This window comes from Primorskyibacter flagellatus (genome assembly GCF_048268605.1).
Classification (GTDB): domain Bacteria; phylum Pseudomonadota; class Alphaproteobacteria; order Rhodobacterales; family Rhodobacteraceae; genus Primorskyibacter; species Primorskyibacter flagellatus.
Window position 1 is genome coordinate 170828 of record NZ_JBLWVF010000005.1, and the last position, 56791, is coordinate 227618.

The 56791-nt window shown below is 60.3% G+C and carries 56 protein-coding genes (2 of these 56 cut by a window edge); 23 read left to right on the forward strand and 33 right to left on the reverse strand.

Going from position 1 to position 56791, the window contains the following annotated elements; genetic code table 11:
* The 3 genes from coaD to ACN0WV_RS08440 all read right to left on the reverse strand — a co-directional run.
* Positions 1–470, reverse strand: the 5' portion of a protein-coding gene (coaD, locus tag ACN0WV_RS08430; protein ID WP_084350139.1) for a pantetheine-phosphate adenylyltransferase. 28 nt of this gene lie to the left of the window's left edge; the window shows 470 of its 498 coding nt (coding positions 1–470); its start codon is at positions 468–470; the stop codon falls past the left edge of the window.
* 70 nt (positions 471–540) lie between these two features.
* Positions 541–975: a CBS domain-containing protein gene (locus tag ACN0WV_RS08435; RefSeq protein ID WP_417605018.1), complete on the reverse strand. Its 435-nt coding sequence runs from the start codon at positions 973–975 to the stop codon at positions 541–543.
* Between the two features lie 59 nt (positions 976–1034).
* Positions 1035–1931 (reverse strand): LysR family transcriptional regulator, encoded by an 897-nt coding sequence (locus ACN0WV_RS08440; protein WP_417605020.1) that lies wholly within the window; start codon positions 1929–1931, stop codon positions 1035–1037.
* Between the two features lie 108 nt (positions 1932–2039).
* Here ACN0WV_RS08440 and ACN0WV_RS08445 point away from each other — a divergent pair, with 108 nt between their 5' ends.
* From ACN0WV_RS08445 to ACN0WV_RS08475, 7 genes are all read left to right on the forward strand, one after another.
* Positions 2040–3539, forward strand: a complete 1500-nt coding sequence (locus tag ACN0WV_RS08445; protein ID WP_084350317.1) for a CoA-acylating methylmalonate-semialdehyde dehydrogenase — start codon at positions 2040–2042, stop codon at positions 3537–3539.
* 95 nt (positions 3540–3634) lie between these two features.
* A complete protein-coding gene (locus ACN0WV_RS08450; RefSeq protein WP_417605022.1) occupies positions 3635–4804 on the forward strand; it encodes a carboxylate-amine ligase in 1170 nt (389 codons plus the stop codon).
* Positions 4805–4942: 138 nt separating this feature from the next.
* Positions 4943–6088, forward strand: a complete 1146-nt coding sequence (locus ACN0WV_RS08455) for an acyl-CoA dehydrogenase family protein (RefSeq protein ID WP_417605024.1) — start codon at positions 4943–4945, stop codon at positions 6086–6088.
* The gene (locus ACN0WV_RS08460; RefSeq protein WP_235866510.1) at positions 6085–7131 is read left to right on the forward strand and encodes an enoyl-CoA hydratase/isomerase family protein; all 1047 of its coding nucleotides are present in this window, start codon (positions 6085–6087) and stop codon (positions 7129–7131) included. Before ACN0WV_RS08455 ends, ACN0WV_RS08460 begins: the two co-directional genes overlap by 4 nt.
* 3 nt (positions 7132–7134) lie before the next feature.
* Entirely contained in the window at positions 7135–8007 is an 873-nt protein-coding gene (mmsB, locus tag ACN0WV_RS08465; protein ID WP_084350145.1) for a 3-hydroxyisobutyrate dehydrogenase, read from the forward strand.
* A gap of 74 nt (positions 8008–8081) precedes the next feature.
* Positions 8082–8285 (forward strand): YgaP family membrane protein, encoded by a 204-nt coding sequence (locus ACN0WV_RS08470; protein WP_084350146.1) that lies wholly within the window; start codon positions 8082–8084, stop codon positions 8283–8285.
* 108 nt (positions 8286–8393) lie between these two features.
* Positions 8394–8753 (forward strand): excinuclease ABC subunit A, encoded by a 360-nt coding sequence (locus ACN0WV_RS08475; protein WP_417605027.1) that lies wholly within the window; start codon positions 8394–8396, stop codon positions 8751–8753.
* Between the two features lie 23 nt (positions 8754–8776).
* Here the strand turns inward: ACN0WV_RS08475 and uvrA are convergent, their stop codons facing one another.
* From uvrA to ACN0WV_RS08555, 16 genes are all read right to left on the reverse strand, one after another.
* On the reverse strand, positions 8777–11659 hold the full coding sequence (uvrA, locus tag ACN0WV_RS08480; protein WP_417605029.1) for an excinuclease ABC subunit UvrA: 2883 nt from the start codon (positions 11657–11659) through the stop codon (positions 8777–8779).
* Positions 11660–11842: 183 nt separating this feature from the next.
* The gene (gene pqqE, locus ACN0WV_RS08485; protein ID WP_417605031.1) at positions 11843–12985 is read right to left on the reverse strand and encodes a pyrroloquinoline quinone biosynthesis protein PqqE; all 1143 of its coding nucleotides are present in this window, start codon (positions 12983–12985) and stop codon (positions 11843–11845) included.
* Entirely contained in the window at positions 12982–13257 is a 276-nt protein-coding gene (gene pqqD / locus ACN0WV_RS08490; RefSeq protein ID WP_417605032.1) for a pyrroloquinoline quinone biosynthesis peptide chaperone PqqD, read from the reverse strand. The genes pqqE and pqqD overlap by 4 nt, the downstream gene beginning before the upstream one ends.
* Positions 13257–14015, reverse strand: a complete 759-nt coding sequence (gene pqqC, locus ACN0WV_RS08495; protein WP_417605034.1) for a pyrroloquinoline-quinone synthase PqqC — start codon at positions 14013–14015, stop codon at positions 13257–13259. Before pqqC ends, pqqD begins: the two co-directional genes overlap by 1 nt.
* A complete protein-coding gene (gene pqqB, locus ACN0WV_RS08500; RefSeq protein ID WP_417605035.1) occupies positions 14012–14908 on the reverse strand; it encodes a pyrroloquinoline quinone biosynthesis protein PqqB in 897 nt (298 codons plus the stop codon). The genes pqqC and pqqB overlap by 4 nt, the downstream gene beginning before the upstream one ends.
* A gap of 22 nt (positions 14909–14930) precedes the next feature.
* On the reverse strand, positions 14931–15029 hold the full coding sequence (pqqA, locus tag ACN0WV_RS08505) for a pyrroloquinoline quinone precursor peptide PqqA (RefSeq protein ID WP_084350152.1): 99 nt from the start codon (positions 15027–15029) through the stop codon (positions 14931–14933).
* Between the two features lie 534 nt (positions 15030–15563).
* Complete coding sequence (gene ugpC, locus ACN0WV_RS08510) at positions 15564–16574, reverse strand: sn-glycerol-3-phosphate ABC transporter ATP-binding protein UgpC (protein WP_417605037.1); 1011 nt, start codon at positions 16572–16574, stop codon at positions 15564–15566.
* Positions 16574–17410, reverse strand: a complete 837-nt coding sequence (gene ugpE, locus ACN0WV_RS08515; protein ID WP_084350319.1) for a sn-glycerol-3-phosphate ABC transporter permease UgpE — start codon at positions 17408–17410, stop codon at positions 16574–16576. The genes ugpC and ugpE overlap by 1 nt, the downstream gene beginning before the upstream one ends.
* A 17-nt stretch (positions 17411–17427) precedes the next feature.
* Positions 17428–18309: a sn-glycerol-3-phosphate ABC transporter permease UgpA gene (ugpA, locus tag ACN0WV_RS08520; RefSeq protein ID WP_084350154.1), complete on the reverse strand. Its 882-nt coding sequence runs from the start codon at positions 18307–18309 to the stop codon at positions 17428–17430.
* A 30-nt stretch (positions 18310–18339) separates the two neighbouring features.
* Positions 18340–18678 (reverse strand): hypothetical protein, encoded by a 339-nt coding sequence (locus ACN0WV_RS08525; RefSeq protein ID WP_417605040.1) that lies wholly within the window; start codon positions 18676–18678, stop codon positions 18340–18342.
* 71 nt (positions 18679–18749) lie between these two features.
* Positions 18750–20060 (reverse strand): sn-glycerol-3-phosphate ABC transporter substrate-binding protein UgpB, encoded by a 1311-nt coding sequence (ugpB, locus tag ACN0WV_RS08530; RefSeq protein ID WP_116598530.1) that lies wholly within the window; start codon positions 20058–20060, stop codon positions 18750–18752.
* Between the two features lie 500 nt (positions 20061–20560).
* Positions 20561–21649 carry an ABC transporter ATP-binding protein gene (locus tag ACN0WV_RS08535; protein ID WP_084350320.1) on the reverse strand — a complete coding sequence of 363 codons (1089 nt, stop codon included), beginning with the start codon at positions 21647–21649 and terminating at the stop codon, positions 20561–20563.
* Positions 21650–21680: 31 nt separating this feature from the next.
* Positions 21681–23348, reverse strand: coding sequence for an alpha-amylase family glycosyl hydrolase (locus ACN0WV_RS08540; protein ID WP_417605042.1), 1668 nt, complete (start codon positions 23346–23348; stop codon positions 21681–21683).
* Positions 23345–24493: a carbohydrate ABC transporter permease gene (locus tag ACN0WV_RS08545; protein ID WP_417605043.1), complete on the reverse strand. Its 1149-nt coding sequence runs from the start codon at positions 24491–24493 to the stop codon at positions 23345–23347. Before ACN0WV_RS08545 ends, ACN0WV_RS08540 begins: the two co-directional genes overlap by 4 nt.
* 12 nt (positions 24494–24505) lie before the next feature.
* Positions 24506–25513, reverse strand: a complete 1008-nt coding sequence (locus ACN0WV_RS08550) for a carbohydrate ABC transporter permease (RefSeq protein WP_417605045.1) — start codon at positions 25511–25513, stop codon at positions 24506–24508.
* 93 nt (positions 25514–25606) lie between these two features.
* A complete protein-coding gene (locus tag ACN0WV_RS08555) occupies positions 25607–26962 on the reverse strand; it encodes an ABC transporter substrate-binding protein (RefSeq protein WP_417605046.1) in 1356 nt (451 codons plus the stop codon).
* A gap of 244 nt (positions 26963–27206) precedes the next feature.
* Between ACN0WV_RS08555 and ACN0WV_RS08560 the strand changes: the two genes are divergently transcribed.
* The 10 genes from ACN0WV_RS08560 (at position 27207) to ACN0WV_RS08605 (ending at position 37195) form a co-directional block, all read left to right on the forward strand.
* Positions 27207–28238 carry a LacI family DNA-binding transcriptional regulator gene (locus ACN0WV_RS08560; RefSeq protein WP_417605048.1) on the forward strand — a complete coding sequence of 344 codons (1032 nt, stop codon included), beginning with the start codon at positions 27207–27209 and terminating at the stop codon, positions 28236–28238.
* A gap of 100 nt (positions 28239–28338) precedes the next feature.
* Entirely contained in the window at positions 28339–29319 is a 981-nt protein-coding gene (locus ACN0WV_RS08565; protein WP_417605049.1) for a glucokinase, read from the forward strand.
* Between the two features lie 93 nt (positions 29320–29412).
* Complete coding sequence (locus ACN0WV_RS08570; RefSeq protein ID WP_417605050.1) at positions 29413–30312, forward strand: DMT family transporter; 900 nt, start codon at positions 29413–29415, stop codon at positions 30310–30312.
* 116 nt (positions 30313–30428) lie between these two features.
* Positions 30429–31661, forward strand: a complete 1233-nt coding sequence (locus ACN0WV_RS08575; protein WP_417605052.1) for an OmpP1/FadL family transporter — start codon at positions 30429–30431, stop codon at positions 31659–31661.
* Positions 31662–31810: 149 nt separating this feature from the next.
* Positions 31811–32734: a DMT family transporter gene (locus ACN0WV_RS08580; protein WP_417605054.1), complete on the forward strand. Its 924-nt coding sequence runs from the start codon at positions 31811–31813 to the stop codon at positions 32732–32734.
* 55 nt (positions 32735–32789) lie between these two features.
* Positions 32790–33653, forward strand: a complete 864-nt coding sequence (locus ACN0WV_RS08585) for an ATPase (RefSeq protein ID WP_417605055.1) — start codon at positions 32790–32792, stop codon at positions 33651–33653.
* A 142-nt stretch (positions 33654–33795) separates the two neighbouring features.
* Complete coding sequence (gene metA / locus ACN0WV_RS08590; RefSeq protein WP_084350167.1) at positions 33796–34728, forward strand: homoserine O-acetyltransferase MetA; 933 nt, start codon at positions 33796–33798, stop codon at positions 34726–34728.
* The gene (locus tag ACN0WV_RS08595; RefSeq protein WP_417605057.1) at positions 34725–35672 is read left to right on the forward strand and encodes an alpha/beta fold hydrolase; all 948 of its coding nucleotides are present in this window, start codon (positions 34725–34727) and stop codon (positions 35670–35672) included. Before metA ends, ACN0WV_RS08595 begins: the two co-directional genes overlap by 4 nt.
* A 43-nt stretch (positions 35673–35715) precedes the next feature.
* Positions 35716–36585, forward strand: a complete 870-nt coding sequence (gene ppk2 / locus ACN0WV_RS08600; RefSeq protein WP_084350169.1) for a polyphosphate kinase 2 — start codon at positions 35716–35718, stop codon at positions 36583–36585.
* The gene (locus tag ACN0WV_RS08605; protein WP_417605059.1) at positions 36578–37195 is read left to right on the forward strand and encodes a TetR/AcrR family transcriptional regulator; all 618 of its coding nucleotides are present in this window, start codon (positions 36578–36580) and stop codon (positions 37193–37195) included. The genes ppk2 and ACN0WV_RS08605 overlap by 8 nt, the downstream gene beginning before the upstream one ends.
* Here the strand turns inward: ACN0WV_RS08605 and ACN0WV_RS08610 are convergent.
* The 5 genes from ACN0WV_RS08610 to ACN0WV_RS08630 form a co-directional block, all read right to left on the reverse strand.
* On the reverse strand, positions 37156–38022 hold the full coding sequence (locus tag ACN0WV_RS08610; RefSeq protein WP_417605061.1) for a hypothetical protein: 867 nt from the start codon (positions 38020–38022) through the stop codon (positions 37156–37158). The genes ACN0WV_RS08605 and ACN0WV_RS08610 overlap by 40 nt on opposite strands.
* Positions 38019–38711, reverse strand: coding sequence for a hypothetical protein (locus tag ACN0WV_RS08615; protein WP_417605062.1), 693 nt, complete (start codon positions 38709–38711; stop codon positions 38019–38021). The genes ACN0WV_RS08610 and ACN0WV_RS08615 overlap by 4 nt, the downstream gene beginning before the upstream one ends.
* A 622-nt stretch (positions 38712–39333) precedes the next feature.
* Positions 39334–39819, reverse strand: a complete 486-nt coding sequence (gene rpsI, locus ACN0WV_RS08620) for a 30S ribosomal protein S9 (RefSeq protein WP_417605064.1) — start codon at positions 39817–39819, stop codon at positions 39334–39336.
* Positions 39819–40286: a 50S ribosomal protein L13 gene (gene rplM, locus ACN0WV_RS08625; RefSeq protein WP_417605066.1), complete on the reverse strand. Its 468-nt coding sequence runs from the start codon at positions 40284–40286 to the stop codon at positions 39819–39821. The genes rpsI and rplM overlap by 1 nt, the downstream gene beginning before the upstream one ends.
* Positions 40287–40644: 358 nt before the next feature.
* Positions 40645–41073 (reverse strand): PaaI family thioesterase, encoded by a 429-nt coding sequence (locus tag ACN0WV_RS08630; protein WP_084350175.1) that lies wholly within the window; start codon positions 41071–41073, stop codon positions 40645–40647.
* Between the two features lie 32 nt (positions 41074–41105).
* Here ACN0WV_RS08630 and ACN0WV_RS08635 point away from each other — a divergent pair, with 32 nt between their 5' ends.
* The 3 genes from ACN0WV_RS08635 to gluQRS are packed head-to-tail and all read left to right on the forward strand — an operon-like array spanning position 41106 to position 44254.
* Complete coding sequence (locus ACN0WV_RS08635; protein WP_417605068.1) at positions 41106–41918, forward strand: enoyl-CoA hydratase; 813 nt, start codon at positions 41106–41108, stop codon at positions 41916–41918.
* Between the two features lie 45 nt (positions 41919–41963).
* Complete coding sequence (trmFO, locus tag ACN0WV_RS08640; RefSeq protein ID WP_417605110.1) at positions 41964–43319, forward strand: methylenetetrahydrofolate--tRNA-(uracil(54)-C(5))-methyltransferase (FADH(2)-oxidizing) TrmFO; 1356 nt, start codon at positions 41964–41966, stop codon at positions 43317–43319.
* Positions 43277–44254 carry a tRNA glutamyl-Q(34) synthetase GluQRS gene (gene gluQRS / locus ACN0WV_RS08645; RefSeq protein WP_417605070.1) on the forward strand — a complete coding sequence of 326 codons (978 nt, stop codon included), beginning with the start codon at positions 43277–43279 and terminating at the stop codon, positions 44252–44254. The genes trmFO and gluQRS overlap by 43 nt, the downstream gene beginning before the upstream one ends.
* Here gluQRS and hisI read toward each other — a convergent pair.
* Positions 44251–44616, reverse strand: coding sequence for a phosphoribosyl-AMP cyclohydrolase (gene hisI, locus ACN0WV_RS08650; RefSeq protein WP_417605072.1), 366 nt, complete (start codon positions 44614–44616; stop codon positions 44251–44253). The genes gluQRS and hisI overlap by 4 nt on opposite strands.
* Before the next feature lie 68 nt (positions 44617–44684).
* Here hisI and ACN0WV_RS08655 point away from each other — a divergent pair, with 68 nt between their 5' ends.
* Positions 44685–45137, forward strand: coding sequence for an iron-sulfur cluster assembly scaffold protein (locus tag ACN0WV_RS08655; protein WP_417605074.1), 453 nt, complete (start codon positions 44685–44687; stop codon positions 45135–45137).
* Positions 45138–45379: 242 nt separating this feature from the next.
* Here ACN0WV_RS08655 and ACN0WV_RS08660 read toward each other — a convergent pair whose 3' ends face one another.
* From ACN0WV_RS08660 to sciP, 5 genes are all read right to left on the reverse strand, one after another.
* On the reverse strand, positions 45380–45502 hold the full coding sequence (locus tag ACN0WV_RS08660) for a hypothetical protein (RefSeq protein WP_268876726.1): 123 nt from the start codon (positions 45500–45502) through the stop codon (positions 45380–45382).
* Between the two features lie 131 nt (positions 45503–45633).
* Positions 45634–47721 (reverse strand): ATP-dependent DNA helicase RecG, encoded by a 2088-nt coding sequence (recG, locus tag ACN0WV_RS08665; RefSeq protein ID WP_417605112.1) that lies wholly within the window; start codon positions 47719–47721, stop codon positions 45634–45636.
* The gene (gene ligA / locus ACN0WV_RS08670) at positions 47718–49838 is read right to left on the reverse strand and encodes an NAD-dependent DNA ligase LigA (protein ID WP_417605076.1); all 2121 of its coding nucleotides are present in this window, start codon (positions 49836–49838) and stop codon (positions 47718–47720) included. The genes recG and ligA overlap by 4 nt, the downstream gene beginning before the upstream one ends.
* A gap of 82 nt (positions 49839–49920) precedes the next feature.
* Positions 49921–50634, reverse strand: a complete 714-nt coding sequence (gene ctrA / locus ACN0WV_RS08675) for a response regulator transcription factor CtrA (protein ID WP_084350182.1) — start codon at positions 50632–50634, stop codon at positions 49921–49923.
* A 94-nt stretch (positions 50635–50728) separates the two neighbouring features.
* Positions 50729–51007, reverse strand: a complete 279-nt coding sequence (gene sciP, locus ACN0WV_RS08680) for a CtrA inhibitor SciP (protein ID WP_084350183.1) — start codon at positions 51005–51007, stop codon at positions 50729–50731.
* A 120-nt stretch (positions 51008–51127) separates the two neighbouring features.
* Here sciP and mnmA point away from each other — a divergent pair, with 120 nt between their 5' ends.
* Entirely contained in the window at positions 51128–52270 is a 1143-nt protein-coding gene (mnmA, locus tag ACN0WV_RS08685; RefSeq protein WP_417605078.1) for a tRNA 2-thiouridine(34) synthase MnmA, read from the forward strand.
* Between the two features lie 204 nt (positions 52271–52474).
* Here mnmA and hpaR read toward each other — a convergent pair whose 3' ends face one another.
* The 3 genes from hpaR to ACN0WV_RS08700 all read right to left on the reverse strand — a co-directional run bounded on the left by hpaR (position 52475) and on the right by ACN0WV_RS08700 (position 56065).
* Positions 52475–52924 carry a homoprotocatechuate degradation operon regulator HpaR gene (hpaR, locus tag ACN0WV_RS08690; RefSeq protein WP_417605080.1) on the reverse strand — a complete coding sequence of 150 codons (450 nt, stop codon included), beginning with the start codon at positions 52922–52924 and terminating at the stop codon, positions 52475–52477.
* 223 nt (positions 52925–53147) lie between these two features.
* On the reverse strand, positions 53148–53543 hold the full coding sequence (gene cueR, locus ACN0WV_RS08695) for a Cu(I)-responsive transcriptional regulator (RefSeq protein WP_417605082.1): 396 nt from the start codon (positions 53541–53543) through the stop codon (positions 53148–53150).
* An 11-nt stretch (positions 53544–53554) separates the two neighbouring features.
* Positions 53555–56065: a heavy metal translocating P-type ATPase gene (locus ACN0WV_RS08700; RefSeq protein ID WP_417605084.1), complete on the reverse strand. Its 2511-nt coding sequence runs from the start codon at positions 56063–56065 to the stop codon at positions 53555–53557.
* Between the two features lie 178 nt (positions 56066–56243).
* Here ACN0WV_RS08700 and ACN0WV_RS08705 point away from each other — a divergent pair, with 178 nt between their 5' ends.
* Positions 56244–56791, forward strand: the 5' portion of a protein-coding gene (locus ACN0WV_RS08705; protein WP_417605086.1) for a DsbA family protein. The gene runs 217 nt beyond the window's last position; the window shows 548 of its 765 coding nt (coding positions 1–548); it begins with the start codon at positions 56244–56246; the stop codon falls past the right edge of the window.

Consider the following 56791-nt stretch of genomic DNA (forward strand, 5'->3'; position numbering starts at 1 on the left):
GCATCGCGCACCGGAGGTGTGACGAACTTGCGTACATCCCCTCCCAATCGCGCAATCTCTTTCACCAGTTTTGAGGCAATCGCCTGATGCCGCGCGTCTGCCATCAGGAACACCGTCTCGATAGAGCTGTTTAGCGCGCGATTCATACCAACCATCTGATATTCATACTCAAAATCCGCGACCGCCCGCAAACCGCGGACGATCACCTGCGCGCCGACGTCACTGGCACAGTCGATCAACAGGTTCTCGAAGGGATGAGCGACGATCTCTGTCCCGGTCTGTTCCGACAAGGACGCGCATTCCGCCTCAATCATCCCTACCCGTTCCTCAAGCGAAAACAGCGGCCCCTTGTCGCGATTGATGGCGACGCCAATCACCAGCCTGTCAACCAAGACGGCAGCTCGGCGAATAATGTCGATATGTCCCATCGTGATGGGATCGAAAGTGCCGGGATACAGGCCGATGCGCATGGGATTTCTCTCTTTTTTCCTGCCGCGCACGCAATATTATTGCGTACGGGAATGCAAGAAAAAAGCGAAATCAATGCCCCATGATCATGCCTTCAAGCGCGTCTTTTTCCATCGACAGTTCTTGCAGGCGTGCCTTGACGACGTCGCCGATGGTGACAATTCCGATCAGCTCGTTGTTCTGTGTCACCGGCATATGGCGGAATCGACCGTCCGTCATGCGCTGAAGAATGTCATCGGCCTGATCGCCCGGTCCGCAGCAGGACGGATTGCGAGTCATCATCTCCCGAGCCTCTTCATCCAGACAGGACGCCCCTTTCAGCGCCAGCGTCCGCACGATGTCGCGCTCTGACAAGATACCCTCGACCGCCTTGCCATCGGATGACACGATCACACCGCCGATCCGGCGCTCTGCAAGCAAATGCGTCACTTCGGAAACCTTGGTTCCGGGCTTGATTGTAACCACACCGGTATCACCTTTGGCTTTAAGGATCTGGTGGACGAGCATGTGGCGAGCCTCCGCACAAAATTGCAATGGTTTCAGCGTCTACAGAACAGACGTAGCTGTCAAGTCAGTGCTTCAAGACGTGCGACCTCGCGGCGCAATCCGTCCGCCAGTGCTGCGGCAAGGCGGTTCATCCGTTCCAGCTTTCGGTCGTCAGCATGGCGTATCAGATAAAAGCTGCGGGTCAGCCAGATCTCATGGGTCAGAACACGGCGCACATTCGATGTGGACGGAATGGCAAAGTCATGCACCACGCCCAGACCCGCCCCCTGCCGCACCCAGTGAAACTGGACCGAGACCGAATTGGACGCCAGCGCCACGCGGGTCAGGCCGAATTCATCCAGATAGTCCAATTCCTTGTCAAAGATCATGTCGGGAATATAGCCGATCAGCCGATGTCCGCGCAGCGCTTGCGTGGTTTCGATCGGCCCGTTTTGGTCCAGATAATCCTGTGACGCTGCCAGATGCAGTTGGTAATCGGTGATTTTCTGCACGCTCAGCCGCCCGGTTTGCGGCGGGCTAACGGCGATGGCCATGTCCGCCTCGCGCTTGGAAAGATTCACCACGCGGGGCAAGGCGACGATCTGGATCTCAAGATCGGGATTGGCGCTGGAAATTTCGGCACAGACCTGCGGCAGCAGGAAATTTGCGCAGCCATCCGGTGCACCGATGCGAATCTGACCTGAAAGCGCACCGGTGCCGCCCGTCACGGCCTCTTGCGCCGCCTGCATCGCCTGCTCCGCGCGTTCCGCATGGGTGATCAAGCGCTGGCCTGCTTCTGTCAGCGCATAGCCCAGCGGCGACTTGACAAAAAGCGGCGCACCGAGGTCTTGCTCCAGCCGCGAGATCCGCCGCCCTACCGTCGCGGGGTCCATCCGCAGGACGCGCCCCGCCGCCGACAGGCTTTCGCCGCGCGCGACCCCCAGAAAGATCCGCATATCGTCCCAGCCCTGCGCCATTTGTCCCCCTCTGCATTTCTGCAATGTCTTTTTGGCAAATTGGGCCTTCTTTCCGCATTTTTGCAAGACTATTGTGGCGGCAATCTCGGATCCAAGGAGGAATATCGGATGCAGGAACTCAGCCACTATATCAATGGCAAGCACGTCAAGGGCACGTCGGGCCGGTTTGCCGATGTGATGAACCCGGCCACGGGCGAAGTGCAGGCCAAGGTGCCGCTGGCGACCGTCGAAGAGTTGAACGATGCCGTTGCCAAGGCCGAAGAGGCGCAGAAGGCCTGGGGTGCCACCAACCCGCAGCGCCGCGCGCGGGTGATGATGAAATTCGGCGCGCTGATCAACGAGCATATGGACGAGCTGGCAGAACTGGTCAGCCGCGAGCATGGCAAGACCCTGCCCGATGGGCGCGGTGACGTGCAGCGCGGGCTGGAAGTCGTCGAGGTTTGCATGGGCGGGCCGTCGCTGCTGAAAGGCGAGTTCACCGATGATGGTGGCCCCGGCATTGACCTGTATTCCATGCGCCAGCCGCTGGGTGTGGTTGCCGGCATCACGCCGTTCAACTTCCCCGCGATGATCCCGCTGTGGAAAATGGCCCCTGCCCTGACCTGCGGCAACGCGATGATCCTGAAACCGTCCGAACGCTGCCCGTCAACCTCGCTGCGTCTGGCCGAGTTGCTGACAGAGGCCGGTCTGCCCGACGGCGTGCTTCAGGTCATCAATGGCGACAAGGAAGTCGTGGATGCGATCCTCGACAACGACACCGTGCAGGCCGTTGGCTTTGTCGGATCGACTCCGATTGCCCAGTATATCTATGGCCGTGCCGCGAATAATGGCAAGCGGGCGCAATGCTTCGGCGGTGCCAAGAACCACATGATTATCATGCCGGATGCTGACATCGAAAAGGCCGCCGACGCGCTTGTGGGCGCAGGTTTCGGCGCGGCGGGCGAACGCTGCATGGCGATTTCTGTTGCCGTGCCTGTGGGCGAGGAAACCGCCGACAGGCTGATGGAAAGCCTGATTCCGCGCGTCGAAAAGCTGAAGGTCGGTCCCTACACGTCCGGCGACGATGTGGACTATGGCCCTGTCATCACCGCCGCCTCCAAAGAGCGGATCGAAGGGCTGGTCAATTCCGGGGTGGATCAGGGCGCCAAGCTGGTCATCGACGGGCGAAACTTCAGCCTGCAAGGCTATGAGGATGGCTTTTTCGTCGGTCCGTCACTGTTTGACAACGTGACGCCCGATATGGACATCTACAAGGAAGAGATCTTCGGCCCCGTCCTCAGCACCGTGCGTGCCGAGACCTACGAGGACGCGCTGAACCTTGTGATCGACAATCCCTATGGCAACGGTACAGCGATCTACACGGCGGATGGCGACACGGCGCGCGACTTTGCCCACCGGGTCAATGTCGGCATGGTCGGCATCAACTTCCCGATCCCGGTGCCGCTGAGCTACCACACATTCGGCGGCTGGAAGAAATCGGCCTTTGGCGATCTCAACCAATACGGCCCCGATGCGTTCCGGTTCTACACCAAGACCAAGACCGTCACGGCGCGCTGGTTCTCTGGCATCAAGGACGGCGGAGAGTTCAACTTCAAGGCGATGGACTGATCCGCGCCTGACGCCAGATAAATGACCAGTAAAGGGCGACTTCACGGGCCGCCCTTTCGCCATGTGGCGTTCGCGCGAGGCTTGCCCTGCCCGGCATGCTCTGGTCAACTGAGCAAAGCGATCAAGAGGGGCAGCCTGTGACAGAACCCGCCTTCAGCATCGGCATCGAGGAGGAATACCTGCTCGTTGACCTGGAGACATATGCGCTGGCCGAAGCGCCAGACGGGCTGATGAATGCTTGCATGTCAGAGCTTGAAAATCAGGTCAGTCCCGAATTTCTGCAATGTCAGATAGAGGTCGGCACCAAGGTCTGCGCCGATACCGGCGAGGCGCGCGAGGACCTTAAACGGTTGCGTAACACAGTGTCGAAACATGCGCGCAAATACGGATTGGCCCCGATCGCCGCGTCCTGCCACCCGCTTGCCGACTGGAAGACCCAAAGCCACACTGACAAGGACCGCTACAACACACTGGAGCGCGATCTCGGCGGCGTGGCGCGGCGTATGCTGATCTGCGGTTGCCATGTGCATGTCGGATTGAACGACGATCTGCTGCGGGCGGATCTGATGCGGCAAATGTCGTATTTCCTGCCGCATCTTCTGGCGCTGTCGACCTCTTCGCCCTATTGGCAGGGGCAGGACACCAAGATGGCGTCTTACCGCATCTCTGTTTTTGACAACCTGCCCCGCACCGGCCTGCCCCCGCAATTCGAAAGCTGGCAGGATTTTCAACGCTCTGTCGATGTCCTGATAGAACTGGGCGTGATCGAAGATATCTCGAAAATCTGGTGGGATCTGCGTCCCTCCGCACAGTTTCCAACGCTGGAAACGCGCATCATGGACGTGTCGCCCCGGCTTGAGGACACGCTGGCGCTGGCGGCACTGAACCAATGCCTGCTGCGGATGCTGTGGCGGCTTCGCGTCAAGAACCAACGCTGGCGAATTTATGATCGCTTCCTGATCAGCGAAAATCGCTGGCGGGCGCAGCGCTACGGCGTCACCGAAGGGCTGATTGATTTTGGCCGGGGCGAAATCGTCCCGTTTCACGAATTGGTCGATGAACTGATCGCGCTTGTCGAAGAGGACGCAGGCACCCTGAAATGCATGCGAGACATCGAACAGTTGCGCCGCATCGCCGCGGATGGAACATCATCAACCCGGCAACGCGAGGTGCTGGCGACAGCCAAAGCGGACGGCAAGGACCACGAAGGGCAGATGCGCGCCGTGGTTGCCCATCTGGTCGAGGAGTTCCACGAAGGGCTTTGACGGGGACCGGAAATGGCGACACGTTTTCTGATCGGAAGGCAGCCAGATCATTGGGACATGCCCTTGAACACTCGAAACACTCCTGCAACAAACCCGAATTAACCATTCGTTCAATTCACTACCGCCGGAGGGGACATCATGGATTTCGCGCTGAGCGAGGAACAGACCGCCATTTTCGACATGGCACGCGCCTTCGGGCAGGAACATATCGCACCCTTTGCGCGCGACTGGGAAAAACAGGGCACCATTCCCAAGGATCTGTGGCCGCGGGTGGCGGAACTTGGCCTCGGCGGCATTTATGTGTCCGAAGATTTCGGTGGATCGGGTCTGTCGCGGCTTGACGCCACGCTGGTCTTCGAGGCGCTGGCGATGGCCTGCCCCGCCGTGGGGTCGTTCCTGTCGATCCACAATATGTGCGGCGGCATGATCGACAAGTTCGGCAGTGAAGAGACGAAGGCGAAATGGCTTCCTGACCTCTGCACCATGTCGAAACTGTTCAGCTATTGCCTGACCGAGCCCGGTTCAGGCTCTGACGCGTCTGCCCTGCGGACCCGTGCCAACAAGACGAATGAGGGCTATGTGCTGAACGGCACCAAGGCCTTTATCTCGGGCGCGGACTATTCAGACGCCTATATCACCATGGTCCGCACCGGCGAAGACGGGCCAAAGGGCATCTCGACCGTCGTGATCGAGGATGGCACAGCGGGTCTTAGCTTTGGCGGGCTGGAGGACAAAATGGGCTGGCGCGCGCAACCCACCGCCCAGGTGCAATTCGACGATTGCACCGTGCCGCTTGACCACCTGATCGGCGAAGAGGGGCGCGGTTTTTCCTATGCGATGGCGGGGCTGGATGGCGGCCGTCTGAACATCGCGGCCTCCGCGCTTGGTGGCGCCCAAAACGCGCTGGACCTGACGCTGGCCTATATGGGCGAGCGCAAGGCCTTCGGCCAGACCATCGACCGGTTTCAGGCGCTCCAGTTCCGGCTGGCGGAAATGGAGGTCGCGCTGCAATCGGCACGGATCTTCCTGCGTCAGGCCGCGTGGAAGCTGGACAATCAGGCACCCGATGCCACAAAATTCTGCGCCATGGCAAAGCTTTACGTCACCGACGCGGCCTTTGATGTGGCCAACCAATGCCTGCAACTGCATGGCGGCTATGGCTATCTCGGCGATTACGGAGTCGAAAAGATCGTCCGCGATCTGCGCGTGCATCAGATCCTCGAAGGCACGAACGAGATCATGCGCCTGATCATCTCGCGTCAGATGTTGGCAGAGCGGGCATGAGCATGGACAGTCACATCCGCCGCGAAGGCCGCGCCGGACGGATCACCCTGACCCGCCCGAAGGCGCTGAACGCGTTGACCTATGACATGTGTCTCGACATCGCGAAAGCGTTGGAGGATTGGCGCGATGATCCGAACGTGGACCTGCTGATCCTCGACGGGCAAGGCGACAAGGCGTTCTGCGCCGGTGGCGATATTGCCGAGATGTACCGTACCGGGGCGCATGGCGACTACGCCTATGGGCGGCAATTCTGGCATGACGAATACCGGATGAATGCGGCGCTTGCCGAGTATCCCAAACCTGTCGTCAGCCTGATGCAGGGCTTCACGATGGGCGGCGGTGTCGGTCTGGGCGGGCATGCCTCGCACCGGATCGTGGGCGATAGCAGCCGAATCTCCATGCCCGAATGCGGTATCGGCTTTGTGCCGGATGTCGGCGGGTCCTGCCTTCTGGCGCGCGCGCCGGGCAGGCTTGGCGAATATCTTGGCCTGACCGCCGCGCGGATGGGTCCGGGCGACGCGATCCATGCGGGATTTGCCGACGCTTTCGTGCCAGAGGATGCGTGGCCCCAGCTTATCGCGACGCTTGAACAGAGCGGCGACATCACAGCAATCTCAGCGGCGTCGCGTCCCGCACCGGAAAGCACACTCGCCGGGCACCAGTCGCGGATCGACACGCTGTTCAGTACAGATACGCTTGCCGATCTCGTAGCAGCGCTGCGTCAGGACAGCAGCACCTTTGCCGCCGAGACCCTCAAGGCCATGATGCGATCATCCCCGTTGTCGATGGCGCTGACGCTGGAAATGCTGCGCCGGTTGCGTTCCGGGCCGTTGACGGTCCGGGATGCGTTGGCGCTTGAATATCGCGTCTCTTGGCGCATCATGGAACACGGCGATTTTCTGGAAGGGATCCGCGCCGCGATCATCGACAAGGATCGCAACCCGAACTGGCGGCACAATATCGACGGCGTGCCTGCGGATGAGGTGTCGCAGATGTTGCAACCGCTGGGCGCTGACGTATTGAGTTTCGACGGAAAGGATTAACGCATGAAGATCGGGTTTATCGGATTGGGCAATATGGGCGCGCCGATGGCCGCCAATCTTGTGAAGGCCGGACATGATGTGATCGGCTTTGACGTGGCGGGTGCCACGGCCGAGGGCGCATCAGTGGCGAAAAGCGCCGCGGAGGCCGCAACAGGGGCCGATGTCGTCATCACCATGCTGCCCAGTGGCGCGATTTTGCGCGATGTCGCGGACCAGATCATCCCGGCCATGACAAATGGCGCGGTGTTTCTGGATTGCTCTACTGTCGATGTGGACAGTGCGCGCGCCGTGGCCGAGCAGGCGCAGGCGGCGGGCCTGTCAGCGCTGGACGCGCCGGTATCCGGCGGGGTCGGTGGAGCTGCGGGCGGGACGCTGACCTTCATGGTGGGCGGGGACGACACAGGCTTTGCCAAGGCCGCGCCACTGTTCGAGGTCATGGGCCAGAAAGCGGTGCATTGCGGTCCGTCGGGCAACGGGCAGGCCGCGAAGATCTGCAACAACATGATCCTAGGCGTCACCATGATTGCCACATGCGAGGCCTTCGCGCTGGCCGACAAGCTGGGTCTTGCGCGCGAGGCAATGTTCGACGTTGTCTCCACCTCTTCAGGCTATAGCTGGTCGATGAACGCCTATTGTCCGGCACCGGGGGTTGGTCCGCAATCACCCGCCGATAACGGATACCTGCCAGGTTTTGCGGCCGAACTGATGCTGAAAGACCTTGGCCTGTCGCAGCAGGCTGCGGATGCGGCGGATGCTGACACGCCGATGGGCGCGGCCGCACTGGAACTCTACAAGCGGTTTGTCGAGGACGAGGATGGCAGAGGCAAGGATTTCTCTGCCATGCTGCCGCGATTCGAGAAACGCGCGCGGAGTTGATCTGTGTCATATTCCGCGAATTGTATATGTCGTTAAGCTCAGCCTCGAATGAAACCTTCATTGGAGAAAAGAAAATGCTTGCGAAAAACATGGGCCAGACCGACCGGATGATCCGCGCCGTGCTGGGCGTCGTGCTGCTGCTGTTGGTCTTCACGTCGCTTACGGGCGGTTGGGCTTGGATTGCGGGCGTCGTCGGCGTGGCGATGCTGGCGACGGCGGCCATGGGCTCCTGCCCGCCCTATGCGCTGCTCGGCATCAACACCTGCAAGACCAAGTAGGCAAGTCGCCGCCGCATGACGGCAAGGATCCGCGCGCGAAACTGAAACAGCTGGAACATTTCTGGATACCGGCGCATTGGCGTTTGGAACGACTCTGGAGAAACAGTCATGCACATGAAACTTGCTGCCATTGCCATGCTTGCCGGATTGATGACGGTTGGCACGGCTCCTGCGGGACTTGCCGGGCCGAAGGCGTGCCCCCCAGGACTGGCCAAGAAGAGCCCGGCCTGCGTCCCACCCGGACTTGCGAAGAAGCAAGGCATTCGGGATGACGATCATGACCGCTACCATTACCGCGTCGGCGAGGTCGTGCGGCGCGGCGATTACATAATCATCCGCGAACCGGGTCGTTATGGGCTGGACCCAAGCGACACCTACTACCGCGTGGGCGATCAGGTGCTGCGGGTCGACCGTGAAACACGCGAGGTGCTGGACCTGATCGGTGCGGTTGCTGCGATCCTCGATTGATCGCAGCGACTGGTAGCAGTGCCCTACTCTGCCGCCACCTTACGGGCGCTCAGCATACCCTTGAGGTAATGCCCCGTGTGACTGCGCGGCTCTTCCGCAACCTTCTCGGGGGTTCCCGTGGCCACGATCTCGCCGCCGCCATCGCCGCCTTCGGGGCCAATATCGATGATCCAGTCGGCGGTCTTGATCACGTCGAGATTATGCTCGATCACCACGACCGAGTTGCCCTGATCGACCAGCTCGTGCAGCACCTCCAACAGCTTGCGCACATCCTCGAAATGCAGGCCGGTGGTCGGCTCGTCCAGAATATACAGCGTGCGCCCCGTGGAGCGTTTTGACAGTTCCTTGGACAGCTTCACCCGCTGCGCCTCACCGCCCGAAAGCGTCGTCGCTTGCTGGCCGACCTTGATATAACCAAGCCCGACACGGGCCAGCGCGTCCATCTTGTCCCGGATCGACGGCACGGCCTTGAAAAAGCTCTGAGCGTCTTCAACCGTCATATCAAGAACATCGGCTATACTCTTGCCTTTGAACTTTATTTCCAGTGTTTCACGGTTGTAACGCGCGCCCTTGCAGGTCTCGCATGTCACATAGACATCGGGCAGGAAATGCATCTCGATCTTGATGACGCCGTCACCCTGACAGGCCTCGCAGCGGCCACCCTTGACGTTGAAACTGAACCGACCGGGCTTGTAGCCGCGCGCCTTGGCCTCTGGCAGCCCGGCGAACCAGTCACGGATCGGCGTGAACGCGCCGGTATAAGTCGCAGGGTTGGATCGCGGCGTCCGCCCGATGGGGCGTTGGTCGATGTCGATCACCTTGTCGAGATGTTCCAATCCCTTGATCGTCTCACACGGTGCAGGCGTCTGCCGTGCCCCGTTCAACCGCATCGAGGCCGTCTTGAACAGCGTCTCGATCGTCAGCGTGGACTTGCCCCCACCTGACACGCCGGTCACGCAGACAAACTTGCCCAGCGGAAATTCCGCCGTCACGTTCTTGAGGTTGTTGCCGGTGGCCTTGACGACCTTCAGCTTCTTCTTGTTGCCTTTGCGACGCGCCTCAGGCACGGCGATTTCGCGCGCGCCTGACAGGTATTGCCCGGTCAGGCTGGCAGGATCGGCAATGATCTCCTCGGGCGTGCCGCGGCTGACCACCTGCCCGCCGTGAACACCGGCACCGGGACCAATATCAAAGACGTAATCCGCCTCGCGGATGGCCTCTTCGTCATGTTCGACAACGATCACCGTATTGCCCTGATCGCGCAGGTTTTTCAGCGTGCCAAGCAGCCGGTCATTGTCGCGCTGATGCAGACCGATCGACGGCTCGTCCAGAACATAGAGCACCCCCGTCAGGCCAGAACCGATCTGGCTGGCCAAGCGGATCCGTTGCGACTCGCCACCCGACAGCGTGCCTGCGTTGCGCGAAAGCGTCAGATATTCGAGACCCACATTGTTCAGAAAGCCAAGCCGCTCGCGGATTTCCTTGAGGATGGCGCGGGCGATCTCGTTCTTCTGAGCGGTCAGTTGGCCCGGCACGGCTTCGCACCAGTCAAACGCCTCGCGAATGCTCATCTGGACGACCTGCCCGACATGCAGCAAGTCCTCTGGCTTGCCATCGGACGGCCCGATCTTCACTGCCAGTGCCTCTTCGCGCAGGCGGTATCCGCCGCAAGTGCCGCAGGGCCGGTTGTTCTGATAACGCTCGAATTCTTCGCGGATCCAGTTGGAATCCGTTTCACGATAGCGCCGCTCCATATTCGGAATGACGCCTTCAAAGCTCCGCTCAACCTGATAGACACGGCCACCCTCGTCGTAACGGAAAGGGATCTCGTCCTCGCCGGACCCGTACAGAAAAACCTGCTGTACATGCGCGGGCAGATCCTTCCACTTGGCCGATTTGTCAAATTCGTAATGTTTGGCAATGGCTTCGATGGTCTGTGTGAAATAGGGCGATTTGCCCTTCCGCCACGGTGCCAGTGCCCCGTCGCCGATCTTCAGCGTTGTGTCGGGGACGACCAGATTGGGGTCGAAGAACAGTTCCACCCCCAGCCCGTCGCATTCCGGGCAAGCCCCGAACGGCGCGTTGAACGAAAACAGGCGCGGTTCGATCTCGGGGATCGTGAAGCCGCTGACGGGACAGGCGAATTTCTCGGAGAAGGTCATTCGCTCCGGCTCGCCCTCACTGACGGCGGTTTCCAGCACGGCGATGCCATCGGCCAGGTCCAGCGCGGTACGGAAACTGTCGGCCAGACGCACCTCCAGACCTTCCTTGACGACCAGACGGTCAACCACAACGTCGATATCGTGGCGGAACTTCTTGTCCAGTGTCGGCGGTTCGTCCAGCTCGTAGAAGGTGCCATCGACCTTGACACGCTGGAAACCCTGCTTGCGCAACTCTATGAATTCCTTGCGGTATTCGCCTTTACGGTCGCGCACGATCGGGGCCAGAAGGTAGGCCCGCGTCCCCTCCTCCATCGTCATCACGCGGTCGACCATGTCCTGCACCTGTTGCGCCTCGATGGGCAGGCCGGTTGCAGGGCTGTAGGGCGTACCGGCCCGGGCAAACAGCAGACGCATATAGTCGTAAATCTCGGTCACCGTGCCAACGGTCGAGCGTGGGTTCTTCGAGGTCGTCTTCTGCTCGATAGAGATCGCGGGGCTGAGACCGCTGATATGATCCACATCTGGTTTCTGCATCATATCAAGGAATTGCCGGGCATAGGCCGACAACGATTCCACATAGCGGCGCTGCCCTTCGGCATAGACCGTGTCAAAGGCGAGCGACGACTTGCCCGAGCCCGACAGCCCGGTGATCACCACCAGTTGGTCTCGCGGAATGTCCACGTCGATATTCTTGAGGTTATGCTCGCGCGCGCCGCGCACCTCGATATGCTTCAACTCAGCCATAACTGCCCCTGCGATTGACTGTTAACACATAGTGGACAGTCAGCGTTTCGCCAACCCAAAACGAAGAACGAAATAGGAACGCTCCCAGATGCGCGCTCGGGTCGCATGTTGAGTGCCGTATCAAAAGGAACATTCGCCCGGATGCAATTGCGACGCGTAGTGACGAAACTCGGGCCGCGCGCCTTACGGACGGGGAAGCACGCGATAGGTCAATTCTGACGTATCAAAGACGTCCCCGGCCTCGCCAGCGACAGGATCGCCAAGCGCGGGAGCGTCGGCGCCTTGCAGCTCTGCCTGAGTTTGCGACGTCAGCCAGCCATGTTGGGGCGATTTCACACACACCGGGTCTGTCGCCGTGGCGTCACCCAGAAGCGCGAAAGCCTGACAGCGACAGCCGCCGAAATCCTTCAGCTTGCGGTCACAGGACTTGCAGGGTTCAGCCATCCAGTCGGTTCCGCGGTAGGCGTTAAAAGCCGCGCCCTGATACCAGATCTCGGACAGGGATTTGTCCGTCACCCGGTCAAATTTCAGATGCGGGATGCTTTGCGCGGCGTGGCAAGGCAACACCTGCCCATCCGGGGCCACGTTCAACCCCGAAGACCCCCAGCCGCCCATGCAGCGCTTTGGGTAATCCTCGTGGTAATCCGCCGGAACATAGTCGATGACCAGCGTGCCTTTCAGCGCCGCGCGCGCCTCTGCCACGATCCGGGTCGCTTCTTTCGCTTGCGCATGCGTGGGCATCAGGGCACCGCGGTTCTTCAATGCCCAGCCATGGAACTGCACGGTCGCGACCTCGATCCGGCGGGCACCCATTTCAACGGCCATTTCCAGCGCGCGCGGCAATTGGTGCAGGTTATGACGATGAAGCACGGCATTCAATGTCAGCGGAAAGCCGATCGCGCCGATCCATTCGGCCACCTGCATCTTGCGCACGAAGCCGCCTTTGTACCCGCCAACCGCATCCGCCATTTCGGCTGTGGTGCCTTGCAGAGACAGCTGGATGTGGTCCAGCCCGGCCTTGTCAAGCTCTTGCAAGCGCCGCTCGGTCAACCCGATGCCAGAGGTGATGAGGTTGGTGTAAAGCCCGGCCTCACGGGCGGCCAGAACCAGCTGCGTCAGATCCCGGCGCGAGGCGGGTTCGCCGCCAGAGAGATGCAATTGCAAGACGCCCAACTCCGCCGCTTCGCGGAAGACTCGCGCCCAGGTTTCGGTGTCCAGTTCAGTCTCTTGCCGGGCCAGTTCCAGCGGGTTCGAACAATAGGGGCAGGACAGCGGACACCGATGTGTCAGCTCTGCCAACATGGCGATGGGGGGCGGTATTTTCACGGTGCAACCTCCAGAAATCGCCTGTCGCGCAGCGCGCCCAGAAAGCCCGCACTGTCCCCGGTGATCTGTTCGACGGGGGCGTCATATCGCGCGGCCAGCGCTTGTGCGATTTCGCCAAAGCTGCGGGTGCCGTCAACTTCGCCAAGGATGGCGTGGCCCACCGCATCAAGCGTTATCGCCCGTTCCGGGGCCAGTAGCACCCAGGTGTCACGGACCTTGTCAAAATGAAGCCGCACACCGCGCGGCAGAAAAGGAACGTCGTCGGGCGCCATCAGGATGCCTGCCGGATCAGGGTACCGGTTCCGGGCTGCCATGCGCCGGGCGGGATGCGCGCCGGCTCCACATAAGCGCCCCAAAGCGCGTCAAGCTGCGACCAGAGGACATCCGTCTTGAAGATCAGCGCCTTTGCCGCCGCGTCCTGCTTTTCCGACGTATCGGCATGATCCAGCACCCAAGCCAGACCAAAGGCCACATCCTTGGGCGCTTCTTTCAGACGGTTGCGGAAATAGGACAGCGATGAATCGTCGGCGAAAGCGTAGTTCTTCAGCAGCCCCTCGATGCGATTGGCGTGGATCTTCGGAGCAAAGAGTTCCGTCAGGGACGCGGCCACCGCTTCCAGCAACGTCTTTTCACGGACAAAGCGCACATAGGCATCGACGGCAAATCTTGTCGCCGGAAGCACCCCGTCGCAGGAGGCAACATAGTCCGGATCAAGCCCCACCGCCTCTGCCAGACGCAGCCAGCGCCGAATGCCACCTTCGTTTGCATCCGTGCCGTCGTGATCCTCCATCCGCGAACGCCAGATGCGCCGCAGGTTGGAATCCTCGACCCGGCTCATGAAAGCGGCGTCCTTCATCGGGATAGAACGCTGATAATAATACCGGTTGATAACCCAGGCCTGCACCTGTTCAGGCGTGCACCCACCGCCGTGCAACCGGTCGTGAAACGGATGCAGATCGTGATAACGCTCGGCCCCGATCTGGCGCAGCCGGGCTTCGAAAGCTTCGCGTGACTGCGGTACGCGGGTCATGCCGTAATCTCCATTCCATCCTGCCCTATTGTCCATCCGGCGGCCTGCGCTTCGGCACGCTCGGCCCCGTTGGGGCGTAGAACAGGGTTCGTGTTGTTCATATGAACAAAAACCTTCTGGCCAATATTGAGCTCGCGAAACGCCGCGATAGACCCGTCCTGCCCCGACATCGACATGTGGCCCATACGCTGGCCGGTTTTCTGTCCCAGCCCGGCGCGGATCATCTCGTCATCCTGCCAGAGTGTTCCGTCGAAAAACACCAGATCCGCACCATCCAGCCGCGTTCGCAATGTGTCGTTCAGCGTCGCACAGCCGGGAATGTAGTAGACCCGTGTCTTACCCAAGGTCAGCGCCACACCAACGGTATTCTCACCGATCTGGCCGGTTTCGACGGTCTCCCCCTCAAGGTAAAGCGGGACCTTGCCCGGCACTGGGAAAAGTTCCGCCGCAAGATCCGGTGCCAGTTCGAATGGCTGTTCCAGCGCGATGGATTCCCGCGCGACGACGTCCCGGCGCAGGGCATCAAAAATTGTGTTGGTGTCCAGCACATCGTGGATCGCCCGTGTCGCGAATAGCGTGAAGGGCTGCATTTCGCGCAAGGTCAGCAGCCCGGCCACGTGGTCAATGTCTCCATTGGTCACAAGAACAGAACTCAAAGGAAGCGTTCGCGAGCCTGTGGGATGTAGAGGGGCCGCATCGGCCAGTTGCTGTCGGATGTCAGGCGAGGCATTGAGGATCGCCCAATCCCGGCCATTCCCGGACACCGCCAGCGAGGATTGCGTCTGCTGCGGTATCTGCCCGATGCGCGCAAGATTACAGTTCTGGCAACCACAATTCCACTGCGGCAGGCCACCGCCCGCCGCAGCGCCCAGAATATATGCGCGAAACGTCATTCCATTAATCCGCGCAGGTCGTTCAGAACAGCACTTCGCGCTCTTCGTCGCTTTCGGGTCCGTACATGTTGATTTCCATCCCGCATTCGATTTCGCGGATCTTCGGTTTCGTCCATGCCATGTCGATATCTCCTTATTCTGCGTATGCTTACGCCGTGACAGATTGCACGATGACCGGGCATGAAAGCGATTCTTATAAAATAAGAATTGCACAGACCTTGGTCGTAGATTGAAGCCGTCAAATATCTGACCGATGATTCGCGGTTCGAAATAAATCCGCGAATGGCCGTTGAACGGGTTTGTAAACCTCAGATCATCAATTTCAGGTGACACAGCCGTGAGTGTCGAAGGATGCTTATGGCCATGCGCTAAGTGTGCCTCTGGCAGCTGTCGTATCTCTTCCAATAGATCGACCGATCTAACAGTACGCGCTTGTTGCCTTTGACCGCAGTGCTTCAAATGCAGGAACGCCTTCAGGTTCAAACGGATGAAGAGTGGCGGCGTCTTCGTTAATCTTGCTACCAAAGCCGACAGACTAGGACGACGTCCGGAAGACGCACAAAATGCAAGTATATCAAGTCCAACCAAGACACGCCGCCGGCGGCCCCTTTCTGGATCATAAGATCTGAAATCCCTGCGAACAACGCCGCGCAGACTAGACCTTTCCGGTGCGGCGGCCACCAGCATCGAACAGCATCGCGTCGCCATCGTTCCAATCAATGCCGATGGTTTCGCCCTCGGCCGGGATGCGCTGCGTCGCGTCCTGCCGCGCGGTGATCTGATTGCCGTCCGGCAGACGGCAGTGGATCAATGTCTCGGCACCCAGTGCTTCGGTATAGGCGACGGTTGTCTGAAGCCGCCCATCCGCGCCCAGTACCAGATGCTCGGGCCGAATGCCGATGGTGTTGCCGGTGGCGAGCCCCGGTATCAGCCCGGCATTCAGGAAATTCGTCGGCGGCGAGCCGATGAACCCGCCGACAAAGGCTGTCTGCGGGTCGGCGTAAACCTCCAGCGGTTTGCCAATCTGGTCCGCGACCCCGCCATTCATCACCACCATACGATCCGCGAGCGTCATCGCTTCGACCTGATCGTGGGTGACGTAAAGCGCCGTGACACCCAGTTTGCGCTGCAACGCCTTGATCTCCAGCCGCATCTGCACACGAAGCTTGGCGTCAAGGTTGCTGAGCGGCTCGTCGAACAGGAACACGGCGGGTTTGCGCACGATGGCGCGGCCCATGGCCACGCGCTGACGCTGCCCGCCCGACAATTCGCGCGGTTTACGGTGCAGATAGGGTTCAAGCTGCAAAAGCTCTGCGGCACTTGCCACACGCTCTTCAATCTCGGACCGGGGGGTTTTGGCGATCTTGAGCCCGTAGGCCATATTGTCGAAGACCGACATATGCGGGTAAAGCGCGTAGTTCTGGAACACCATTGCGATGTCGCGATCCATCGGCTCGACATCGTTGACCAGTTTACCGCCGATCCTCACCTCACCGGATGTGACGGTTTCCAGCCCCGCAACCATGCGCAGCAAGGTGGACTTGCCGCAGCCGGACGGCCCGACGATCACGATAAATTCGCCATCGGCAATATCAAGATCAATGCCATGGATGACATCGGTTTTCCCGAAAGACTTCTTGACGTTTTGAAGTGTGACAGTCGCCATTATTTCTCGCTCTCCACCAGTCCGCGCACGAACAACCGCTGCATTCCCACCACCACCAGAACCGGCGGCACCATCGCCAGAATCGACGTCGCCATGATCACCGGCCAATCGGCGGTATCGTCGCCGCTGGGGAACATCTGTTTGATGCCCATGACGATCGTGTTCATGTCAGGGTCGGTGGTTATCAGCAACGGCCACAGGTACTGGTTCCAGCCGTATATGAACAGAATGACGAAAAGCGCCGCGATGTTTGTCCGGCTCATCGGAAGCAGGATATCGAAGAAGAAGCGCATCGGCTTTGCGCCATCGACCCGCGCCGCCTCGGCCAATTCATCCGGCACGGTCATAAAGAACTGGCGGAACAGGAAGGTCGCGGTGGCCGAGGCAATCAGCGGCAGGATCAGCCCCTGATAGCTGTTGAGCATCCCGAAATTCGCGATGACCTCATATGTCGGCACGATCCGCACCTCAACGGGCAGCATCAGGGTCAGGAAAATCAACCAGAAGAACAGCTTGCGCAGCGGGAACCGGAAATAAACGATGGCAAAGGCCGAGAGCAGCGAAATCGCGATTTTGCCCACCGCAATTCCAAGCGCCATCACCATGGAATTCAACAGCATCGTGGCAACCGGGGCATTTACCCCGGACGTCAGGGCGCGTCCGTAATTCTCGAAGAACTGATCGCCGGGCAACAGTGGCATTGGCGGGCGGACAATATCGGCCTGCGTCACCGTCGAGGCCACGAAGGCCAGCCAGATCGGAAAGAAGATGAAAAGGACGCCGATAATCAGCCCCAGATGGGTCAGCCACAGCCCCGCGCCACGCTTTTCAACCATGCCGTTCCGCTCTGCCATCAGTAATGCACCCTGCGTTCGATGAACTTGAACTGAACCACCGTCAGGATTGAAACGAGGAACAGCAGCACGACTGATTGCGCGGCGGACGACCCCAAATCCTGCCCGACAAATCCATCGGAAAACACCTTGTAAACAAGGATCGTCGTGGCCTGTTGAGGGCCGCCGCTGGTGATCGTGTGAATGACGCCGAAGGTTTCGAAAAAGGCGTAGATGATGTTCACGACAAGCAGAAAAAACGTCGTGGGCGACAAGAGCGGAAAGACGATGGTGCGAAACCGTGTCCAGAAATGGGCGCCATCAATGGCCGCAGCCTCGATCACCGATTTGGGAATGGCCTGAAGTCCGGCAAGGAAAAACAGGAAGTTATAGCTGATCCGCCCCCAGGCGGAGGCCACGACGACGAGGCCCATCGCTTCGCCCTCGTTCAGAACGTGGTTCCAGTCATAGCCCAGAAGGCCCAGATACCATGACACGACGCCCACGCGCGTGTTGAACATGAACAGCCACAGAACCCCCGCTACAGCAGGCGCAACAGCATAGGGCCAGATCAACAGCGTCCGATACGCGCCCGCCCCCTTGATCAGCCGATCCGCAAGCAGCGCGAGATACAGCGCCACGCCCATGGAAACCACTGTAACGAGGATAGAAAACACTGCGGTTGTCACGAAAGACGCACGGTAATACGGGTCGGAAAACAGGTACTCGAAATTCCCAAGCCCGACCCATTGCATCGACAGGCCGAACGGGTCGGGAATGAACAGCGACTGCCAGACCGCTTGCCCCGCCGGATAGAAGAAGAACACAGCCGTGATGACTATCTGCGGCAGGACCAGCAGGATCGGCAACCAGATGCCTTTGAAGGTGACGCGCTTTTCCATGATGTGTCAGGATTGCTCCGGTAAGACAGGTTATCGCATGGGCACCGAAAGAAGCGTCCACTGGCGAACCTGTGCAACCACCCTCGCCCCTTCGTTCATTCGGTCGGCAATGGCGCTGCGTTGCTGGGTCGGGCAACCGATAAGCAGGGCGGCATCGTCCAGAAATTCGCGTGTTGCGTCGCTTTCTCCGATGACCTGACAGACAGAGCCCGGATCTGGATAGGGGCGCACGGCGTATAGACCGGCGTCACTGGCATTGGTGACTTGCCCGGCTGCGGGGTCGGCACCGTTGGCTGATGGCTCTGACATGACGCATCCCGTTAGTCCGAGACAGGCGAGGAAAATCAGCGGTTTGTATGTGGTGTGCATCCGAACCTCCGGCTTTTGAACGTGTGTTGGGCGGCGCCGGGCCGTATGCTCCGGCACCGCCCTGTGGTCATTCAGCGTTGGGAAGATTCGAAACGACGCAGCAACGCGTTGCCACGCTCTACCGCGCTGTCGAGCGCGGCTTGCGCGTCCTTGTCACCGGCCCAGACCGCTTCCAGTTCCTCGTCGATGATGCCGCGGATCTGATCGAACGACCCAAGGCGCAGACCTTTGGAGTTGTTCGTCGGCTCGTTCGCTGTCATCTGGATCACGGCGATGTCGGTGCCGGGGTTTTCATCGTAGAACCCGTCCGCACGAGTCTTTTCGCCAGCTTCAGTGGTGATCGGCAGATAGCCGGTATCCTGATGCCACTTCGCCTGGATCTCCGGCGAGGACAGGAAATTCAGAAACGCCGCGACGGCCTTGTATTCCTCGTCCGTCTGACCTTCCATCACCCAAAGCGAGGCCCCGCCGATGATGGTATTCTGCGGCTCATCGACAAGCTCTGACCAGTAAGGCAACGGACGCACATCAAAGGCAAATTCCGCTTCGGCCTTGATCCCTGCATAGCCGGCCGAGCTTTCGGTGAAGAGCGCGCATTCGCCCGAGCGGAAGTTGGCACCGCCCTCGTTGCGACGACCGGCATAGATGAACTTGCCCTCTTTCGCCCAGTCCCCCAGGGCCGAGATATGAGCGACCTGTGCGGCGCTGTTGAAAACCAGTTCGGTATCGGTGCCGCCGAAACCGTTATCCTTGGTGGCAAACGGCACGTCATGGTAGGCGGACATGTTTTCCAGCTGGATCCAGCTTTGCCATGCTGTGGTCATCGGGCAATCGACGCCGGCCTCTTTCAACTGGTCCAGCGTCGCGCCAACATTTTCCCAGGTGGAAAGATCTGTATCGGGGTCGATTCCGGCCTCTTCCAGCATGTCGCGGTTGACCCAAAGGACCGGCGTGGAAGAGTTGAAGGGCAGCGACAGCATGTTACCATCGGCCGATGTGTAATAGCCTTTGACCGACCCGATATATTTCGACTGGTCAAACTCGGCACCGGCATCTTCCATGACCTCATAGACTGGCTTTACCGCACCCTTGGCACCCATCATCGTGGCCGTGCCAACCTCGAACACCATCAGGATGTCGGGCTGCTCGCCTGCGCGAAATGCCGCGATACCCGCGTTCAGCGTTTCGGAATAGTTGCCCTTGTGGCTGGCGACGACCGTGTAGTCATTTTGGCTGGCATTGAAGGTCTCTACCTGTTCGGCGACCAGTTCACCCAGACGTCCGGTAAACGCATGCCAGAACTCGATTTCCGTCTGCGCAAAGGCGGTTTGCGCCGAGCACAAAACCGCAGCACCCGCGATAAAAGATGTTGAATATTTCATCAGTATTCTCCCAGAAAGTGACAAATGCCGGACACGAGATCCCAGTCGCAACTATGTGTGCACAATTGAAGCGCGCCAGTTCAAGGATTAACTTGTGAATAACAGTCGATCTACCACGAAGTCACAAAAGTTTCACAGAACGACGCCGCGCATTTGACAAAAACAACTCAGTGAAAAACTGGTTAAGTTTCTCTTTTTTCATTTAAATACAACGTTATACGAAATTTTTTTGGACACTTTTTTCAACTTTCGACCTTACCCTAGGGCATGTTGTCAAGGCGCGGCCGCACCTGACGTCAGGATAGCGTAGGATGGCTGGTTTTTGTTGCGTGTTTCGGAGATCGTGTCGGTGCCTCGAGAATGTCGTCCCGTGCCGTGGAAAGCGCACGCACGGAAAGTTGGCCAAAGCCTGCGTGTCAGAGCGTCACGCCAAACCTCTAGCAGCCCTCCCGCCCAGACTGGCCTGGCCCCTTCCGCGCGCGGCGAGACCACAACAACCATTAGCGGTAAAGCAGCGAGACCTCGTTATAAAAGATATGAACCTTCGTGGGATCCGCGGTCAGGCGGACGGTCTTGCCACGGCGATCCTTGTGGATGCCCGGCAATTTGCCGATGACCGGCTCTCCTCCGCCCTGGGCTTCGAAATACAACAGCGTTACCTCCCCCAAGGCTTCGGTGATATTCACCTTGCCTTCGAAGACGAATGAATCCGTCGCCTCCACCAGATCTTCGGGGCGGACCCCGACATTGACCTTCAGGCCCATATCCTCCGAACGGCTGGGCACGTCCGATACAGCCGTGCCGCCGCCGTCCAGCCGGATCGACGTCTGCTGCCCGGTTCCTGTGATTTCGCCCGGTAGCAAATTCATTGAAGGCGAGCCGATGAAACGCGCCACGAATTCGCTGTTGGGGCGTTCGTACAGGTCCAGCGGGCTGCCGACCTGCGCAATGCCTTTATTGGCCAGCACGACGATGCGGGTGGCGAGGGTCATCGCCTCGACCTGATCGTGCGTGACATAGATCATTGTCGAGTCCGGCATCTGCTCTTTCAACTGTGCGATCTCGATCCGCGTGGCCACGCGCAAGGCTGCATCAAGATTCGAAAGCGGCTCGTCGAACAGATAGACCTTGGGGTCGCGGACGATGGACCGGCCGATGGCGACGCGCTGTCGTTGCCCCCCGGACAAAGCCTTGGGCAGGCGGTCCAGATAGGGTTCCAGTTGCAGGATCTTGGCCGCTTTGGCGACCGCCGCGTCAATCTCTTCCTTCGACTTCTTGGCGATCTTCAGCGCGAAGGTCATGTTGTCGCGCACCGTCATATGCGGATAAAGCGCGTAGGACTGGAACACCATGGCGATGCCGCGCTGGCTGGGCGGCACATCGTTCATCCGCTGGCCGTCAATTTCCAGCGTGCCGCCAGTGATCTTCTCCAGCCCCGCGATCATGCGCAACAGCGTGGACTTTCCGCAGCCAGACGGGCCGACGAAAACAATCAACTCTCCGGTCTTGATGTCCAGGTTGATGTCATTGAGCACGTTCACCGTGCCGCCATAGGTCTTTTCGACATCGGTAAGCTTCAGATCGGCCATGTCGGGTCCTTCCTCATGTCCTTGTCTTTCGTCAAACATCACGCTCCGCGAGGCAGGGTTGCCAGGGGCCGAGATGCAGCTTGCCATCGGCTGACGGGGTGGCACTGCCCAACTCTGCCCCGGTCTGATGCCAATCGCCTGCGGGCATCTCCAACGCGCTGGGGGTGTCGCTGAGATTGAAGGCGCAGAAGATTTCCTTGCCGTCTTGCGCGCGGGAAAACCACAGCACGTCGCCTTTCCGCCGGACCTCGCTGCTGGTGCCGGTGATCAGCGGCGGATGCATCCGCCTGAAGGCCAGTGCGCGGCGGTAGTGGTGCAGGATCGCGCCGGGGTCTTGCTCCTGACTGACCACGGAACGTTGCAGATGTTCATTGCTGACCGGCAACCACGGCTTGGCCGAACTGAACCCGCCATTCTGGTTGGACGGCTCCCAGACCATCGGTGTGCGACAGCCATCGCGGCCCTTGTATTCCGGCCAGAACTCGATGCCGTAGGGGTCCTGCAAGTCCTCGAACGGAACATCGGCCTCTGGCAAGCCCAGCTCCTCGCCCTGATAGATGCAGACAGAACCGCGCATGCAGACCAGCAGCGTCGTGTAGACACGCGCGGCGGCGGGCGACAGATCCCAGCGGGTGATGTGGCGGGTGACGTCATGGTTGGAATAGGCCCAGCAAGGCCAGGCATCCGGCGCGGCCTCGTTCAGCTTTGCGAAGATGTCCACCGCCGAGGCGGCCGTCAGACGCGCAGGCTGCAACAGCTCGAACGGATAGCACATCTGCACCTTGTCGCCGCCCGACGTGTATTCGGCCATGATCTCCAGTCCGCGCTGCGCATCGCCAACCTCGCCCACTGCGGCTGCGCCGAAGGGGTCTATCACGGCACGGAACCGCTTGAGGAACTCCAGGTTCTCGGGCTGGTTCTTGGAATAAAGATGCACCTGATGATTATACGGGTTGACCGAAGGCGCGATGGAGTTGTTGCGATCCTCGGGTGCCAGTGCAGGATTGTCCCGCAACGCCTTGTCCGCGAAGTAGAAGTTGATCGTATCCAGCCGAAAGCCATCGACCCCGCGTTGCAGCCAGAAGGTCACCGCGTCCAGCAGCGCATCCTGCACATCCGTGTTGTGGAAGTTCAGATCAGGCTGCGAGGTCAGGAAGTTGTGCAGGTAATATTGCTCGCGTCGCCCGTCCCATTGCCAGGCGGACCCGCCGAAGATCGACAGCCAGTTGTTGGGCGGGGTGCCGTCCGGCTTGGGATCGGCCCAGACATACCAATCGGCCTTCGCACTGTCCCGGCTGGCCCGGCTTTGTGCGAACCACAGATGTTGGTCGGATGTATGCGACAGCACCAGATCAATCATCACGCGCAGGCCCAGACCATGCGCGGTTTCGATCACCTGATCGAAATCGGCCAGCGAACCGAACATCGGATCGACGTCGCAATAATCGCTGACATCATAGCCGAAATCCTTCATCGGCGAGGTGAAGAACGGCGAAATCCAGACCGCATCAACCCCGAGCGAGGCGATATGCGGCAGCCGTTGGGCAATGCCGGTCAGGTCGCCGATACCGTCGCCGTTGCTGTCCTGGTAGGACCGCGGATATATCTGGTAGATGACAGCGCCACGCCACCAGTTCTTGTCCGTCGGGTCGAGTTGTCCAGCCATGTCTGCCTGCACTTTCTTGGTTTGATATGTCATTTGACCGAACCTGCCAGCATGCCGCGCACCAGGTATTTCTGCATCGCGAAGAACACGATCAGCGGCACGGATATGGACACGAAGGCCGCGGTTGCCAGGATCTCCCAGTTGCCGCCGCGTGTGCCCAGAAGCTCGACGATCTGCCGCGTCATCACCGTGGTTTCGCCGGTCGAGTCGATCAGGAAGACCAGCGCCACCAGCAGATCGTTCCACGTCCAGAGGAACTGGAAGATCGCAAAGGACGCGAGTGCCGGAAAGCTGAGCGGCAGGATGATCTTTACGAAAATCTGGAAATCCGACGCACCATCGACCCGCGCATTCTCGATAATGTCGCGCGGCAGGCCGACCATGTAGTTGCGCAACAGATAAATCGCCAGCGGCAGGCCAAAGCCGGTATGCGCCAGCCAGACCCCCAGATAGCCTTTGCCGATGCCGATCCCCAGATGCAGTTTCAACAACGGGATCAGCGCCAATTGCAAAGGCACCACCAGAAGGCCGACCACAGCCGCGATCAGCAGCGCCCGGCCCGGAAAATCCATCCAGGCCAAGGCATAGGCCGCGAATGCCGCGATCAGGATCGGGATGATGGTCGCCGGGATGGTCACGGTCAGCGTGTTGAAAAACGCCTTGGCCATGCTGTCGGTCGCATCCTCGGACAACAGCACCTGTCGGTAATTGTCCAAAGTGAACTCAGGCGGCGCGGTGGCGGTGACAAAGACGCGCTCGCCGCGACGGCCCTCGAATGCGGTGTCATTCTCGTAGCGGTAATTGCCATCCGCCATCACGGTCAGACGCCCGTCCTCGCCCAGATCGGCCGTGTCGCCGGGACCATAGGCCGAGATCTCGCGCGAGGACGTGCCCCAGGCGGAAATCTCCGACTCCGAACCGGTCTCGAAAAGATTGCCCTCGATGACGTAAAGCGTGCCCTCCTGCACCTGCGTGTCAGGTGCGGCGGTGCGCAGCACCTCGTTCTGTTCCTGTGGGAACATCGCCTTCCACCAGCCCGATGTCGCGATCTGGTCCGCCGTCCGGAACGAGGACACGAACAGGCCCACCGTCGGAAACAGCCAGAGCGCCACCAGAAAGGCGACAGAGATATGCACCGCCCATGTCAGAGAGGATTTGGTTCCTGCGATATTATCCATGATATCTTCCCCTCAGCGCATTTCTTTGCGGGCGTTGTGGACGTTCCACACGAGAATCGGCGTGACCAGCAGCATGATGACCATCGCACTGGCAGACCCCACGCCCCAGTCATTCGACCGGAACAGCTTGTCATACATGTAATTTGCCAGGACCTGCGTCTCCCATTGGCCATTGGTCATGGCAAAGACGATGTCGAAGATCTTCAGCACCACGATGGTGATGGTCGTCCAGACGACCACGATGGTGCCCATGATCTGCGGCACCTTGATCTTGAAGAACGCCTGAAACGGGCCCGCACCATCGACAATGGCCGCCTCGACGGTTTCCTCGGGGATGCCGCGCAGGGCTGCTGACAGGATCACCATGGCAAAGCCTGTCTGGATCCAGACCAGCACGACCATCAGGAAAAAGTTGTTCCAGAACGGCGTCGTCAGCCATTGCTGTGGCTCACCATCCAACAGGCCCACATAGATGGCGTTCAGCACGCCGATCTGTTCGGTGCCGGGGGGCCGGGCATCATAGACCAGTTTCCAGATCACGGCGGCGCCCACGAAGGAAATCGCCATCGGCATGAAGATCAGCGATTTGGCAATCGCGCCCCACTTGATCCGGTCAGTCAGCTGAGCGACCAGCAGGCCCATTGCGGTCGACACCGCAGGCACCACGAGCAGCCACATCATATTGTTGCGCATCGCCTCCCAGAATTTCTGCTCGCCGAACATCTGCGCGTAGTTGTCGAAGCCGACAAATTCCGATCCGCCGCCGGGGATGCGCTGCGTTACCGACAGGCGCAGCGTCTCGACCACCGGATAGGCGAGGTAAAGGCCAAGCGCGAAAACCGCGGGAAACAGGAACAACCACGGCCGGATGATATTTGCACGGTTGATGTTGCGCCCGGCATTCGGACCTTTTGGCGGATAAAGAACCTTGTCCAGAAACTGGTTCGATCCCCAGAAATACGTGATGCACGCCCCCACACCGATGACGATGGTCAGCATGCCCTGAAGTGCCGGATGCATTAGCCTCTCTCCCGTTAAAGTATTGGAAAATGATACTTTTTCGATACCATGCCCCGATGTGCAGGGGCATGGCGAGAGCATGTAGAGAAGGTCTTACTTCAAGCCATCCCAGCTTTGCTGGATTTCGCTGGCAACGTCCTCGGCGGATTTGCCGCCGGTGTAGTCGACCATGCCGGTCCAGAACGATCCGGCACCGACGCCGCCGGGCATCAGGTCCGATCCGTCAAAGCGGAAGGTGGTGGCATTGGTCAGGATCTCGCCCATCTGCCGCTGCGTATCATTGGCATAGATCGCCGGGTTCACACCGGTATGCGGCGTCAGGAATCCGGACTGCGCCATCCAAACCTCATGCGCGATGGGAGTTGCCAGAAAATCGATCAGGCCTTGTGCGGCGGGGGAATCCTTGGTCACGGCAAACAAGGTGCCCGCGCCCAGAACCGGCTTGCCCAGATCCTTGCCCTCATAGGCCGGGAAATAAAAGAAATCCGCGTCCAGACCGACCTCTGTCCCTTCCGGGAAGAAGGACGGGATAAAGCTTGCCTGACGGTGCATGTAACATTGCGGCGGTGACGCAAACAAACCCTTGGGGCTGTCACGGAAATCGGTGGACGCCACCGCGCCTGCACCGCCCGCGACATAATCGTCGTTGCGCGCGAACCAGCCGAACTCCTCGATCGCCGCAACGACACGTTCGTCGTTGAACGGGATTTCATTGGTTGTCCACTGGTCGTAGACCTCCGGCGTCTGGGTGCGCAGCATCATATCCTCGACCCAATCGGTCGCAGGCCAGCCCGTGGCACCGCCGGATCCCAGACCGATGCACCAAGGCGTTTCGCCATCGGCGACGATCTGATCGGTCAGCGCTTTCAGCTCTTCCATGGTTTCGGGAACTTCGTAACCGGCATCTTCGAAATTCTCGGGGCTGTACCAGACCAGCGACTTCACGTCGGCCTTGTAGGGAAAGGCGTAAAGATGCCGCTCGCCATCGGCACCTGCATAGGTGCCCAGATCGACCCAGGACTGTCCGGCGGCATAATTATCGCGCAATGCTGCGGCGTCATCATCGCCCAGCGGCGTCAGAAAGCCACGGCGCGCCAGATCAGAGGCAAGACCCGGTTGCGGGAAGACCGCGACATTGGGGGCGGAACCTGCCTCTGTATCGACGACGATCTGCTGCTCAAAGCTGTCCGAGCCGGTATAGCGCACGTCAGCCCCGGTGGCTTCGGCGAAATAGGCAAGCACGCTTTCCACAAGCGCCTGATCGGGGCCGATCCACGGCCCGAAAATCGTGACTTGCTCACCACTGAAATCATGGGAGTCTGCAAAGGCGTTAAAGCTGTCCCAGTTTAAATCGCCCTCGCCCGGTGTGAATTGCATATGCCCTGCGGCATGTGCGGTGCCGGATGTCAGCGCGATCGCAGCAACGCCCGCCAGAAATCGGTTTTTCATGGTAATCCTCCCAGATTGCGTGTCTTCGCAGAGTCACATAGTTCGCATGCGCCGACGTCAAATCAAAGCGCTTTGGATGCGTTACCATTGCATGCAGCATATAGTTGAGTCAATTAGAGTTTGTATAATGACAAATGCACTTATGCTGCATTGCGGCTTAAGCTGGCGTCCAGGATTTGGGCTTTTATTTCGGCGGGTTTCACGTTTATGGTCCGTTTATGCAAGCGCTTTGATTGGCCAAATTATGAATCTTAAAACACTTTCGGAACATCTTGGCTTGTCCCAGACAACCGTCAGCCGCGCGCTGAACGGGTATCCGGAGGTCAGCGAAAAGACCCGCCAGCGCGTGCTGGAATCGGCGCGCAAGCTGAATTACAGCCCGAATGCCCGCGCCAAGGGGCTGGCAACCGGCAAGTCCATGGCGATCGGGCACGTCATTGCACGATCCAGCCGACATGAAATGGTCAATCCGGTGTTTGGCGATTACACCGCCGGCGCGGGCGAAAGCTATTCCGCCGCCGGATATGACATGCTGATTTCTCTGGTCGATGACGACAATGAGGAACAGTTCTACCGGGCGATCAAATCCAAAGGCAATGTTGATGGGCTGATCGTTCACGGCCCCAAGATGGAAGACACGCGCATTGATCTTCTCAGCAGTCTCGGTCTGCCCTTCCTGTCACATGGCCGCGCATCGAACGTGACCCGGAATTATGCTTGGCTTGATGTCAACAACTGCCGCGCGTTTCAGCGCGCCACGGAATTTCTGCTTGATCTGGGGCATCGGCGCATTGCGTTGCTTAACGGGCTGGAGTTTCTGGATTTCGCGCATCGCCGCCGTCAGGGCTATATCAAGGCGCTTGCCGGGCGTGGCCTGGAACCCGAACCGGCGCTGATGCGGTCGGATGAGATGACAGAGATTTACGGCTACCGCGAAACCCGCGCGATGCTTGAGGCCGACGATCCACCGACCGCAGTGCTTTGCTCGTCCATCATCTCGGCCATCGGGGTCAGGCGCGCCCTGTCGGATGCCGGGCTGACAATGGGGCGCGAAGTGTCGGTGATCACTTATGACGATGACCTGTCCTATATGTCGAACGGGCAGGAGGTGCCGATCTTCACGGCCACACGGTCCTCGGTCCGCGAGGCGGGACGGCTGTCTGCGCAGATGCTGCTCGACATGATCCGCAATCCCGGACTGCCGCTACCCACCCACCTGATGGAGGCGGATCTGATCATCGGCCAGTCAACCGGCCCTGCCCCGAACCACACTTGAGGCCTCTCATATTCTCTGCCTCGCTTGGCACTCAACGGATTTGACGTCGAATATCGTCCCACTGTAAGCCCCGTGCATAGAAACCAGTAGCAGGATTGCCATGAATGACCCCCTCGCCATTGTTGCGGATATCGGCGGCACCAATACCCGCGTGGCGATGACGCGCGGGCCGCGGGTGCAGACAGACTCGATCCGCCGGTTTCGAAATGCCGATTTCTCGGGCCTGACGGATGTGCTGCAAACCTACATCAAAGACAGGGAGGACCGGCCAAGCTGTGCCTCGGTGGCGGCCGCCGGACCTGTGCATGAAGGTGTGGCGCGCATGACCAATCTGGACTGGGTGATCGACCGGGCCGATCTGGCACAGGCGCTGGATCTGGAAACCGTGGCGGTGCTGAACGATCTTCAGGCACAGGGTCACGCGCTTCGTCATGTCGATCCGGCCAAGATGCGTCTGCTCCTGCCCGGATCAGATGAGGATGTCAGCAGCCATGCCGCCCGGCTTGTCGTCGGTGTCGGCACCGGCATGAACGCGGCACTTGTCTACCGGACAGAGACCGGCACGCTGGTGCCCCCGTCGGAATCCGGCCATATCAGCTTTCCGGTGCAGTCCGAAGAGGAACTGCGCCTGATGCGGTTTGCCGGGCGCAAGCACGGCGTTCCGGGGGTCGAGGACGTGCTGTCGGGCCGTGGCATCGAACGCCTTTATGCCTGGCGCTGCGAAGAGGATGGCGCGTCGGACGCCCCTGCCCTCGCCGCCGCCGAGATCATGGCGGCCTGCGCCGCAGGCAATGATCCGCGCGCCCATGATGCGGTTGCAATGGCTGTGCGCCTGCTGGGCCGTGTGCTGGGAAACCTTGCGCTGATCCAATTGCCGTTTGGCGGCATCTATCTTGTCGGCGGCGTCGCCCGCGCCTTGGCGCAGCACGCGACGCAGATGGGTCTGGCCGAGGCATTCATGGACAAGGGCCGGTTCGGGCCGTTCATGCAGCAATTCCCGGTCTGGGTGGTCGAGGATGACTATGCCGCGTTGACCGGCTGCGCAGGGCATCTGTGCGAGTTGATCGGACAGAAGGGCTGAGCCAGACGACGTGTTTGCATTCAGGGTCCGCACTGGTATCGGTCATTCTTGCCGACGCGCACGCTGCATGTCCCTCGCGGAAGGATCGCCACCATGTCCACACAAACGCAAGCGGCACCGGATCTCAACCCGGTGTTCAAAGCCGCGCTCTGGATGACCGGGGCGATCGCGTCTTTCACCTCGATGGCGGTGGCCGGACGCGCGGTCAGCTTCGAGTTGGACACCTTCGAAATCATGCTCTACCGCTCGATTGCCGGGATCGTCATTGTCCTGCTGATCTCGACCATGGCGGGCACGCGCCATCAGATCACCACCCGCAGCATGCACCTTCATCTGGTGCGCAATATCAGTCATTTTACCGGTCAGAACCTGTGGTTCTACGCAGTCGCGATACTGCCACTGGCGCAGGTCTTCGCTTTGGAATTCACCTCTCCGCTTTGGGTCGTTCTGCTGTCTCCGCTGATCCTTGGCGAGAAACTGACCAAAGCGCGATGCATCGCCGCGCTGTTCGGCTTTGTCGGTATCCTGATCGTCGCGCGGCCCAGCCCCGACAGCTTTGACGTCCGCCTTTTGTTTGCGACAGGTGCGGCAATCGGCTTTGCCGGATCCGCCGTGTTCACCAAGCTTTTGACGCGAACCGAAACGATCACCTGCATTCTGTTCTGGCTGGTACTCATGCAGGCGGTCTTTGGCCTGATCTGTGCGGGGTTGGACGGCGCCATTGCAGTGCCCTCTGCCGCCACCTGGCCATGGATCGCGCTGATTTCCTGCGCCGGGCTGGTGGCGCATTTCTGCCTGACCAACGCGCTGCGAATTGCACCCGCATCGGTTGTCATGCCCTTTGACTTCCTACGCCTGCCGTTGATCGCAATCATCGGAATGCTGTTTTATAACGAACCATTGGACATTTTCGTTATCCTTGGCGCATTGGTGATCTTCGGCGCGAACTACTATAATATTCTCAGCGAAACCCGCTCCGTTGCTGCAAAGTGACGCTACGGAGCGAAGGTTCAGCTTACGCTTGGTCAAAGATTGACCACTCAACCCAGCGACGACTACGTTTCCTTTAGGGACACTGGCCAAAGGGCCGCTGAGGGATGAGGACTAAAATGAGAACATATGTGCTTGGTGCGTCGGTCGCAGCGCTTTGTGCGACGGGTGCCGTCGCGGGGGGGATTGAACGGACGTCGAACAATTACGGGTTGTTGTTCGAAGACGGCAATCAGGTCGAGCTGACGTTCTCGCATGTGGCTCCGAATGTGTCGGGTGATTATGTGGCAGCGGCCGGGGGCGGCAGCACCGGCGACATGGCGGGCGACTACACGTCCACCGGTGTCGGCTACAAGACCGACATCACTGACCGGTTGAGCTTTGGGCTGTTTTTCAATGACGGATATGGCGCGAACTCGACCTACAAGGAAGGCTTCTACACCGGGTTGAACGCCGAATGGGATTCCAACCAGACCGCGGTGATCCTTAAATACCAAGCAACAGACCGCATTTCGGTCTACGGTGGTGTGCGCTACATCGAAAGCACGGCAGATATTGCAATTCCCGACCAGATGATTCGCGCGCAAACCGCCAAAGGTGCCGCAGAGGCCAGCGCCGCGGCGACTGCGGCAGAGGCAGCGTATGGTGCCTCTGATCCTCGGACAATCGGGGCGCGGAACCTTGCAGCGACATTGAGCGCCGTAGCTTCGTCACCCACCAGCCTGGAATTTACCGCCAACGCCGAGACGGATGGGGCCTTCGGATATGTTCTGGGCGCAGCTTACGAGATCCCGGATATCGCCTTGCGCGTCGGCCTGACATGGCAGAATGCCGTCACGCATGAGTTCGACACGACAGAGACATCCCTAGGCTATGGTGTGGTCGGCGTGGGATCCACGACAGAGATTGAATTGCCGCAATCCCTGGCGCTGGATTTCCAGACAGGCGTCGCCAAGGACACGTTGGTCTTTGGTCAGATCAAGTGGACCGAATGGTCGAAATGGGAAGTGCGGACCCAGGAATATGAAAGAGTGACCGGGGGCGATGCGATTACCGGTATCGACGATGATGTCATCACCTGGCAGTTGGGCGTTGGTCGGCGGTTCTCTGACGCGTTCTCGGGCTTTGCGCGCGTGACTTACGAAAAATCGAATGGCGGCATCGCGTCGCGGCTGGCACCTACGGACGGGCGGATCAGCCTTGGCCTTGGCGGCACCTATACGGATGGCATCATGACGATCCGCGGCGGTGTCGAACTTGCCAGGCTGGGTGATGCGGAAGACGCATCCGGCACCAAGTTCGAAGACAACACGTTTATGGGTCTTGGCGCTGCGATGACCTTCGCATTCTGATCGCAGCCCACCCTATATGACAGATGACCGCCCGGCGCTCGCCCGGGCGGTTTGCGTTTGTGCCGCAGCACTCCGCCTTCGGTTCTCATAGAGATCAATCACGCAAGAAACGGGTCGCGCGTATTGAGGTGGTGTGACATCGTTCTCCAATGAGCATGCAACAAAAATCCGTCTCCTCACGCGCCTGGGCCGAGCTTTCGCTGCTCGCACTGCTTTGGGGCGGGTCTTTTCTGTCGATCCGCATTGCGCTGGACGAGATCGGCCCGCTGACCGCCGTTTTGCACCGTACCGGCTGGGCGATGATCCTGCTGTGGGGCGTGGTCAGGTGGCACCGCCTGCCCGTTCCGCGCGCGGCCTCGACCTGGGGTGCCTTTCTGGTGATGGGTTGCCTCAACAACGTGATCCCCTTTGGTCTGATGGCCTGGGGGCAGTTGCATATCTCGTCCGGCCTGACGTCGATTTTCAACGCCACCACGGCGATTTTCGGCGTGCTCGTGGCCGCGATCTTCTTTGCCGATGAACGGCTCAGCCCGCGCAAGCTGGCGGGCGTTGCGCTTGGCTTTGCAGGCGTCGTGACCGCCATCGGCATAGAGAACCTGTCGCAGCTCAACCTGCGCTCGCTGGCGCAGTTGGCGGTCCTGGGCGGCACATTGTTCTACGCGCTTGGCGGCGTCTGGGCCCGCAAATATCTGGGCGGGCTGCATCCGGTTGTGGCCGCCGCAGGTATGCTGACCGGATCGACCTTGGTGATGATCCCTCTGGTGCTGCACTTCGAGGGCGTGCCCACGCTGGCGCTGGACCTGAGCACCTGGCTCGCCATCGGCTATTTCGCAGTGGCAGCGACGGCATTTGCCTATCTGCTCTATTACCGCGTGCTGGCCATGGCGGGCAGCGGCAATCTGATGCTGGTCACGTTGATGCTCCCGCCCGTAGCGATCACACTCGGCACCCTGCTGCGCGACGAGACGCTTGCACCGCAGGCCTATGTGGGCTTTGGTCTGTTGGCGCTGGGGCTGGTAGTGCTGGACGGGCGACTTCTGCCGGGACGCAGTCGAAAACGCAGAAGCGTTTGACGCCGCGCGGCACTCTGGCTACCAACATCCGGACCGGCCAGAGGACAGATGCCAGATGATCTACGAGACCGCCCAGGACTGGCACCGCGCCGCCAATAAACGTGTCGTTCTGTTCGCCATGTCGGGTCTGGGCAAAACCCATGTGTCCAACATCCTGCGCGAGTCGGGCAGCTGGTTCCACTACTCCATAGATTACCGCATCGGCACGCGGTACATGGGCGAGTATATCGCCGACAACGCCAAGCGCGAGGCGATGAAGGTGCCGTTTCTGCGCGAATTGCTGATGACGGATTCGATCTATATCGGGTCCAACATCACGTTCGATAACCTGGCACCCGTCTCCACCTACCTTGGCAAACCGGGCAACCCCGACAAGGGCGGGATGGAAATGGCCGAATACGAACGTCGTCAGGGACAGTTTCGCCGCGCCGAAATGGCCGCCCTGACGGATACCGGGTATTTCATCGACCGTGCGCAGGATCTTTATGGCTATCCGCATTTCATCTGCGACACCGGCGGGTCAATCTGTGAATGGGTAGACCCCGAGGACCCGCAAGATGTGCTGCTATGCGACCTGTCCCGCCAGTCGCTGATGGTCTGGATACGCGGGTCCGAGGCCCACACCGAGGAATTGATCCGACGCTTCGACAAAGCCCCAAAGCCGATGGCCTATCAGCCCGAATTCCTGCATCGGGTATGGGCGCAATATCTGAGTGAAAACAACATTCAGGAAAGCGACGTTGATCCGAATTCCTTCATCCGCTGGACCTATTCGCAGGCGTTGGCGCACCGCCAGCCGCGCTATGAAGGTATCGCCAAAAACTGGGGCGTGACGGTTGAAGCCAGCGATATGGCCACGGTGCGCGACGAGGCCGATTTCACCGAGGTGATCGCAAACGCGCTTGACCAAAAGCCGTGATCAGCGACTTGATATGGCTGGCACCGACAATGCTGTACGCGCTCGCTGCCGAACGACACTGACCGGACCGGACCGGTTGCCAGCCTTGCAGCCCGATGCGGATCGCCTTATCTGTCAACGGCCTGAAAAAAAGAGCTGCATTATGCCTATCAAACTGCCCGCCGACCTGCCCGCCTATGACGTTCTCTCGAAAGAGGGCGTCATGGTCATGTCGGAAGATCAGGCGTCGCGGCAGGACATCCGGCCATTGCGGATCGGGCTGTTGAACCTGATGCCGAAGAAGATCCAGACCGAAAATCAATTTGCCCGGCTGATCGGCGCGACGCCCTTGCAGATCGAACTGTCGCTGATCCGGATGACCGAACACGAAGCCCGCAACACCGCCGCCGAACATATGGAGAGCTTTTACCGCCCCTTCGCCGAGGTCGCGGATTCTGACGAGCGGTTCGACGGCCTGGTGATCACCGGTGCCCCGATAGAGCATCTGGCCTTCGACGATGTCACCTATTGGGACGAGTTACGGCAGGTGATGAACTGGACGCAAAGCCATGTGCATTCGACCTTCGGCGTCTGCTGGGGCGCGATGGCGATGATGTATCACTTTCACGGCGTTCAGAAACACATGCTCGATCAAAAGGCTTTTGGTTGTGTGCGGCACCGCAACTGTGCGCCTGCCTCGCCCTACCTGCGCGGATTTTCGGACGATATGGTCATGCCCGTCAGCCGCTGGACAGAGATGAAGCGAGAAGAGATCGAGGCCGCAGGCGGTTTGGATATCCTGATCGACAGCGCCGAGACCGGCCCCTGTCTGGTCGAGGACAAGGCGCATCGCGCGCTCTATATCTTCAACCATCTGGAATATGACAGCGGCACACTGAAAGAAGAGTATGACCGCGACGTTGCGTCGGGAACGCCGATCAATGTGCCCGCCAACTATTACCCCGGCGACGACCCCTCGAAGCCGCCGCAGAACCGCTGGCGCAGTCACGCGCACCTGCTTTACGGAAACTGGATCAACGAGATCTACCAGACGACGCCGTTTGACCTGCACGGGCTAGGCGAGCCATCGCATTGATACGCTGGCTGATCCTCGCAGCGGTCATCCTGTTGGCCGTTGCGCTGGTGCAATGGCGCGCCCGAACAGCCGAGGCGCAGGCCGTTCAGAGCTTCCCGCCAGAAGGGCAGTTTCTGGAGGTGGACGGCACCCGTGTACACGCGCTGGTCAAAGGCGCTGGCCCGGATCTGGTGCTGATCCACGGAGCCAGCGGCAATATGCGTGACTTCACCTTTCATTTGGTCGACCGGCTGGCGGATCGTTACCGGGTGATCGTTTTTGACCGGCCCGGACTGGGATATACGGACCGTCTGGACCGTGAGGACCGCAGCATCGCGGGACAGGCCACGCTTTTGCAGAAGGCCGCTTCGCAGCTTGGGGCAGCAAAGCCCATCGTGGTCGGTCAGTCCTATGGCGGGGCCGTGGCGCTGACCTGGGCGACGGAGCATCCGGACAAGCTGTCGGCGCTGGTCACATTGGCTGCGGCGTCTCACCCTTGGCCGACCGGCCTGCCGTTTTTCTACAAGGTCACGTCAAACCCGTTGGGACAGGCGCTGGTCGTGCCCCTGCTCACCGCCTTCGTCCCCGAAAGCTATGTGCAATCCGCCATCACAGGTGTGTTTGATCCGGAAGACGCGCCTCAAGGATACGCCGAACATATCGGCGCTCCGCTGACGCTGCGGCGCGAGTCGCTGCGCGCCAATGCCGATCAGCGCGCCAGCCTGAAAGAAGAATTGCGGGCACAAGTGCCCCACTATCCGCAAATCGCTGTGCCGACGGAAATCCTGCATGGCGATGCCGACACGACTGTTTACCTCAAAATCCACTCTGTACCTCTGGCAGAGGCGATTCCGGACGCAAATCTGACAGTGTTGCCCGACGCCGGACATATGCCGCAGCACACCCGCGAGGATGATGTCGTGGCGGCAATAAACCGGGCCGCGACGCGTGCCGGATTGCACTGACCCTTCCGCATGGCCATATTGAAGCAAAACCCGGAGGTTACCGATGCAGTTGCCCTTTGACGGTGCGATCAGCGCTTTCTACAAAGATGACGCGCCCACCGCGATCCGCAATGCCATCGCCCGAGCCGAAAAGGGTGACGTTCTCAACCCGACCTATCCGCATTCCGAACGGATGCCGCGCAAAGCCTATCAAAGGGACATGGATGCGCTTCAGATCGAACTGGTCAAGATGCAGTCCTGGGCCAAATCCAGCGGCGCACGCATCGTGATCGTGTTCGAGGGACGTGACGCCTCTGGCAAGGGCGGCACCATCAAGCGCTTCCGCGAAAACCTCAATCCGCGTGGCGCGCGTCAGGTCGCGCTGTCCAAACCCACAGAAACCGAGGCGACGCAGTGGTACTTCCAGCGCTATATCGACCACCTGCCGGCGGGCGGCGAGATCGTGTTCTTCGACCGGAGTTGGTATAATCGAGGTGTCGTCGAAAAGGTGTTCGGCTTTTGCACCGACGCACAGCGCGAACATTTCTTCACGCAAGTGCCGGAATTTGAAAGGATGCTCGTGGACGAGGGCATCCAGCTTTTCAAGCTTTGGCTTAATGTCGGACGGGCCGAGCAACTGCGCCGCTTTCTCGCGCGTGAGCAAGACCCCCTGAAACACTGGAAGCTCAGCCGGATAGACGTCGAAGGCCTGCACAAATGGGACGCGTATTCCGAAGCGATCGGCGAGACCCTCGCGCGCAGTCACACCGAAGAAGCTCCCTGGACCATCGTCCGCTCTGACGACAAGCGCCGCGCCCGGCTTGCGGCGATCCGGCATGTGCTGCACGGCATCGACTACGCGGGCAAGGATCACAAGGCGCTTGGCAAAATTGACGGGCAGATCTGCGGGGGGCCGGACACCTGGGATGGCTAAACGCGGCTATCACCACGGCAATCTGCGCCAGGCCCTGATCGAGGCGGCACTTGAGCTGATCGAGGTCAAGGGTCCGATGGGCTTTACCCTGTCGGAAGCTGCCAAGCAGGCAGGCGTCACGCCGGCCGCTGTTTACCGTCATTTTGAGGGGCGCGAGGATCTGATCGCCGAAGGCGCCCGGCAAGGCTATGAGATTTTCGCCGACGTCATGCAATTCGCCTATGACACGGGCCAGCCCTCGGCGCTGGCGGCGTTCGAGGCCACGGGCCGCGCCTATCTGGCCTTTGCACGCAAATATCCCGGCCATTACATCGCGATGTTTGAAAGCGGCATTTCGGTCAACCGCTCGCCGGAACTGGCCGAGGTCGCCGCGCGCGCCCGCGGTGTTCTGGAACAAGCCGCAACTGACCTCAGCCAGCACATCCCACCGGAAAAGCGCCCCCCCGCCGCGATGTTCTCGGCCCATATCTGGGCGCTGAGCCACGGCGTGGTGGAACTCTTCGCAAGAAATTCACCCGGCACACAAAGCCCCTTCCCCCCCGAAGACCTGCTGGAATCCGGCATCGGCGTCTATTTGCGCGGGTTGGGACTTATTGCTTCTGACAGTTGACCGTCGGTACCGGCCCGTGACAGCCGATTGTTTTTTGCCGACTGAATATCCCGCGCGACACTCATCTTGTTCAGTTTGTAGGAGATCCTCGCCAGACTAAACACCTTTGGCTTGCGGTCTGACGCTTGCAAAAGACGCGTTGCACGGTTTCGTCGGAGGATGGCGGGCCAGGTCACGAACTCCGTAAAGCTTGACGGGCTGCGCGCCAGCTTTTGCCCGGTCGCATGTTCCACAAGCGGCAGGGCCAGTTGATCGCGCGCAGGCAGCGTAAGAAAGACCTCGTACCATCTTTCGTTGAAACTATCCGTGGCACCGTCCCCCATTCTTTGCACGAGAACAGGATTCATCGTCAAATCATCACCCGTGACGCCCATCGTCTCGAACAGTTGGTTTGTCCTTTCCCAGTCCGGTTGGGAAATGCGACCGATGGCATAAAGGTGGTCCAGTTCCTCAAAAGCGGTCCGGCGGACACCATGCCGGAAGGCCATGCGCTTAATCGTTTGGTCAGGGCTTTCGAACTGCGCCTGCGCGTGCCGGATCAAGGTAGCGGGCGACACGTTCAGCGTGACCCGGTTATCGACATAAATGCACCAGTCGGCCTGCGGGAAATACTTGTGCGGCATCAGTTTCGCGCGACGCGACGCGTGCACCGGATTCAACGGCAACAAATCGTCGTGCAAAATTTCGGCGGATGGCAAGCTTAGATCAGGATCATCGGAGACCATCACCCGCCTGTATCCAGCACCATCCCCCATACTGGCAGTATTGATGTCTTCGGGCTTGCCGAAATAACAGGAGTATACGACGATTTCGCCAAGATCACTCACGATTTCAGTCTCATTTTTTCTTTCAAGAGCTCGACAAGGCTTTCCGCAATTTTCCGATTGTTGATCTGTTGATATATCGTTTCCATTCGACGGATCGCCGCATCCCAGGGGCCGGTGCCATAGGTCTGTTCAGCATACTCTATGCCGCGCATAACATGATGCTCATCGGGGGTATCAATGAAATAAGGGTAATCTTCGCCCAGAAATTGGCGCGCCTCGGCATCACCTTTCCAAGCCAAGATCGGCGCACCGACATGCGCGGCCAGAAATCCCTTGGTAAAGGGTTTTTGCACGTTTCCCTTGTCGGGTGCATCGGGGTTGCGCACACAGATATGAAAATTCGTGGCGGCAATGGCCTGTTGCACCTCTGCGATCTCGGTCGCGCGCTCGAACGGCACATACCTGATCTTTTCCGCCAAAGCCGGACTGCGAATCGTGTTGCGCAGATCGCCGATATACACGGGCTTCAGATGTCCGGTGGCATGCACCCGAGCGTCTTCAAGCCTTGTGTCCGTGTTGTGATGCAGCAGCCGGACGACTTCGCCCTTGTTGACGGATTTTTGCTTCTGCAACCTCAGCAATTCCAGTTCCGCACCGAATGATGCGGCAAGATGGACATCAGGCGACAAATCCAGTGCCGTTTCGAGATCGCCATCGACATAGTCAATCAGCGTGAGGCACCCGCGCAACCTGCAAAGTTTCAAAGTATTCGGTCGGATCCGTTTGAGACAGGATTTGGAAAACAGGATAGCTGTGTTACGGGGCCTTGCAAGCGCCCATGCGCTTTGAAGATACCAGTGCCTGTGTTGAAATGGCACCAGCCTGACGGAAACGGACTGGCTCGCGTAACGTTCCAGGATCTGGGCAAGCTGGAAAACGCGCAACTCAACGCTACCATATCTTTTATGTTTTGGCTGATAAGCCAGTTCCAGGCGCAGTGGAGTTTCATTCATTTGGACGCGAGTTCCTCGTGAAAGGTCGGTTGTTTACGAACTAACGCAATGGTCTGCGACAGCTTATGTGATCGGTCGCGGTTTTCACAAAGGGGTATGGGCACCGCCAGACATGCACTGCGCGTCGTGAAATTCCGCCACTTGCAAAAAGACGTCGATGCCTTGCCGGTGCCATGCGCACCCGGTTTTCAGCGGATGGGCGGATTTCAAATGGCTCGATGACGAGCCTGAACCAGAAACACCGTTCTTGAGCAATCGCCAAGAGGTGCCACGTTGCGTGTGATGCAAGATACGCCGCACATAAAAGGGCCCGCGCCGTGCGAGCCCTTTTTCGATGTTTGCAAGCTTTGCCGGACAATCAACGCTTGGAGAACTGGAAGCTCTTGCGCGCCTTGGCCTTACCGTACTTCTTACGCTCGACGACACGGCTGTCGCGGGTCAGGAAGCCTGCCGCTTTCAGCGCGCCACGCAAGCTGGGATCATAAAGTTGCAGCGCCTTGGACACGCCGTGCTTGACCGCACCGGCCTGACCGGACAGACCGCCGCCCTTGACGGTGGCCATGACGTCGAACTGATCTTCTGTGCCCGACACAGTGAAGGGCTGCTTGAGGATCATCTGAAGCACGGGACGCGCGAAGTAATCGTTGATCGGCTTGCCGTTGACGATGACCTTGCCGGAGCCCGGCTTGATCCAGACACGGGCAACCGCATCCTTCCGCTTGCCTGTGGCATACGCACGGCCAAGCGAGTCGCGAACCGGCTCACGCGGGGTTTCGACCTCGGCGACCGGCTCGATACCGGCGACCGTGTTCAGGTCTTCGAGAGTGTTGATCTGGTCAGCCATTATTTTGCCACCCGAGTGTTTTTGGAGTTCATGTTCTTCACGTCCAGCACTTCGGGCTGCTGCGCCTCATGCGGGTGCTCTGCCCCGGCATAAACGCGCAGGTTGGTCATCACCTGACGCGACAGACGGTTGCCCGGCAGCATGCGCTTGACCGCAGAGGTCACGACACGCTCGGGGTACTTGCCTTCCAGGATCTGACCGGCAGTGCGGTGCTTGATGCCGCCCGGATGACCTGTATGCCAGTAGTATTTCTTGTCAGCGCGCTTGTTGCCGGTCATCTGCACCTTGTCGGCGTTGATGATGATGACATTGTCGCCCATGTCCATGTTCGGCGTGAAGCTTGCCTTGTGCTTGCCGCGCAGGCGCGTGGCCACGATCGAGGCAAGACGACCCAGAATCACGCCTTCGGCGTCGATCAGGATCCATTTCTTGTCGATGTCTGCCGGAGTAGCAGAAAAGGTTTTCATGACGGGATTGCCCTTTGGTTTGGTTGGAACACCGGTAACAGGTCGGTATCCGAATTCGATTGCCGGGTTATATACGGCACGGAATGCAGGTCAAGCGCCAGTTTTACTGATTTATCTAATGAAAACAATCTACTAAAAAATAGGTATCATTATACCCCAATTTTGCGGACCGGATTCCACCCCGCCTCGGGCGATTGCATCGTGAACGCGTCTTTAGAACGTCAAGCGCGGCGAAGCTGGCAGGAATGGTAATGCCTTGCCGCCATGCACACAGACGACCCGCCCTGGATCTATGCCGATAACGTGGGCCAGGATATTCTCAGCTCCGACGGTTCATTCCACGAAAAATGGCACGAAGTTACCCCACCGGGACAGGCGGGATCGAATAGGTCAGACTGGCTCGGGCGACGGGCGCTTCATGGCCTTCAGAGTGAATCAGCACATCGCCCACGGCCAATACGCGACCCAACTTCAGCAAACGGCACTCGGCGATCAGATCAACGCCCGCGGCAGGCTTGCGCATGAAGTCGATGGAACAGTTCGTCGTCACCGCCAAGGCCTGCGGTCCGATCATCGCAAGGACGGCGAGATAGACGGCCACATCCGCCAGCGCGAACATTGACGGGCCGGAAACTGTGCCACCCGGCCGCAAGTGACGGTCACTGACGATCAGCCGCATGGTGATGCCCATCGGACGGACATCCTCGACCGCGAAATCCCCGACGACCTGCGGGAACACCTCTGCCATGAACTCGGTCAGATCTTCTGTGGTCATTTTCAACTGCATTCTCTTCCCTCTCAGACGCTCGCCGCCTAGGGTTGGCCCGTCAGCAGCAGGAGGACAAGATGGGAATTCTCGAACGGCATGATACAAACGCTGTCAGACGGCTGCATATGAACGCGCCCGAACGGCTGAATGCGCTGTCAGACGAGATGCTGGCGGCCCTCAAGGCGGAATTCGAGGCGCTGCAAGATGACACGACGATCCGCGCGGTGATCCTGTCGGGCGAGGGCAAGGCGTTTTGCGCGGGCCACGATCTGAAACAGATGACTGCCGGTCGGCAGGCAGAGGATGGCGGCCGTGCCTATTTCAAGGATCTGTTCGACCGCTGCACAGAGGTGATGCTGGCGATCCGCGCCCTGCCCCAGCCCGTCATTGCACAGGTCCATGGCATCGCCACGGCAGCGGGCTGCCAGCTTGTGGCGTCCTGCGATATGGCGGTGGCGGCGACGGGCACCCGCTTTGGGGTGAACGGGGTCAATATCGGCCTGTTCTGTTCAACCCCGATGGTGGCGCTGTCACGCAATATCCCCCGCAAACAGGCGTTTGAGATGTTGACCACCGGCAGCTTTGTCGACGCGCAGCGCGCGCTGGAACTCGGGCTGGTCAATCGCGTCGTGGCACCCGATGCCGTGGCGGCAGAGGCCGAGGCGCTTGCACAGACCGTTGCCGACAAGCTGGGCACCGCCGTCAGGATCGGCAAACGCGCCTTTTACGACCAGATCGAAATGACGGCGGCCGACGCTTACGCGCATACCGGTCAGGTCATGGTGGAAAACATGCTGCACCGCGATACGGCCGAGGGCATCAGCGCGTTTCTGGAAAAGCGGCCCCCCGAATGGGAACAGTGATGGCCGCCCCGTGACAATCCCGGTGCGGCGCATTACATGCAGCGTATGACACAGGAATTGCACATCGTCGGCGGCGGAATGGCCGGATCCGAGGCCGCCTGGCAGGCAGCACAAGCCGGGGTGCGCGTGGTGATCCACGAAATGCGCCCCAAGGTCGAAACCTTTGCCCACAAGACCGGCAATCTGGGCGAGATGGTGTGTTCCAACTCCTTCCGGTCGGATGACGACGAACAGAACGCCGTGGGCCTTCTGCATTGGGAGATGCGCCAGGCAGGCGGGCTGATCATGGCCACTGCCGACCGCCACCGCCTGCCGGCAGGTGGCGCGCTGGCCGTGGATCGTGACCCTTTCGCTGAAACCATCACGGCGGCGCTGATGGCCCATCCCAATGTATCCGTCTCCTACGAAGAGATCACAGTCCTGCCCGACGATGGCAACTGGATCATCGCGACCGGTCCGCTGACCTCTTCCGCGCTTGGTGCCGCCATTCAGGCGGAAACGGGTGCCGAGGCTCTGGCGTTTTTCGATGCTATCGCCCCGATCATCCACGCTGAAAGCATCGACATGTCGAAAGCGTGGATGCAGTCGCGCTATGACAAGGGCGAGACAGAGGAAGAACGTACGGCCTACCTGAACTGTCCGATGGATCAAAACCAGTACGAAGCGTTCATCGACGCGCTTCTGGCGGCGGAGAAGACAGAATTCCACGAGGGCGAGACTGCCGGATATTTCGACGGTTGCCTGCCGATCGAGGTGATGGCCGAACGCGGCCGCGAAACCCTGCGCTTTGGTCCGATGAAACCGGTTGGCCTGACCAACCCCCATCAGCCGGATGTCAAAGCTTACGCAGTGGTTCAACTCCGTAGGGATAACGCACTGGGAACATTGTATAACATTGTCGGCTTTCAAACCAAGATGAAATACGGCGCACAGACCGAAGTCCTGCGGATGATCCCCGGTCTGGAGGAAGCCCGCTTTGCGCGTCTGGGCGGCATCCATCGCAACACGTTCCTGAATTCGCCCACTTTGCTGGATGCGCAGATGCGCCTGCGCTCGCGTCCGAACATCCGCTTTGCCGGTCAGATCACAGGGGTGGAGGGCTATGTGGAATCCTCGGCCATGGGGCTGCTTGCAGGACGTCTGGCGGCGGCGGAAATCAATGGCGCGCCGATGCCTGATCTGCCGCAGGACACAGCCCATGGCGCGCTGGTCCATCACATCACTGGCGGTGCAGAGGCCAAGACCTTCCAGCCGATGAACGTGAATTTCGGCCTGTTTCGACCACTAGAGGGCATGAAGGGCGGCCGCCGTGGCCGCAAGGACCGCTACAAGGCCTATACCGACCGCGCGAAATCCGCATGGTCCGACTGGCTGTCAGCCCAAGCGCCTGTCCCGGCCTGACCCCCATGTTCATCACCCGGTTTGCCCCGTCGCCCACCGGACCATTGCATCTGGGTCACGCCTATTCGGCGCTTCTGGCGCATGGCATGGCGCGCAAGTCCGGAGGTCGGTTTCTGCTGCGCATCGACGATCTGGACCACACCCGCGCGCGACCGGAATGGGAGTCGCAAATCTACGATGACCTGCGCTGGCTCGGTCTGGACTGGCCCACGCCGTGCCGACGCGAATCGGACTGTTTTGCAGAATACGATGCCGCGTTGGACCGGCTTTGGGATCTGGGCGTGCTTTACCCCTGCACATGCACTCGGCGCGACATCGCAGAGGCGCTCGGTGCGCCGCAGGAAGGCGTTGTGCCACACGGCCCCGATGGCCCCGTCTATCCCGGAACGTGCCGACAGCCGATATGGGAGGACGCGCGATGGTCGGACGGTACATTTCCGCGCCCGAAAGACGTGCATTTGCGCTTGCACATGAGCAAGGCGCTGAGCGTTCTGGACCGCGCCGAACACGCCGTCACTGGCACCGGGATCTCGCAACCGATCTCTTTCGACGAAACCGGCACTGGCCCGTCCGGACAGCACGGGCATATCGGCGTCCCGTCAGATCATCTTGCCCATGCCATCGGCGACATCGTTGTCGCCCGCAAGGATTTCGGCGCATCCTATCATCTTGCGGTCGTGGTGGATGATGCCGCACAGAGCATAAGCCATGTCGTGCGCGGGCAGGATCTGTTCGAGGCAACAAAGATCCATATCGTGCTGCAAGATCTTCTTGGATTGCCCCGCCCCACCTACCACCATCACCGGCTGATCCGCGATGACTCGGGCAAACGGCTGGCCAAGCGCGACAACGCCCGCGCAATCGCCGCGTTCCGCGAGGCTGGCGCGACGCCACAGGACATTCGCAATCGCGTCGGTCTGCCCGCCGTGGGCTAGGCCACGCTTTCCGGTGCCATCAGCTCTACCTCTTCACCATCCCGCACGGCCGTGTAGAAACAGCTTCGGCGGTTGGTGTGGCAGGCCGGGCCGGTCTGGTTGACGACAACCAGCAAACAATCCCGGTCGCAATCCACACGCAGATCGACAAGTTCCTGCACATGGCCGGAACTTTCGCCCTTGACCCAGAAGGACTGGCGCGAGCGCGACCAATAGGTCACCCGGCCCGTGTCTAGCGTGCGGGCCACCGACTCGGCATTCATCCACGCCATCATCAGCACTTCACCTGTCCCGTCTTGCTGGGCAATGGCAGGGATCAGGCCGCGGTCATCATAGACCAAGGTCGCAGGATCGAATGTCATCGGCAAAAACCCTTTTGCATTGGCGCGTATGACGCCTATTTATGAGGTTGCGGAACGAAGGAAAACCCATGCCCGGTGAAAGCGACCTGATAAAGCTCTATTCCACGCGCATTCTTGCGCTGGCGGCGGATATTCCGCGTCTTGGCAGGCTTGATGCGCCGGAGGCCAGCGTCAAGCGGCGCTCACCGCTTTGCGGGTCGACCGTGACGGTGGATCTGTGCATGAAGGACGGCAAGGTGTCGGACTATGCACAGGACGTGAAGGCCTGCGCACTGGGTCAGGCCTCTGCCTCGGTCGTGGGCGGTGCCATCATCGGGGCCACCCGCACCCAGATCGAAGCCGCCAGGGATTCGCTGAAAACCATGCTGAAAGAGGACGGGCCCGCACCCGCCGCGCCGTTTGACGGTTTGGAGGTTCTGCGCCCGGCCCGCGATTACAAGAACCGGCACGCCTCGATCCTGCTGACGCTGGAAGCCGCGTCCGAGGCCGCAGAAAAGGCCGAGCGGTCGGATTGCGCCTGACGCATAGCACTTCCGCGAAGCCCCTCGCGCGATAGAAAGAAAATCAGGACTTTTGCCACCGCAAGAAAAAGCCGCCGCACTTCCAAAGGAAGGCGGCGGCAAGTCGCGCTATCTTGTGTCATTTCCGGACCGTCCGAATGAGGCGGGGACCTCAGAGGGGACGGAACAGGCAGTGTCGGTCAGGACGCATCTAAGTTGGGACAGGATGCGGGACGGTCCGGCACAAGGGCGCAGGCAGAAACTCAGACAAGACCGGGCAGGTGCAAGGCAGCCACCAACATGACGACAAGGGCGACGGCACCAACAGCATCCTGCACCAGCGTCGCGTCAGAAGATCGGATCGTGGATTTGACTTGCTTGATCATCTCTAACCCTCGTCATTAATGTCTTGTTGCCTCTTTGTTCTCACAAAATTAACCATCAGTAAAGAACTTTTTAAGAACATTTGAGAACATTCCGGGATTTCGAAGAGATCGCCGGGGCGACACAAGTCTGTTCAGCCGACCGAAAGCAGCCGGATCGCCTCGTCCTGGCGCATCAACCACAACAATACGCGTGCCGCTTTACCGCGATCGCTTTGCAAGGTCGGGTCGTCTGCCAACAGCTTGCGCGCGTCCGACTGGGCAACGGCCATCAACGCCGCCTGCGCTTCCATGTCTGCGATCTGAAACCGTGGCAGACCGGATTGCGCCGTACCGATCAGATCGCCCGCGCCGCGCATCTCCAGATCCACCTCGGACAGACGAAACCCATCCTCGGTTTCGCGCAGGGTGGTCAGACGTTTCTCGCCGGTCTCGCTCAGCGGCGGCTGGTACATCAGCAGGCAGGTCGAGGCCTTGTCGCCACGCCCCACCCTGCCCCGCAACTGGTGCAACTGCGCCAGCCCGAAGGATTCCGCCCGCTCGATCACCATGATCGTCGCATTCGGCACGTTCACGCCGACCTCGATCACCGTTGTCGCGACAAGCACGGATGTTTCGCCGCGCTGAAACCGGGCCATGGCGGCATCCTTTTCCGCCGGTGGCATCTGACCATGCACCAAGCCGACAACGCCCTCGCCCAGGGCCGCCCGCAGATGCGCAAAACGGTCCTCGGCAGAGGACAGATCGGAAACCTCGCTTTCCTCGACCAGTGGGCAAACCCAATAAGCTTGTAGGCCATCGCCGATGGCGCGGCGCAGGTGATCAATCACCTCGCTCATCCGTTGGGTCGAGATCATCGCGGTCCGGATCGGCAGCCTGCCGGGCGGCTTTTCGTCCAGCACCGACACGTCCATATCGCCATATTGGGTCAGCGCCAGACTTCGCGGAATCGGCGTCGCGGTCATCACCAGCACATCGACAGCCGCCCCCTTGCGGCCCAGTTCCAGCCGCTGGCGCACGCCGAACCGGTGCTGCTCATCCACGATCGCCAGACGCAGATCGCGAAACGCAACATCCGCCTGAAACACCGCATGTGTGCCGACAAGGATCTGAATATCTCCGTCGGCGAGCGCTTCCAGCTTTGCGCGCCGTTCCGCGCCCTTGTCGCGCCCGGTCAGCAGTTCCAGAACCACGCCTGCCTGTTCCGCGAGCGGTTGCAGCCCCTCCAGATGCTGCCGGGCGAGGATTTCGGTGGGTGCCATCATCACGCCCTGCCCGCCAGCCTCGACCGCGATCAGAAGCGCCATGAACGCCACAAGCGTCTTGCCAGAGCCGACGTCCCCCTGAAGCAGCCGGTTCATGCGTTCGGGACGCGCCAGATCGGCCTCGATCTCGGAAATCGCACGGGTCTGCGCGCCTGTGGGGGCGTAAGGCAACTGTTGCAGCACCCTGTTTCGCAAGCGCGCATCGCCGCGCGTCGCGACCCCCTTGCCGCGTTTGCGGTTCATCCGGGCCAGCGCCAACGTCAACTGATGCGCCATGAATTCGTCATAGGCCAGTCGTTCGCGTGCAGGCGCATTTGCCGCAAGATCCGCAAACCCGTTTGGCGCATGCGCAGCCCCAATCGCGGCCTTCCAGTCAGGCCAGTTCTTCGCCGCCTTCTGCGACCTATCGATCCACTCGCCCAGATCCGGCAGCCGGGTCATCGCATCGGCCACGGCGCGGACCATCAGCTTTTGGGTCACTCCGGCCGTCAGCGGATAGACCGGCTCAAACGCCGGGATTTGATGGCCCGCATCGGGTGAAACCATGTGGTCGGGATGCACCATCTGCGCGATCCCGTCGAAAAACTCGACCCTTCCCGACAGCAGCATCCGCGCGCCAACGGGTAATGCGCGCAGCAGATAATCACCCCGCGCATGAAAGAAGACGAGTTGAAAGCTGGTCTTCGCATCCTGAACATCGACGCGGTATGCCCCCTTGCCACGCGGCGGCCGGTGCTGACCGATCGTCACTTCGACGGTGATAACGCGGGGCAAATCCGCGCCCTGAACCGTTTCGCGCAAGGCCCGATCAATGCCCGAATACGGCAAGGTGAAAAGCAGATCGCGCGGACATTCGATGCCAAGCTGGCCCAGATTGGCGGCCGTTTTCGGGCCGACGCCGTCCAGCCCCTGAACATCCGCAAACAGCGGAAACAGGACCTCGGGCCGACCGCTCATATCTGCCCGATGAGGGTCAGCCAAGCCTCCTCATCCATCACGGTCACGCCCAACTCTTGCGCCTTCGTGGCCTTGGACCCGGCACCGGGACCGGCAACCAGAATATCTGTCTTGCCCGAAACAGAGCCGGAAACCTTGGCACCCATCGCTTCGGCGCGCACCTTGGCCTCGGCCCGTGTCATGCGTTCCAATGTGCCGGTAAAAACCACGGTCTTGCCAGCGACGGGGCTGCCTTCGGTGTCGGGTCGGGATGCCTCTTGGACCGTCAGATGCGCCACCAACCGGTCTATCGAGGCGCGCTCTGCCTCTTGCTTCATCGTGGTGACGACGGATTCCGCGAGCACCTTTCCGACGCCGTCGATCCCGGTCAGATCCTCCCAAGCGCCGCCTTCCAGAGAGGCGGCCTCGCCCATCGCGTCCTCGAAAGCAGCCCAACTGCCGTAATGCGTCGCAAGAAGGTTCGATGCCCCCTCGCCCACATGCCGAATACCGAGCGCGAAAATCAGCTTGCGCAACGGGATCGTCCGGCGGTCTTTGATGGCGGAAAACAGGTTCGCGGCAGACTTTTCGCCCCATCCTTCCCGGTTTTTAAGCTGTTGCAGGCCAGAACCATAGCGCGCCTCCAGCTCAAAAATGTCGGCAGGCTCCTTGATCCAGCCGTCTTGGTAGAACTGCTCGACCTGCCTGGCGCCCAGACCTTCGATGTCAAAGGCACCGCGGCTGACGAAATGTTTCAATTTCTCAACGGCCTGCGCGGGGCAGATAATCCCGCCAGAGCAGCGGCGTACCGCATCGCCTTCTTCGCGAATCGCCTCGGAGCCGCAGCGCGGACAGGTGGTCGGAAACGCGAAAGGCGCGGAATTATCCGGGCGTTTTTCCAGATCCACATCCGCGATCTTGGGGATCACATCGCCGGCGCGGTACACCTGCACCCAGTCACCGATGCGGATGTCCTTGCCGTCGCGGATCTCGGCGCCTGTGCTGTCGCGGCCCGCGATGTAATCCTCGTTGTGCAGCGTCGCGTTGGACACCACGACACCGCCGACCGTGACCGGGGTCAGACGCGCCACGGGCGAAAGCGCGCCTGTGCGGCCGACCTGAATGTCGATGGCTTCGAGGCGGGTCCAAGCGAGTTCGGCCGGGAATTTATGGGCAATGGCCCAACGGGGTGTGGTGCTGCGAAAGCCCAGGCGTTCTTGCAGCGCCAGGTCGTTCACCTTGTAGACCACTCCGTCAATATCATAGCCCAGCGTCGCGCGCTGCGCCTCGATCTCGTGGTATTGCGCCAGCATCTCGTCCGGCCCGTCGCAGAGCCGCGTCAGCGGATTTGTCTGAAAGCCGAACCCTTCCAGACGCTCGATCGAGGCCATCTGGGTATCGCCCAGCGGTTCGGAAAGCATGCCCCAGGCATAGGCAAAAAACCGCAATGGCCGTTGGCGCGTGATGTTCGGATCAAGTTGCCGCAGCGAACCTGCCGCGGCATTGCGGGGGTTCGCAAACAGCTTTTGTCCGGTATCCGACTGGCGGGCGTTGAGCGCTTCGAAATCATCATGGCTCATGTAGACTTCGCCGCGCACCTCCAGCACGGCAGGGGCGTTTTTGATCTGTTCGGGAAGGTCGTCGATGGTCTTCGCATTGGCGGTGACATTTTCGCCGATGCGTCCATCGCCACGCGTCGCGGCCTGGATCAGCCTGCCCTGTTCGTAGCGCAGCGACAGCGACAGCCCGTCGATCTTGGGCTCTGCCGTGTAGGGCAGCGCGTCAGTGTCACTCAGGCCGAGGTAGCGCCTGATCCGGACGTCAAACTCTGTGACGTCTTCATTATCGAAGGCATTCCCGAGCGAGAGCATCGGCACGGCATGGGAGACTTTGGAAAACTTGTCCGCCGGCGCGGCACCGACCTGCTCACTGGGACTGTCCGCGCGCTTGAGACCGGGAAACCGCGTCTCGATCTCGGCATTGCGGTGTTTCAGCTTGTCATAGTCCGCGTCGGAAATCTCCGGCGCGTCGTCGGTATGATAGGCGGTGTTGGCCGCCGCAATCAGTGCCGCAAGCCTTTTCAGTTCTGCTTTCGCCTGATCTTCCGTCAGGTCTTTGACCGCAATCTTGTCCGTCACGCGTCCCCACTCTCTCTGCGGATGCCCAACTGGGCGTCAGGTCACAGTGATAGGGTTCGCGCGACGACAGGTCCAGAGCTTGTCAGGCCCCGACAGCCAACCGCGCGGGCGCAAGTGCGGGTTCTGGATCGCGCAGCACATACCCACGGCCCCAGACGGTTTCGATATAGTTTTCTTCGCCGGTCGCCTCTGACAGTTTCTTGCGAAGTTTGCAGATAAACACGTCGATGATCTTGAGTTCCGGCTCGTCCATGCCGCCATATAGATGGTTGAGAAACATCTCTTTGGTCAGGGTGGTGCCCTTGCGCAGACTAAGCAGCTCCAGCATCTGATACTCTTTGCCGGTCAGGTGGACCGTTTTATTATCGACTTCGACAGTTTTCGCGTCAAGGTTGACTGCAATCTTGCCTGTGTGAATGACAGATTGCGAATGTCCCTTGGACCGGCGGATGATCGCGTGGATGCGCGCAATCAGCTCTTCGCGGTGGAATGGCTTGGTCAGATAATCATCGGCCCCAAACCCGAAGCCCTTGATCTTGCTTTCGGTGTCATCCGCGCCTGACAGGATCAGGATCGGCGTCTCTATCCGTGCCAGTCGAAGCTGGCGCAAAACCTCATGCCCGTTGAGATCAGGCAGGTTGAGATCCAGCAGAATCAGATCGTAGTCATACAGTTTGGCCAGATCTATGCCTTCTTCACCAAGATCGGTGGCGTAGACGTTGAGATTGGCATGGGTAAGCATCATTTCAATGCTCTTGGACGTCGCGGGATCGTCTTCCACCAGCAGAACGCGCATTATTGTTTTCTCCGTTTACAGACCCTTCACACCCGAACGTCCGTGAAATTAGTTAACTGTGCGTTACTATAGACGCGATTTAGCGACACGCAACTCATGGTTGTCGAAATCGCTGCACCGCTGTGGCTTTCAGGGCCTCCTCGCCATGCTCGGCGAGCGCGCGCACCCATTCGTGCAATTCATCGTCGCTCAACGCATAGCGCGACTTGGCAGCGTCCTGGGTCAATAGCCCGTAAGCCACGGCCCTGACAACGGCAAGTTTACGCGACGCCACCCAGCGACGCGTCTCGGGCGGGGGCAGATCCGCATGTGTCATCACCCGCCCGTCCGGCAACGTAACTGTGCGCGGACCCTCAACCTTTTTCAAAAACATCACCTTACCCTTCTCATTACAGGGTAAAATTGCCGCGGCGGCTCTTAAGGAGATATGAAACCGCCCCTTGAGAGTATCTTGCATTTGCCTATATTCCGCGCAAACCCCAAGGAACCTGTTATGCCCCTCGATAGACCTCTTAATTCGCTTGGCTTTGCCAAGGCGCCTGCCGACACCCGCGTTGTCGTCGCCATGTCAGGCGGCGTCGACAGCTCGGTCGTGGCAGCACAGCTCGCCGAAGAAGGCTATGACGTGGTGGGTGTGACGCTGCAACTGTACGATCATGGCGCGGCGCTGGCCAAGAAAGGCGCGTGCTGCGCGGGGCTGGATATTCACGACGCGCGGCGCGTGGCCGAAGAAATGGGCTTCCCGCATTATGTGCTGGATTATGAGAACATTTTTAAGGATGCGGTGATCGACGAGTTCGCAGACAGCTATCTTGCCGGTGCCACGCCGGTGCCCTGCATCCGTTGCAATGAGCGGGTGAAGTTCAAGGATCTGCTGGAAACCGCCCGAGATCTGGAGGCCGACTGCATGGCCACCGGCCACTATATCCAGCGGAAGGACGGCGCGCATGGGCCGGAACTGCACAGCGCCGAAGACGCCAACCGCGATCAAAGCTATTTCCTGTTCTCGACGACCCCGGAACAACTGGCCTATCTGCGGTTTCCGCTTGGGCATTTGCCGTCGAAGGCCGCAACCCGCGAACTGGCTGCCAAATATGGTCTGGCCGTGGCGGACAAGCCCGACAGTCAGGATATCTGCTTTGTCCCCAACGGCGACTATGCGTCGGTGATCGAGAAACTGCGCCCCGACGCGATTGACCCCGGCGACATCGTGCATGTCGACGGGCGCGTATTGGGGCGGCACGAAGGTGTCATCCATTACACGATCGGACAACGCCGGGGCCTTGCCATCGGCGGGCTGAGCGAGCCGATTTATGTGGTCAAGCTGGATGTCAATGCCAAGCAGGTGATCGTGGGTCCAAAGGAAATGCTGGCCACAAGGATCGTTCCGGTGCGCGAGATCAACTGGCTGGGCGACGCGCCGATCACAAGCCGCGACGAATGGCACATCTCGGTCAAGGTCCGCTCTACCCGCCCCCCGCGCGAAGCGATCCTGCGCCCGATCTCGGACACAGAGGCAGAGGTGGAACTGTTGACGCCCGAGCAAGGCGTCGCGCCGGGTCAGGCTTGCGTGTTCTACGAAACCGTCGGCACCCGCATCCTGGGTGGTGGCTGGATCTGGGCAGGCGGCAGATAATGACTGACGCTGTGCAGGCGGGGCCACACATACCGAAGACATATCCCTGTCCGTTGGCGACGGCGCTGCAAGGTCGGGCCGCTTTTGCGCCTCGCCGCCCATCTTTTGGGGAGGGACGGCCCTGCAAGATCGTAACGGAATTTGTCGCGGCCATTGAGGTCAAAACATTCGGATAGTTCAAAGCAACGAAGACAGCTACACGTGTCACTTCGACGTTTGGCTTTTTTGTTCAGCCGTCACCAAGTCAAGCAGATCCAGAAGAGCCTCGTAATTCTCGTCCCCCAGCCGGGCCTTGATGGCATCGGCGATCGCCGCAGCTTCGGCGATGTTTTCATCGATGACTGCCTGCCCCGCCGGGGTGATCATCAGAATTTGGCGCCTGCGATCACCGTCATGCTGCTGACGGGTGATCAGCCCTTTCTCGGTCATCGTCCGCAAAATGCGACTGAGACTGGGCAGCAACAAAGACGCCCGGTCCGCCACGTCGGTCGTGTCCTGCGGTCCGTATTCGGATAACACCCGCAAAACCCGCCATTGTTGTTCAGTCAAACCGGAGGCCGCCAACATCGAACGGATCGGTGCCATGACAGCCTCTCGCGCGCGGATCAGCAGAATAGGCAGCGAACGTGAGGTCGATGGCAGCGTCTTGTTCACCGGCAGGCTCCTTGGGGTGGCGGTCGGGCCGTGTGACCGCTGCCCATGTTATGGAGTGACGTTAACAGCGCAAGCGGAATTGCTTAATATCGCAAGTGATAATGTCGTCAGGATATGTCGTGCCGCATCTTCAGATCAAAATCAGAGTCTGTCAGATCTGAATGGCGAACCGACTGCCACGACACCGGTGAGCACTAAGGCACGCGCGGCCGCACGATGCAGCCTATATTGCGGGCGGTGCCGACAGATCGGCCAGGATCGGGCAATCGGGCCGGTCATCCCCGGCGCAGGCATGGACGAGCCGTGTCAGCGTCTGGCGCATTCCGGTCAGTTCGGCGATCTTGCGATCGATCTCTGTCAGATGTTCTTCGGCGATCTGTTTGACCTCGGCGCTGCTGCGGTCCGTGTCCTCGTAAAGCTTCAGCAGCCCGCGACAATCCTCGATCCCGAAGCCCAGGGCCCGCGCCCGCCCGATAAAGGCCAGCTTGTGCAGGTCCTGTTCACGAAACGCACGGTAGCCATTGGCGCTGCGCTGCGGGGTGATCAGGCCGATCTCTTCATAATAGCGGATCGTCTTCGCCGGAAGGCCGGATTGTCGCGACACGTCACCGATATTCATCGCACCCTCCTTCACTGCGCCGCAACACTCACAGCACCGGCTTTGAACTGTTCCGGCGTATCGGCCTCGTCCATCAGCGGCGCGATCCGGCGAAGACGCAGCGCGTTCGACAACACGAAGACCGAGGACAGCGCCATTGCGCCCGCCGCCAGAACCGGCGACAGCAACACGCCGAATGCCGGGTAGAGCACGCCCGCTGCAACGGGGATCAGCGCGACGTTGTAGCCGAAGGCCCAGAACAGGTTCTGCCGGATATTGGCCATGGTCCGGCGCGACACTTCCAGCGCGTTGACCACGCCGCGCAGATCGCCCGACATCAACACAACATCGGCGGACTCAATTGCCACATCCGTGCCCGTTCCGATGGCGATCCCCACATCCGCATGTGCAAGCGCAGGCGCGTCGTTGATGCCGTCGCCGACAAAGGCCACCTGTTCGCTCCCCGCGCGCAACGCGTCCAGCGCCGCCACCTTGCCGTCGGGCAAAACCCCCGCGATCACATGGTCGATGCCGGTTTCGCGCGCGATGGCCTCGGCGGTTTCGCGTTTGTCGCCGGTAATCATGGCAACCTTCAGTCCCATCCCATGCAGTGCTTCGATGGCCGCGCGGCTGGCGGGTTTGACCGGGTCTGCGACGCCGATCACCGCCGCGATCCGCCCGTCGATGGCGGCATAAAGCGCGGTGCGGCCACGGGTCGCCAATTGGGTTTCGGACTCGACCAGTGCCGAGGTATCAATGCCCTCGCGGGTCATAAACCGGTCAGCCCCGACAAGCACCTCGGCCCCATCGACGAGCGCCCGCACGCCGTATCCGGTGGTCGAGACAAATTCGGACGCTTCGGACACCGTCAACCCCTGTGCCTTCGCCGCGCGCAGAATGGCATCGGCGATGGGATGTTCAGAGCGCCCTTCGACCGCTGCGACCTTTGCCAGCACATCAGCGCGGGCATAGCCTTCTGCCAACACCAGATCGGTCAGTTCGGGGCGCCCCTCGGTCACGGTGCCGGTCTTGTCCAGCGCCACGACGCCCACCTGCCCCAGCCCCTGTAGCGCGTCGCCACGGCGGAACAGCACGCCCATCTCGGCCGCGCGGCCTGTGCCCACCATGATGGAGGTCGGCGTGGCCAGCCCCATGGCACAGGGACAGGCGATGATCAACACCGACACCCCTGCCACCAAGGCCAATGTCAGGGCAGGATCAGGACCAATCACCAGCCAGACCAGCACGGTCAGCGCCGCCAACGCCATCACGGCCGGCACGAACCACAGGGTGATCCGGTCCACCAGCCCCTGAATGGGCAGTTTGGCACCCTGGGCTTCCTCGACCATGCGGATGATCTGCGCCAGCGTTGTATCTGCGCCAACCCGTGTCGCGCGAAACTGCAAACTGCCCGCGCCATTGACCGTGCCGCCGGTGACGGGATCACCCGTCGCCTTGGCAACCGGCGCAGGTTCCCCGGTAATCATGCTTTCGTCGATATGGCTGTTGCCCTCGACCACCTCGCCATCCACGGCGATCCGTTCGCCGGGGCGGACCACAATGACATCGCCGCTTTGCAGCGTGTCGATGTCGGTCTCCACCGCCTCGCCGTCCCGCATCACGCGCGCGGTGCGGGGTTGAAGGCCGACAAGCTTGCGGATCGCGGCACCGGTCCGGCCCTTGGCGCGCGCCTCCAGCCAGCGCCCGATCAGAATCAGCACGACAATCACCGCTGCGGCTTCGAAATAGACGGCACGCACAGCCTCGGGCAGCAGCCCGGGCAGGAAGGTGGCCACGACGGAATAGGCATAGGCCGCCCCGGTCCCCACGGCCACAAGGCTGTTCATGTCAGGCGCGCCTTTCAGCAGCGCCGGAATGCCCTTGAGATAGAACTGCCGCCCCGGCCCGATCAGAACGGCACTGGTCAGCGCGAACTGGATCAACCAACTGGCCTGATGACCGATGGTACGGCCGATCAGCCCATGCATTCCGGGAATCATATGGCTGCCCATCTCCAGAATGAACACCGGAAGGGCAAGCAGGGCGGCCAGCGTCACGCGACGGGCCAGGCCCCGCGCCTCTTCCTCTTTGCGCGCAGTCTGGTCCTGGGACGCATTGGCACCTGCGATCCGGGCGGGATAGCCCGCTTCGGTCGCGGTGCGTACCAGATCAGCCGGCTCGACAGCGCCTTCCAGATAGGTGACGCGCGCGGTTTCCGAGGCGAGGTTCACATTCACCTCCAGCACCCCCGGCGCGGCGGCCAGCGCCTTGTCGACCCGTCCGACGCAGGACGCGCAGGACATCGACGCGATGCTCAGCACCGCTTCGCCCCGGCGCGCGGGGTAGCCCAATTCGTCCAACGCCGCTGCCACCGCTGCCAACCGCTCGGGTGCATCAAGTTCCAGTCGCGCAGTCTCGTTGGCAAGGTTCACGGACACCGATTCCACACCGGACAGGTTCGCAAGCGCGCGGTCGACGCGTCCCACACAGGAGGCACAGGACATGCCCTCAATTGAAAGTGTTGCCTGATATGTCGCGTTCATGACGGTCTCCGTTTGTCGCTAGACAGCTCAGATAAGGGTTCCAGTGACTGTAAGGTCAAGAGGGGTACCCGGTTTTTCCATTCGACACGGATGCGCACGAAGAAATGACCCCCGCTCACTGTTGACCTTCGGCCCTCCGCGAGGCCCATCTGGCAGGCAGAAGCATTGGAGGGCCGCAGTGACCACAAGACGCACCCTTGTCATCGGCGCCGTAGCCGCCGCGGCCGTGTCCATTGGCCCTGCGATCCGAACCGTCAAAGACATTTTCGCCCCATTACCCGCCTTTTCACCGCTGGGTGACCCGGAGGGGTTTCGCAGGATCGCGGGTGGGCAAGTCTCTTCTGCGGGAAATTTTCTCATCGGTCTGGATGCGGATGAAAAACCGCGCCCCGGCGTTTCGGTGGCCGATGTCCGCGCCAATCCCTGCAGGGCACTTTACGGCAGCATTCAACAGACCGATGACATCGTCGCCATCGCGTCGTTTTCGGACTATTATTGCCCCTATTGCCGGATCCAAACCCGGCATCTGGCAGAATTGGCCACTGATCCGGCGCAGCGTATCCGTGTCAGCTGGCACGAATTGCCACTGCTGGGGCATGCCTCTGTTGTCGCGGCGAAGGCGGCACTGGCGGCCGGACGGCAGGATGCCTACACGCAATTTCACGACCGTTTGCTCGGCACCCGGTTTCAACCGACACCAAGTTATCTTCGCAAGCTCGCCGCCCA

Excerpts from the sequence above, each read along its gene's own strand:
- ACN0WV_RS08435 (WP_417605018.1), bottom strand. The coding sequence starts at position 975 with ATGCTCGTCCACCAGATCCTTAAAGCCAAAGGTGATACCGGTGTGGTT.
- ACN0WV_RS08440 (WP_417605020.1), bottom strand. The coding sequence starts at position 1,931 with ATGGCGCAGGGCTGGGACGATATGCGGATCTTTCTGGGGGTCGCGCGC.
- ACN0WV_RS08445 (WP_084350317.1), top strand. The coding sequence starts at position 2,040 with ATGCAGGAACTCAGCCACTATATCAATGGCAAGCACGTCAAGGGCACG.
- ACN0WV_RS08450 (WP_417605022.1), top strand. The coding sequence starts at position 3,635 with ATGCTCTGGTCAACTGAGCAAAGCGATCAAGAGGGGCAGCCTGTGACA.
- ACN0WV_RS08455 (WP_417605024.1), top strand. The coding sequence starts at position 4,943 with ATGGATTTCGCGCTGAGCGAGGAACAGACCGCCATTTTCGACATGGCA.
- ACN0WV_RS08460 (WP_235866510.1), top strand. The coding sequence starts at position 6,085 with ATGAGCATGGACAGTCACATCCGCCGCGAAGGCCGCGCCGGACGGATC.
- mmsB (WP_084350145.1), top strand. The coding sequence starts at position 7,135 with ATGAAGATCGGGTTTATCGGATTGGGCAATATGGGCGCGCCGATGGCC.
- ACN0WV_RS08470 (WP_084350146.1), top strand. The coding sequence starts at position 8,082 with ATGCTTGCGAAAAACATGGGCCAGACCGACCGGATGATCCGCGCCGTG.
- ACN0WV_RS08475 (WP_417605027.1), top strand. The coding sequence starts at position 8,394 with ATGCACATGAAACTTGCTGCCATTGCCATGCTTGCCGGATTGATGACG.
- uvrA (WP_417605029.1), bottom strand. The coding sequence starts at position 11,659 with ATGGCTGAGTTGAAGCATATCGAGGTGCGCGGCGCGCGCGAGCATAAC.
- pqqD (WP_417605032.1), bottom strand. The coding sequence starts at position 13,257 with ATGGCGCCCGACGACGTTCCTTTTCTGCCGCGCGGTGTGCGGCTTCAT.
- pqqC (WP_417605034.1), bottom strand. The coding sequence starts at position 14,015 with ATGACCCGCGTACCGCAGTCACGCGAAGCTTTCGAAGCCCGGCTGCGC.
- pqqB (WP_417605035.1), bottom strand. The coding sequence starts at position 14,908 with ATGACGTTTCGCGCATATATTCTGGGCGCTGCGGCGGGCGGTGGCCTG.
- pqqA (WP_084350152.1), bottom strand. The coding sequence starts at position 15,029 with ATGGCATGGACGAAACCGAAGATCCGCGAAATCGAATGCGGGATGGAA.
- ugpC (WP_417605037.1), bottom strand. The coding sequence starts at position 16,574 with ATGGCGACTGTCACACTTCAAAACGTCAAGAAGTCTTTCGGGAAAACC.
- ugpE (WP_084350319.1), bottom strand. The coding sequence starts at position 17,410 with ATGGTTGAAAAGCGTGGCGCGGGGCTGTGGCTGACCCATCTGGGGCTG.
- ugpA (WP_084350154.1), bottom strand. The coding sequence starts at position 18,309 with ATGGAAAAGCGCGTCACCTTCAAAGGCATCTGGTTGCCGATCCTGCTG.
- ACN0WV_RS08525 (WP_417605040.1), bottom strand. The coding sequence starts at position 18,678 with ATGCACACCACATACAAACCGCTGATTTTCCTCGCCTGTCTCGGACTA.
- ugpB (WP_116598530.1), bottom strand. The coding sequence starts at position 20,060 with ATGAAATATTCAACATCTTTTATCGCGGGTGCTGCGGTTTTGTGCTCG.
- ACN0WV_RS08535 (WP_084350320.1), bottom strand. The coding sequence starts at position 21,649 with ATGGCCGATCTGAAGCTTACCGATGTCGAAAAGACCTATGGCGGCACG.
- ACN0WV_RS08540 (WP_417605042.1), bottom strand. The coding sequence starts at position 23,348 with ATGACATATCAAACCAAGAAAGTGCAGGCAGACATGGCTGGACAACTC.
- ACN0WV_RS08545 (WP_417605043.1), bottom strand. The coding sequence starts at position 24,493 with ATGGATAATATCGCAGGAACCAAATCCTCTCTGACATGGGCGGTGCAT.
- ACN0WV_RS08550 (WP_417605045.1), bottom strand. The coding sequence starts at position 25,513 with ATGCATCCGGCACTTCAGGGCATGCTGACCATCGTCATCGGTGTGGGG.
- ACN0WV_RS08555 (WP_417605046.1), bottom strand. The coding sequence starts at position 26,962 with ATGAAAAACCGATTTCTGGCGGGCGTTGCTGCGATCGCGCTGACATCC.
- ACN0WV_RS08560 (WP_417605048.1), top strand. The coding sequence starts at position 27,207 with ATGAATCTTAAAACACTTTCGGAACATCTTGGCTTGTCCCAGACAACC.
- ACN0WV_RS08565 (WP_417605049.1), top strand. The coding sequence starts at position 28,339 with ATGAATGACCCCCTCGCCATTGTTGCGGATATCGGCGGCACCAATACC.
- ACN0WV_RS08570 (WP_417605050.1), top strand. The coding sequence starts at position 29,413 with ATGTCCACACAAACGCAAGCGGCACCGGATCTCAACCCGGTGTTCAAA.
- ACN0WV_RS08575 (WP_417605052.1), top strand. The coding sequence starts at position 30,429 with ATGAGAACATATGTGCTTGGTGCGTCGGTCGCAGCGCTTTGTGCGACG.
- ACN0WV_RS08580 (WP_417605054.1), top strand. The coding sequence starts at position 31,811 with ATGAGCATGCAACAAAAATCCGTCTCCTCACGCGCCTGGGCCGAGCTT.
- ACN0WV_RS08585 (WP_417605055.1), top strand. The coding sequence starts at position 32,790 with ATGATCTACGAGACCGCCCAGGACTGGCACCGCGCCGCCAATAAACGT.
- metA (WP_084350167.1), top strand. The coding sequence starts at position 33,796 with ATGCCTATCAAACTGCCCGCCGACCTGCCCGCCTATGACGTTCTCTCG.
- ppk2 (WP_084350169.1), top strand. The coding sequence starts at position 35,716 with ATGCAGTTGCCCTTTGACGGTGCGATCAGCGCTTTCTACAAAGATGAC.
- ACN0WV_RS08605 (WP_417605059.1), top strand. The coding sequence starts at position 36,578 with ATGGCTAAACGCGGCTATCACCACGGCAATCTGCGCCAGGCCCTGATC.
- rpsI (WP_417605064.1), bottom strand. The coding sequence starts at position 39,819 with ATGGCTGACCAGATCAACACTCTCGAAGACCTGAACACGGTCGCCGGT.
- rplM (WP_417605066.1), bottom strand. The coding sequence starts at position 40,286 with ATGAAAACCTTTTCTGCTACTCCGGCAGACATCGACAAGAAATGGATC.
- ACN0WV_RS08630 (WP_084350175.1), bottom strand. The coding sequence starts at position 41,073 with ATGCAGTTGAAAATGACCACAGAAGATCTGACCGAGTTCATGGCAGAG.
- trmFO (WP_417605110.1), top strand. The coding sequence starts at position 41,964 with ATGACACAGGAATTGCACATCGTCGGCGGCGGAATGGCCGGATCCGAG.
- gluQRS (WP_417605070.1), top strand. The coding sequence starts at position 43,277 with ATGGTCCGACTGGCTGTCAGCCCAAGCGCCTGTCCCGGCCTGACCCCC.
- hisI (WP_417605072.1), bottom strand. The coding sequence starts at position 44,616 with ATGACATTCGATCCTGCGACCTTGGTCTATGATGACCGCGGCCTGATC.
- ACN0WV_RS08655 (WP_417605074.1), top strand. The coding sequence starts at position 44,685 with ATGCCCGGTGAAAGCGACCTGATAAAGCTCTATTCCACGCGCATTCTT.
- ACN0WV_RS08660 (WP_268876726.1), bottom strand. The coding sequence starts at position 45,502 with ATGATCAAGCAAGTCAAATCCACGATCCGATCTTCTGACGCGACGCTG.
- recG (WP_417605112.1), bottom strand. The coding sequence starts at position 47,721 with ATGAGCGGTCGGCCCGAGGTCCTGTTTCCGCTGTTTGCGGATGTTCAG.
- ctrA (WP_084350182.1), bottom strand. The coding sequence starts at position 50,634 with ATGCGCGTTCTGCTGGTGGAAGACGATCCCGCGACGTCCAAGAGCATT.
- sciP (WP_084350183.1), bottom strand. The coding sequence starts at position 51,007 with ATGTTTTTGAAAAAGGTTGAGGGTCCGCGCACAGTTACGTTGCCGGAC.
- mnmA (WP_417605078.1), top strand. The coding sequence starts at position 51,128 with ATGCCCCTCGATAGACCTCTTAATTCGCTTGGCTTTGCCAAGGCGCCT.
- cueR (WP_417605082.1), bottom strand. The coding sequence starts at position 53,543 with ATGAATATCGGTGACGTGTCGCGACAATCCGGCCTTCCGGCGAAGACG.
- ACN0WV_RS08700 (WP_417605084.1), bottom strand. The coding sequence starts at position 56,065 with ATGAACGCGACATATCAGGCAACACTTTCAATTGAGGGCATGTCCTGT.